The organism is Curtobacterium sp. BH-2-1-1, assembly GCF_001806325.1.
Classification (GTDB): domain Bacteria; phylum Actinomycetota; class Actinomycetes; order Actinomycetales; family Microbacteriaceae; genus Curtobacterium.
Map to the genome: position 1 here is coordinate 1,534,005 of NZ_CP017580.1, position 54,800 is coordinate 1,588,804.

A 54,800-nucleotide genomic window follows, 5' to 3' on the forward strand; every position below is an offset into this window, starting at 1 on the left:
CTGCGTGCGAGGTGTTGGGGGGAACCCCTCGCGCGCAGTCACCACCGTACCCCCGGACGGGGGCCCGTGGTACCGCGACGCGCGAACCGTCCCGGGTCTGGGTCGGGCGACATCGCGCCGCGCGTAGCGTCCGGCGCATGGACGATCAACCCGAACCCGAAGCCCACGAGCGTCACCGCTCCGTGGCAGACCTCAACGACGAGTCACTCGGACGCCCCTTCGACCAGACCAACGGCCTGGCGGACGGACTGAGCGGCGACTCGGACGGCACGGCCGAGAGCGAGCAGCCCGGCGTGCACAAGCGACACGAGAAGCGCGAGAAGCACCGCGGGCGCGACCACCAGGGGTGACCGCACCCACGACGTGACGGGAGGCGCGGTGCCAGCTGGCACCGCGCCTCCCGTCCTGTCCGTGACCGGGTCCTAGGACTCGATCTCGCCCTGCGGCGTGTCCGTCGCCTCGACGGCGGCCGCGCCGGCGAGGACTTCCTCGCGACCCGGCTGACGCCCGGTCTCGAACTGGAACTCGCCACCGGTGAAGTCGACCTTCACGTGGTCGCCGGCCGTGAGCTCACCCTGCAGGATGTGCTCGGACAGCTGGTCCTCGACCTCGTGCTGCATCGCGCGGCGGAGCGGGCGGGCACCGAGTGCCGGATCGAACCCGACCTTGATGAGCTGCTCCTTGGCGGCGAGCGTGAGCTCCACCGTCATGTCGCGGTCGAGCAGGCGGTCCGCCAGGCGCTTCACGAAGAGGTCCACGATCTGCAGCAGCTCGGGCTGCGAGAGCTGCGGGAACACGATCGTGTCGTCGACGCGGTTGAGGAACTCGGGCTTGAAGTGCTTCTTGAGCTCCTCGTTCACCTTCGAGCGCATGCGGTCGTAGCCGACACCGGAGTCACCCTCGACCTGGAAGCCCACCGGGCCACCGGCGATGCCCTGCGAACCGAGGTTCGTGGTCATGATGATGACGGTGTTCTTGAAGTCGACCACGCGGCCCTGACCATCGGTCAGACGACCCTCTTCGAGGACCTGCAGCAGCGAGTTGAAGATGTCCGGGTGGGCCTTCTCGATCTCGTCGAAGAGGACCACGGAGAACGGCTTGCGGCGCACCTTCTCGGTGAGCTGGCCGCCCTCCTCGAACCCGACGAACCCGGGAGGGGCACCGAAGAGTCGCGAGACGGTGTGCTTCTCGCCGAACTCCGACATGTCGAGGGAGATCAGTGCACCCTCGTCGTCGAAGAGGAACTCGGCGAGCGCCTTGGCGAGCTCGGTCTTCCCGACGCCCGTGGGGCCGGCGAAGATGAACGAGCCGGAGGGACGGTTCGGGTCCTTCAGGCCGGCGCGGGTGCGGCGGATGGTCTTGGACAGGGCCGAGATGGCCTCTTCCTGACCGATGACGCGCTCGTGCAGTGCCTTCTCCATGAAGACGAGCCGCGAGGTCTCCTCTTCGGTGAGCTTGAACACCGGGATGCCCGTGGCCTGCGCCAGGACCTCGGCGATGATGCCCTCGTCGACGGTGCCGGACGCGGCGACGTCACCCGCACGCCACTGCTTCTCGAGGCGGAGACGCTCGCCGAGGAGCTTCTTCTCCTCGTCACGGAGCGAAGCGGCCTTCTCGAAGTCCTGCTCCTCGATCGCGGCTTCCTTCTGCCCGCGGACCGCCGAGATCTTCTCGTCGAACTCGCGGAGCTCCGGCGGCGCGGACAGGATCGACAGGCGGAGGCGTGCACCGGCCTCGTCGATCAGGTCGATCGCCTTGTCCGGCAGGAAGCGGTCCTGCACGTAGCGGTCCGCGAGGTTCGCCGCGGCGACGATCGCGCCGTCGGTGATGGACACCTTGTGGAACGCCTCGTACTTGTCGCGGAGGCCCTTGAGGATGTTGATCGCGTGGGGCAGCGACGGCTCGTTGACCTGCACCGGCTGGAAGCGACGCTCGAGTGCGGCGTCCTTCTCGAAGTGCTTGCGGTACTCGTCGAGCGTGGTGGCACCGATGGTCTGGAGCTCACCGCGAGCGAGCAGCGGCTTGAGGATGGAAGCGGCGTCGATCGCGCCCTCGGCAGCACCGGCACCCACGAGGGTGTGGATCTCGTCGATGAAGACGATGATGTCGCCGCGGGTGCGGATCTCCTTCGTGACCTTCTTGAGGCGCTCCTCGAAGTCACCGCGGTAGCGGGACCCGGCGATGAGCGAACCGAGGTCGAGCGAGTAGAGCTGCTTGTCCTTCAGCGTCTCGGGCACGTCGCCCTTGACGATCGCCTGGGCGAGGCCCTCGACGACGGCGGTCTTGCCGACGCCGGGCTCACCGATCAGGACGGGGTTGTTCTTGGAGCGGCGGGAGAGGATCTGCATGACCCGCTCCATCTCCTTCTCGCGGCCGATGACCGGGTCGAGCTTGCCGTCGCGCGCCGCCTGGGTGAGGTTCCGACCGAACTGGTCGAGGACCTGCGAACCCTGCTGAGCGTTCTGCTGCTGCTCGCCGCCGACGGCGACCGCTTCCTTGCCCTGGTAGCCGGACAGGAGCTGGATGACCTGCTGACGGACGCGGTTGAGGTCCGCGCCGAGCTTGACGAGCACCTGGGCGGCGACGCCCTCGCCCTCGCGGATGAGGCCGAGGAGGATGTGCTCGGTGCCGATGTAGTTGTGGCCGAGCTGCAGCGCCTCGCGCAGGGACAGCTCGAGCACCTTCTTGGCGCGCGGCGTGAACGGGATGTGCCCGGTCGGCTGCTGCTGGCCCTGCCCGATGATGTCCTGGACCTGCTCGCGGACGGCATCGAGCGAGATGCCGAGCGACTCCAGCGCCTTCGCGGCGACGCCCTCGCCCTCGTGGATGAGGCCGAGGAGGATGTGCTCGGTGCCGATGTAGTTGTGGTTGAGCATCTTCGCTTCTTCTTGAGCGAGGACGACAACACGACGGGCTCGGTCGGTGAATCTCTCGAACATGTGCTCTCCCTTGCCGGGCTCGTGGAAGTCCGGTGACGTACATCGAGAGTAACCAGCGCACCCCGGGTGGTCTGCCCCTGTTCGCCGTGGGCGTGACCTCGTTGCGTCCGGTGAACAGGGGACGGTCGGGAGGCGCGGTGCGGGTCCGCCCCGGAGCCTGCGCCCGGTGGTGCTCACGGGGGTCGCGCGGCGGGTCGCGCCGGGCGTCGGGTCGGCGCGGGCCGGCGCGGGCGGCGGGTCGGCGCGGGCCGCGTGGCGCGGGGCGGCGCGGGGCGCGTCAGGCGCGTCGTGCGGCCCGACGCAGGGCGCGGCGGAAGCGGCGCGGGTCGACACCAAGGCCGTCGAGGACGTCGTGCGCGGCCCCCGTGAACGGGTCGTCGATGCCGTCGAGCACCGCGAGCAGCACGTGGTGCGGTCGGACGCGTTCCGCCGGGCCGGCGAGCTGTGCGGCACGTGCCAGCACCCGCGCCGCGGCCGGCGTGCACGTGACCCGGTCGGGCGAGACCGGCCCGGGTGCCCCGGCGCCGACGAAGGCACTGCTGGCGGTGCGGACGCGGTCGGGCGTGACGCCGTGCGCGTCGAGGACGTCGAGGAAGCGGGGCATCCCGCTGCAGAGCGTGACCGCGGCGACGAGGAGGTGTTCGGCGTCGAGGAAGCCGAACCCGGTCTCCAGTGACTCCTGTTCCGCGAGGAGCACGATCTCGCGTCCGTGCCGGAGTGTGGGCAGGGCGACGGAGAGCGTGGCGATCTGCATACATGCAGAATATCTCATGTGTGAACAGTCCACGAGAGGAGATCCCGGGCGCGATCGGTACGATCGCGACCATGGAGCAGCCCGTCGTCGGACTCGTCGTCCACCCGACCAAGAACGTGCAGGAGTCCGTCGCGACCCTGCAGCGCTGGAACGCCTCCGGCCGCGGACGCCTCGTCGCCCGCCGCGCCGACGTCCAGCGCATCGGCGGCGGGGTCGACGTGATCGGGGACGAGGACTTCACGGAGGAGGTCGACCTCGTCGTCGCACTCGGCGGGGACGGCACGATGCTCGGGGCCATGCGGCTCGTGGCGAAGCGTCCGGTGCCGGTGCTCGGGGTCAACTACGGCAACGTGGGCTTCCTCGTCGAGATCGAGCCGCCCGAGCTCGAGGTCGCGCTCGAGCGGCTGTCCGCCGGCGACTACCAGCTCGAACCGCACCACGCACTCGAGGCCCGGCTGTTCTGGAGCGGAGCCCGCACCGACTACCTCGCGTTCAACGACCTCACGATCGTGCGACGACCGGGCGCCGGGCAGGTGTCCGCGGACCTCAGTGTCGGCGGGCTCGGGTACGGCTACTACCGGGCGGACGCCATCGTCGCCGCGACCCCGGCCGGGTCCACCGCGTACAACTACGCCGCCGGTGGCCCCGTCCTCTCCCCCGCGCTGTCCGGCTCCGTCGTGACCCCGGTCGCGCCGATGGCCGGGATCGACCGTGCCGTGGTCCTCGCCGCTCGCGAGCGCTACCGGTTCGACATCGCCGAGGGCACCCGCAGCGCAGCGCTCGAGGTCGACGGACTCGTCGTCGGCGAGGTCGCCACCGGTGCGCAGATCGACGTGCGGCTGCGGAAGGACGCCGGCAGCGTGGTCCGACTCGACGCCGAGCGCCACGGGCGGACCGGACGCGTGAAGCTCAGCCTGCTCGACCTGCCCGTGCGACCGGACCAGCTCATCGAGCTCATCCCCCAGGACCTCCGCCAGAAGCTCGGGCGCGAGGTCGAGGAGTAGCGGGCCGGGCCCTGCGCCCTGCGCACCGCTCGGTTCCGGGAACGTGAATGGCCCGCTCACGCCGAAGCGCGAGCGGGCCGTCCCATCACCCCACCGGATCGTCTTCCCACAGAACGACCCGGTTCCCCGTGCCGGCACTCACGTGCCGGCCGAAGTCCACTGACCTAGTCGGTCAGGTACAGCTGCATGTCCTGCGAGACCGCCTTGGCGAAGAGCCGCAGCTTGGCACGGGACTCCACACGGCTGACCGCCTGGCGGGTCGTGTGGACGATCTTCGAGATCTCGTCGAGCGTCATCGGCTTGTCGTCGTCGAGGCCGTAGCGCATGCGGATCACGTTCGCCTCGTCGCTCGGCAGTTCGGCGACGATCGAGCGGATGTCGCGGTGGAGCAGCGTCGTCTCGGTCAGCTCGTTCGGGGACGCAGCATCCTCGTCCTCGATGAAGTCGCCGAGCTCGCTGTCGTCCGAGTCGCCGACCACGGTGTGGATCGACACCGGTTCGTGCGAGCGGCCCTTGAGGTCGACGAGCTCGTCGACACTCATGCTCAGCTCGGCCGCGACCTCGTCCGGCATCGGCGCGCGGCCGAGGTCGACGGTGAGGTCGCGCTCGGTGCGGGAGATCTTGTTGATCAGCTCGACCGTGTGGACCGGGATGCGGATCGTGCGGGCCTTGTCGGCGAGACCGCGGGAGATCGCCTGACGGATCCACCAGGTGGCGTACGTCGAGAACTTGTAGCCCTGCGTGAAGTCGAACTTCTCGACCGCGCGGACCAGGCCGAGGTTGCCTTCCTGGATGACGTCCATGAAGGGCAGGCCGCGCTGCGAGTAGCGCTTGGCGATGCTCACGACGAGGCGGAGGTTCGAGGTGATCATGCGCTCCTTGGCGCGCTCACCGTCACGGACGAGCCAGCGCAGTTCACGCTGCAGGGTCTTCGCGAGGCCCTTCTCGGTGGCGAGCTTCTCCCCGGCGAAGAGGCCGACCTCGATGCGTCGGGCGATCTCGGCTTCTTCCTCGGCGGTGAGGAGCGAGAGGCGGCCGATGTGGCGGAGGTAGTCGCCCACCTGGTCGACCGAGGCGCCGCGGACACCCGCGAGCTGCTCGTCGGCCTCGACCTCGGTGTCGAGCGTGGTGGTCTCGACCGCGGTGACCGGAGCCTTCGCTGCGGTGGTCTTCTTGGTGCGACGTGCGGTGGTGCCGGTGGTCGTCGTCTTGGGTGCTGCGGTTGCGATCGTCATGATGACTCCCTGCGTTCGACGGGTGATGACCTCGTTGGGGGTGTCACGAGTAAAGCGTTCCGGAGGTGTACCCCACAAACCGATCGGATCGATTCTCAGGCTTCTCCGTGCTTCACCATGGATACCGTCCCCCGAGGGGTACAGCCTGTCGTCAGTCTGGTCCCCCGCATGGTCGAGAATCAAGGGGATGTCGCCGTGTTTCCGGCGTTGCATCGGTGTTTCTTGCTCGTTTCCGATCCTGTACCCCGGGCCGCCGCGTCCAGTGGACACGAAAAAGGGGTACGGCGGTCCGGATCGTGGCGATCCGGTCGTCGTACCCCGAAAACCGAACAGGCGGGGGTCACCAGGAGGGCTCGAGCCACCCCTCGCGACGCTTCGAGACCTCGAGGTCGGCGTCTCGGTCGAACTCGTCGTACTCGCTCTCGATGTCGCCGACGAGGCTGCGGCCGGTGAAGACGCCTCCGCGGTTCGCGAGGACACCACCGGAGATGATCTGCGTGATGGACATGCGGACGATGCTCACGCCGGCAGACGACGTCGGGGTGAACGGCCGGTGACGGTGTCCGGACGCTCAGACGTCGATGTCGTCGTCGTCGCCCTCGCCGTCGGGCCACACGCTGTCGTCGCGAGCGGGATCCGCGACCGCCGGGTGCCCGAACGCGTCATCGGGATCGAGGTCGGGGTCGGGGTCGGGGTCGGGGTCGGGGTCGGGGTCCGTGCCGTCCGGCGTCGCGCGCATGCACGCCAGGGTCGCACCGCGCGGTGAACACCGGGTGACGTCGGCCGCGGGCGGCCTCTTGATCGGGAGCGGGTTACTCCGCGGAGGCGGGCGCCGGTGCCGGCACGCCGTGCTCACGCTCGAAGCGGGCACGCTCCTCGGCCTCGACCTTGGCGTACGCGGCACGCTCGGTGCGGTCGGCCCGCATGATGGCACGCATCACGAACCAGAAGATGAGGCCGACCACGACGGTCGGCGTCAGGGCGAAGATGATCCCGGTCACGACTCCATGCGGCACCCGAGCATCCTAACCCCCGGCACGGCGCCGCCAGCTGGGTCCTACTTCACCAACGGGAACAGGATCGTCTCGCGGATGCCCAGGCCCGTGATGGCCATGAGGAGCCGGTCGATGCCCATGCCCATGCCGCCCGACGGCGGCATCGCGTGCTCGAGTGCCCGCAGGAACTCCTCGTCGACGCGCATGGCCTCGAGGTCGCCGCCCGCAGCGAGCTTCGCCTGCTCGACGAACCGCTCCCGCTGCACGACCGGGTCGACGAGCTCGGAGTACGCCGTCGCCAGCTCGAAGCCACGGACGTAGAGGTCCCACTTCTCGACGATGCCCGGGCGGCTGCGGTGCTCGCGGGTCAGCGGCGAGGTGTCGACCGGGAAGTTCATCACGAACGTCGGACGGTCGAGCGAGTCGATGACGAAGTGCTCCCAGAGCTCCTCGACGTACTTGCCGTGCGTGGCGTGCGCGACCTCGACGCCCTCGGCATCGGCGAGCGCCCGCAGCTCGGACAGCGGCGTCTCCGGGGTGATCTCGCGACCGGCCGCCTCGGACAGCGACCCGTACATGTCGATGCGCGGCCACTCGCCGCCGAGGTCGTACGTCGTGCCGTCCGCCCAGGTGACCTCGAGCGAGCCGCCGGTCACCGCACGCGCGGCGTTCTGCACGAGCTCCTGCGTCAGGTCGGCCATCTGCTCGTAGTCGCCGTACGCCTGGTAGGCCTCGAGCATCGCGAACTCGGGCGAGTGCGTCGAGTCGGCGCCCTCGTTGCGGAAGTTCCGGTTCACCTCGAACACCCGGTCGATGCCGCCGACGACGGCGCGCTTGAGGAAGAGCTCCGGCGCGATGCGGAGGTACAGCTCGGTGTCGAACGCGTTCGAGTGCGTGACGAAGGGCCGCGCCGAGGCACCGCCGTGCTGGGTCTGCAGCATCGGGGTCTCGACCTCGAGGTAGTCGTGACCGGCGAAGGTCTGCCGGAGCGACGACATCACCGCGGCACGGGCGCGGACGGTGGCCCGGGCCTCCTCGCGCACGATGAGGTCGAGGTAGCGCTGGCGGACCCGCGTCTCCTCGTTGAGTTCGTTGTGCAGGTTCGGCAGCGGCAGGATCGCCTTGGCCGCGATCTGCCAGTCGTCGACCATGATCGACAGCTCGCCCCGCCGCGAGGAGATCACCCGGCCGTGCACGAACACGTGGTCCCCGAGGTCGACGAACTCCTTCCAGCGCGCGAGCGACTCCTCGCCCACCTCGGCGAGGGACACCATCGCCTGGATGCGGGAGCCGTCGCCGGACTGCAGGGACGCGAAGCAGAGCTTGCCGGTGTTGCGCGAGAACACGATGCGGCCGGCGATCCCGACGACGTCCTGGGTCTCCTCGCCGGTCTCGAGGTGCGCGTACTGTGCACGGACCGCGGGGATGGTGGTGGTGACCGGCAGGCCCGCCGGGTACGCCTCGATCCCCGATTCGAGGAGCTTCGCCCGCTTGTCGAGCCGGACCTGTCGCTGCTCGCTGGTCTCCGCCGCGGCGATCTCGGCGGCGGAGGGCTCGGTGGCGGGTGCGGTCTCGTCGGTCATGCTGGTGCGGCTCCGATGGTCGTGGGGGTCCCGGAAATCGTACAGCGCGGCCGGACTAGAGCGTCGCCTGCCCGTCGGCCGCCGCGAGCGCGTTGTCGACGGCCGTGCGGACCAGCGCTCCGAGGACCCGGCCCGGGTACTCGACCCCGATGCCGGACAGCGTGCCGGCGGACTGGTCGACGATCGCGGTCGAGAAGCTCACCGCGGCGCGGACGGCGTCGGCGTAGGCGGGCCGGTCCTGCTCGGTGACGACGAACGGCTCCGCACCCATCTCGACGACGAGCGCCTGCGCGATGGGGAGCACGGGCGACGGTGCGGTCACGGCGCAGTACGCGTCGCGGAGCCGGACGAGGTCGACGCTGGTTCCGGTGAACGCCATCGCGGGGTGGATCGCGAGCGGGATCGCCCCTGCAGCCATCGCCGGTGCGAGGATGCCCACGCCGTGGTCCGGGCTGGTGTGCACGACGAGCTGTCCCGGCTGCCAGATGCCGGCGTCCGCGAGCCCCTGCACGAGGTCGGCCAGCTGGTCGTCCGGCACGGCGAGGAGCACGAGTTCGCTGCGCTCGACGAGGTCAGGGGTCTCGAGGACGGGTGCGCCGGGGAGCATCGCCTCGGCGCGGTCGCGTCCGGCCTCGGACACTGCCGTCACGCCGACGACGGCGTGCTCGGCGTTCGCGAGCGCTGCTCCGAGGACCGGTCCGACCCGTCCGGCGCCGAGGACGCCGACTCCCAGCCGCCCTGCCCTCACCGCGCGGCTCCCGGCGGAGGAGTGTCGCCCCAGGGCGATCCAGGAGGCACGGTGCCGGTCGGCCGCACCGGCTCGGCGCCGCCGGGTGCGCGCGCTGGCGACGACTGCTCCCGGTCCACCGCGTCCACTCGTCGCTCTGGTGACCACTCCGGGGCCGCGGCCGGCGCGACGGGGGCGAGCCGCGCCTCCCGTTCGCGCCACCGGTGGGAGGTGTCGGCCGCAGCCGCCTCGACCGCGCGGGACGAGGTGTCCGACCACAGCTGCTGCGCGTCCCGCGCGTCCAGCGCACCGATGCTCGCGGAGACCGGGCCCTGCACGGTCTGCACGTGCACCGACGCGAGCCGCAGTGCACGCTCGAGCGGCCCCTGCGAGACCTTGACGCTCTGCACGCGCGGCAGCGGCACGATGACCAGCGAGCGCCAGACGGCACCGAGCCGGAGCAGGACGGCGCCCGGGACGAAGCGGTAGCCGTTGCGGCGGAACGCGAACGGGCGGAGCCAGGCGCCCCGGCGCGGGGAGTGCACGAACCCGCCGTGGTCGCCCGTGGTGGTGAGGCTGTCGTCGACGACGTCGACGGCCTCGGCCGAGCCCTCGCGGAGCTGCTCCTGCGAGGCGGCGGGACCGGCGACGGCGGTGCCGACGAGGCCGGGGAGGATGATGTCGAGGACCTCGCGGACGTCGCGCGCGGTGCCGACCGGCAGGACGATCGACGAGACCTGCTGGTTGTTCGAGGCCCCGTTGCCGGCGTTCGTCGCACGGTTGATCCGGACGTCCCACCAGCCGAACGGCCGCCAGAGCAGCGGCTGCGCGACGCTCACGGCGTGGATGCGGCCGGGCGGCAGGGTCTCGTTCGAGGTGGACACGAGCCCGAAGCCGATCCGGATGCCGTCGCGGGTCTCGGCGATCGTGTACTGGAGCGAGCGGGAGAACTTCCGGACGTAGTACCCGCCGGCGCCGATCACCGCGGGGAACAGGCCGAAGAGGATCCCGTACTCGCCGGTGAGCGCCACGCTGACGATCATCGCGGCGACCGCGGCGAGGATGAACACCGTCGTGCCGGAGAGCAGCATCGACGCGATGAGCCGGCCGGGGTGCACCTTCACGATGCGCGTCGCGCGGACCGCGGCGGGGTCGAGCTCCGGCGAGAAGATCTCGTCGACACGGTCCTGCAGCACACCGTTCGACGCCCGGGCCGGGTCGTGCTGCCGCTCGTCGTCCTTCGCCCCGGAGGCCAGCACGAGGATGCGCTGCCGCAGGTCGTCCGCAGCCTTGACCCCGAGGTAGGCGAGCTGCACGTTCGCGTCGTTGCCGGCCTGGGCGATCTCGAGCTTGGCGGTGCCGAAGATCCGCGGGATGAGCGGCCGCGAGATGTTGATGCCCTGGATGCGGTCCAGCCGGGCCTTGCGGTTCGTCCGGAAGAGCACGCCCGAGCGGACCTCGACGATCTCGCCGGTCACCCGGAACTCGTGCATGCGCCAGGAGAGGGTGAACAACGCAAGGAGTACCAGCAACAGCACAGCCACGCCGAGCAGCACCCAGCCGACGACGCCGTGCTCGTAGACGTACCGCACGGGGTCGCCGTCGTCCTGCGGGCCACCGCCGGGGATGAAGAACTCGACGAGCTGGTCCCGCAGGCTGTTCAGCACGTAGCCGAGGATGACGATGAGGAAGATGCCGCCCTTGAGCAGCGGCGTCAGCGGGTGCATGCGGTGCCACTCGCCGTCGGTGAGCGGTGCGGCAGCGGCGGCGTTGCCCCGGTGCGGCGGAGCGGGCGGCGGCGGGCCGGGTCGGAAGGTCATGCGGCCCTCCTAGAGCCCGGCGCGGCGGGACTCGGCGAGCTCGACGAGCCGGTCGCGCAACTCGTCGGCGTCGGCGAAGGGGATGCCGGGGATCCGGACGTTGGTCGACGCGGCCGCCGTGACGAACTTCAGCTCGCTCATGCCGAGCACCCGGTCGAGCGGTCCGCGGTTGACGTCGACGAGCTGCATGCGGCCGTACGGGACGGCGGTGAACCGCTGCCACATCAGGCCGCGCCGGAGGACGAGGTCGTCGTCACGGAGGGCGTACCCGATCGCCCGCACGCGTCGCGGCGTCAGGATCGCCGTCACGAGGGTGACGATCGCGACCGCGATGCCGATCAGCGTCCAGACGGTGCCGGCAGTGCCGGAGAACCCGCCGCTGACGACGCCGATGATGACGCAGCCGGCGGTCACCACGAGCCCGATCACGATCGTCGTGACGAGCTCGGTCCAGACGAGCTTGGGCGACACCCGGGTCCAGGTGGTGCCGGTCAGTCCCAGACCGGGCTCGTCGAGTCGTTCACGCGGCATCGCGGGCCTCCTGCGGTCGGGTCGTGCTGGGTGCACCGGGTCGGTGCGCTTGCGTCGTGCCGCTCCGGTGTCGGTGCGCCGGCTTCGTGCCGCCCCGGTGTCGGTGCGCCGGCGTCGTGCCGCCCCGGTGTCAGTGCGCCTGCGTCGTGCCGCCCCGGGGGAGGTCGTCGTCGTCATCGTCCCCAGGAGGAGCGATGCACATGCGTTCGGCGACGAGTGCGCACACCGTCAACACGAGTCCACCCCCGACCGCCACGGCGTTCGGCAGGACCGAGCCTAGCGAAGGGAAGGCCGAGCGGGTCAGGAGGTACACGAGCAGGCCCGCGCCGAACCCGCCGAACAGCGAGCCCGCGATGCTCGACGCCTTCGCGAGCACCACGACGCGGATCGCGTAGAGCGGGTCGACGGGGTGCGACCGGGACGCGCCGTCGCGAGCGTGCCGACGGACCGGCCGGGCCATCAGGACCACGGCGATGCCGATGAACGCGAGGGTGACGCCGAGGGGTGTCGCGAGGAACAGCGTCGGCGCCTGCCGCGACGCCAGGACGGCGTCGAGGGCGAAGCCGGCGACGGCCGCGACGACGGCGACGCTGAGCAGGGTGGAGGCGCGGGTGGGCTTCACGAATCGCTCGTCTCTGGCCTGGAGGCGCGGGTCGGCTCGTCGAAGAGGCGCGGCTCGTCGACGCGCTCCGTGTCGTCCCCCACCCGCTCGAGCAGGTCGGCGACCGGCCCGACACCCGGCAGGACGGCGTCCGGGTCGGCGTCGTGCCACGGCGCGAGCACGAACGCCCGCTCGCCGGCGCGCGGGTGCGGCACGGTCAGGGTCACGGTGTCGAGGGACAGGTCGTCGTACGCCACGAGGTCGAGGTCGAGCGTCCGGTCGCCCCAGCGGACCTCGCGCGTGCGGCCGTGGGTGTCCTCGATGCCGTGCAGGGCGTCGAGGAGCTCCTGCGGCTCGAGGTCGGTGTCGACGACCACGACGGCGTTCCGGTACCGGGGCTTCGTCGTGTCCGGGCCGTCGAGCGTGACGGCGACCGACTCGACCTCGCGGCTGGAGGCCACCGGACGCACCCCCGGGAGGGCGACGATCGCGGCGGCGGCGGCGCGCAGGGTGTTCCCCCGGTCGCCGAGGTTGGCGCCGAGGGCGACGACCGCCCGGCTCACTCTTCTTCCTCGACGTCGGGCCCGGCGGCACGGACGCCGCCACGGGTCCGACGGATCGTGATCGACACGTCGGTGAACGGCACCGTGATGGGCGCCTGCGGCTTGTGCACCGTGACCTCGGTCGCCAGGGCCGCACGGTGCGTCAGCACGGCGGCGGCGATGCGCTCGGCGAGGGTCTCGATGAGGTCGACCGGGTCGCGCTCGATCTCGGCGACGACCTGCTCGGCGAGCACGCCGTAGTGCACGGTCTCGTCGAGGTCGTCGGAGCCGGACGCGGCGCGGGCGTCAACCTCGACGGCGACGTCGACCACGAAGTCCTGGCCGTCGGCGCGCTCGTGGTCGAAGACCCCGTGGTGGCCGCGTGCGCGGACCCCGGTCAGTCGGATGGTGTCCCTCACGATCGAGCTGCCCTCCAGGCGTCCCAGACGTCGAGCACGGCACGGGTCGGTGCCGGGTCGTGCACGCGCACACCCCACGCCCCGCGTTCGGCGGAGAGCAGGCTGATGGCGGCGGTGGCGAGGTCGCGCTCCTTCGGGGCGGCACCGGCAGCGCTGCCGACCCCGTCGAGGAAGCGCTTGCGCGAGGCGGCGACGAGCACCGGCAGGCCGATCGATGCGAACCGCTCGTAGCCCGCCAGGATCTCCCAGTTCTGCACGCCCTGCTTGGCGAAGCCGAGGCCCGGGTCGATGACGACCTGTTCCTGGCGCACCCCGAGGACGATGAGCTCGGCGACGCGCAGTTCGACCTCGCGCCGGACCTCGTCGACGGCGTGCACGTACTCGGCGTTGCGGTACATCCGGTCGCTGTGCCCACGCCAGTGCATGACGACGAACCCGGCACCCGTGTCACGGACGACGCGCGCCATGTCGTCGTCGGCCAGCCCACCGGAGACGTCGTTCACGATGGCGGCGCCGAGGTCCACCGAACGCTCGGCGGTCGAGGCGTTCATCGTGTCGACGCTCACCGTGATGCCCTCGGCCACGAGCTGCTGCACGACCGGGAGCACCCGCTGCTGCTCGACCTCGACGGGGACGCGCTCCGACCCCGGCCGGGTCGACTCCCCACCGACGTCGACGATGTCGGCCCCGGCGGCGACGAGTTCACGGGCGTGCTGCACCGCGGCGTCGTACGCCTGGTGCAGGCCGCCGTCGCTGAAGGAGTCCGGCGTGACGTTGAGGATCCCCATCACCCGGGTCCGGTCGTCGGCCGGCGCACCGCGGTCGCGCCGCCGACCGGTCACGATCTCCGGCACCGGTGCTGGTGCCCGGAGGTCGATCGCGACCGTCGGCGGCTCGGCTGCTGCGGCCCGCGCCTGGCTCACCTCGGCGAGCCGACGCGAGCGCCTCGTCGGCAGGTCCGTCATGCCGGCCTACGCGGGGGCGATACCCGGGTTGCCGAAGGGACGGCGACGGGGCTTCGACGACTCGTGGTCGGACTGCTCGGACGCGGTCGAGGCGGCCTTGCCCGGCACCTCGATGGCGGGCAGGTTGCTCACCGGACGCTTGTCGCTGGAGAGCCACTGCGGCCGTTCCGGCAGCTTGCGGACGTCCTTGAAGATCTCCACCAGCTCCGGGGCGTCGAGCGTCTCCTTCTCGAGGAGCTCGCCGGCCAGACGGTCGAGGATGTCGCGGTTGTCGTTGAGCACCTGGTAGGCCTCGTCGTGCGCGGCCTCGAGCAGGGCACGGGTCTCGGCGTCGACCGTCTCGGCGATGTTCTCCGAGTAGTCGCGGCTGGTCCCGCCGCTCATGTCGCGGCCGACGAACGGCTCGCTCGACCCGGAGCCGAGCTTGACGGACCCGACGGCACGGCTCATGCCGTACTCGGTGACCATCTTGCGCGCGGTGCCGGTGGCCTTCTCGATGTCGTTCGACGCACCCGTGGTCGGGTCGTGGAAGACGATCTCCTCGGCGACGCGGCCGCCCATGGCGTAGGTGAGCTGGTCGAGCAGTTCGTTGCGGGTGACGGAGTACTTGTCCTCGAGCGGGAGCACCATCGTGTAGCCGAGGGCACGGCCGCGCGGGAGGATCGTGATCTTCGTCACCGGGTCGGTGTGGCGCATGGCAGCGGCCGCGAGGGCGTGACCACCCTCGTGGTAGGCCGTGATGAGGCGTTCCTGGTCGGACATGATGCGCGTGCGGCGCTGCGGTCCGGCCATGACGCGGTCGACGGCTTCGTCGAGGGCGCGGTTGTCGATGAGCTGCGCGTTCGAGCGGGCCGTCAGGAGCGCGGCCTCGTTCAGGACGTTCGCCAGGTCGGCGCCGGTGAAGCCCGGCGTCTTGCGGGCGAGCAGCTCGAGGTCGACGCTCGCCGCGAGCGGCTTGCCCTTCGCGTGCACCTCGAGGATCTGCTGGCGGCCGGCGAGACCAGGGGCGTCGACGCCGATCTGGCGGTCGAAGCGACCGGGGCGGAGGAGCGCCGGGTCGAGGACGTCGGGACGGTTCGTCGCCGCGATGAGGATCACGTTGGTCTTGCCGTCGAAGCCGTCCATCTCGACGAGGAGCTGGTTCAGCGTCTGCTCGCGCTCGTCGTTGCCGCCGCCGATGCCGGCGCCACGGTGACGACCCACGGCGTCGATCTCGTCGATGAAGACGATGGCGGGCGAGTTCTGCTTCGCCTGCTCGAAGAGGTCGCGGACACGGCTCGCACCGACACCGACGAACATCTCGACGAAGTCCGAACCGGAGATCGAGTAGAACGGCACGCCCGCCTCACCGGCGACGGCTCGGGCGAGCAGCGTCTTGCCGGTACCGGGAGGGCCGTACAGCAGCACGCCCTTCGGGATCTTGGCGCCGACGGCCTGGAACTTCGCCGGCTCCTTGAGGAACTCCTTGATCTCCTGGAGCTCCTCGATCGCCTCGTCGGCGCCCGCGACGTCGGCGAAGCTGACCTGCGGGTTCTCCTTGTTGTTCATCTTCGCCCGGGACTTGCCGAACTGCATGACCTTCGAGCCGCCGCCCTGGGCGTTGGCGAGGAGGAACCAGAACAGGGCACCGATGATGAGGAACGGCAGGAGGATGCCGAGCAGCGAGAGGAACCAGTTCGACTGCTGGACGGTGTCGTTGTAGCCCTTCGGCAGGTTCGCGTCGTTGACGGCCTGGATGACCTCTTCACCGCGCGGCGTCGAGTAGTAGAACTGCTCGTGCGCGTTGCCGTCCTTCAGGGTGAGGTCGACGCGCTGCTCGGTGGAGTTCACCACCACGGAGGAGACCTTGCCGTCGGAGAGCTGCTGGAGACCCTTCTGCGTGTCGATCTGCTGCGTGCCGGACTGGCTGATGACAGCCCATCCGATCCAGATCCCCACGATCGCGATCAGCACGTAGATGTACGGCCCGCGAAGGATGCGCTTGAAGTCCATGTGATCCGGGCAGAGCGCCCGACACCTTTCTCTGCCGAAGTTGCGTGCTGATCAGCATACGGCTGCGATTCTGTGGCGAGAATGGGTGTCCTCTGCGGGCGAACTCCACCCGCCGCCAGGATCAGCTGTAGACGTGCGGTGCGAGCACCCCGACCCCGCGCAGGTTGCGGTAGCGCTCGTCGTAGTCCAGCCCGTAGCCGACCACGAACGCGTCCGGGATGTCGAAGCCGACGTACTTCACGTCGACCTCGACCTTGGCCGCCTCGGGCTTGCGCAGCAGTGCGACGATCTCGACGCTCGCGGCCCCGCGGGACTCGAGGTTCTGCTTGAGCCATGACAGCGTCAGACCGGAGTCGATGATGTCCTCGACGATGAGGACGTCCCGCCCGTGCAGGTCGGTGTCGAGGTCCTTGAGGATGCGGACCACGCCGGACGACTTCGTGCCGGAGCCGTACGACGACACCGCCATCCAGTCCATGCGCGCCTGCATCTTGAGGTGGCGCGAGAAGTCCGCCATCACCATCACGGCACCCTTGAGGACACCGACGAGCAGTGGGTCGCGCCCCGCGTAGTCGGCGTCGACCACCGCGGCGAGCTCGGCGAGCTTGTCGTCGATCTGCTCGGGGGTGAAGAGGACTTCGGACAGGTCTGCCTGGACGTCGGAGAGTTCCACCACCCCAGCCTAACCGGCGGTGAAGGCCAGACGGTCGCCCGATCGCGACGCCTGCACGCCCGGCAGGTCGATCGGCCCCTGCCCGCTCCAGTCGGTGACGAGCCGGCACACCTCGAGCGTCTGCACGCGGGACAGCGTCACGCCGAACTCGCTCTCCACCGCCAGCCGCACGAGCCGCTGCCGGAGGGCCGGCGGGTTGGCCGCGAGCTCCCGCACGGACAGCGAGATGCCGGCTTCGGAGTGCTCGGCGAGGTCCTCGGCCATCTCCTCGGCGAAGTGGTCGAGCGCGGCCGAGTCCTCGCGCAGCTGGTCGGCGGTGCGGGCGAGGGCCTCGGGCACACCGGCGCCGAGTTCGCGTTCGAGCGCGGGCAGGAGCACGTTCCGGACGCGGACGCGCGCGAAGGCCGGGTCCGCGTTCTGCGGGTCGTCCCACGGGGCGAGTCCGGCGGCGGCGCACGCCTGCCGCGTCGTGTGTCGACGGACGCCGAGGAGCGGCCGCCCGTAGGCCGGCCCCGCCTCGCGCCGCGTCAACGGCGCCATGCCGGACAGCGAGTCCGGCCCGCTCCCGCGGGCGAGGCCGAGCAGCACGGACTCGGCCTGGTCGTCCAGCGTGTGTCCGAACAGCACGAGGGGTGACCCGACGTCGGACGCGACGAGCGCGATCGACGCGTGCCGCGCCTCCCGAGCCGCCGCTTCGGGACCGCCCGTGGAACCGACGGCGACACGACGGACGGTCACCGGTTCGAGTCCCAGCTCGGATGCCTGCCTGGAGGCGCGGCTCGCCACCGCCTCGGACCCCGCCTGGAGCGCGTGGTCGACGACCACCGCCCCTGCTCGCAGGTCCTGCTTGGGCGCCTCGAACGCGGTGGCCGCGGCGAGCGCGAGCGAGTCCGGTCCGCCGCTCAGCGCGACGAGCACGAGGTCTCCGGGGCGCACCGTGCCCTCGTCGAGCGCCTGCGCGAGCAGGGAGCGCACCGCGCGACGGGTGTCGGCGACCGCAGGGTCGAGCCGGGGACGCGGAGTGTTCACCCGGTAACGTTAGCCGCGCTTTCTTCCCGCACATCAGACCAGGAGCGCAACATGGCCGCGTACGACGTCGTCGTCGAGATCCCCAAGGGCAGCCGCAACAAGTACGAGGTGGACCACGAGACCGGTCGCGTGTACCTCGACCGCGTGCTGTTCACCTCGTTCGTGTACCCGACCGACTACGGGTTCTTCGAGAAGACCCTGGCCGACGACGGTGACCCCGTGGACGCGCTGCTGCTCCTCGAGTACCCGACGTTCCCCGGTGTGGGCGTCAAGGTCCGCCCGGTGGGCGTCTTCAAGATGAGCGACGAGGCCGGCAACGACGCGAAGGTCCTCGTGGTCCCCGCGAAGGACCCGCGCTGGGCGCACATCCAGGACATCTCGGACGTCGACGAGCAGACGAAGGCCGAGATCGCGCACTTCTTCGAGCGCTACAAGGACCTCGAGCCGAACAAGTGGGTCAAGGCCGAGGGCTGGGGCGACGCCGCCGAGGCCGAGGCGATCGTCACGGCCGGCCAGGCCGCGTACGTGCCCGCCGGTCACTGACGCTCCCGGTCCCGTTCCGGCTCGACCGGGACTGCACCGCCTGACGACGAGTGCGCACGATCCCTCGTGCGCACTCGTCGTTCTTGCGTGCGGCTAGAGCGAACCGCTCGGCCGTGCGACGTAGGGCAGCAGCTGGCCCGGGGTCCAGATCGCCCGCTCGAGCACGCCGCGCTGCGGGTTCGCCGCCTCGACCATCATGCCGTTGCCGGTGTAGATCGAGTCGTGGTACGCCTCGTTGACGGTGCCGTTGTACGAGTAGAAGAGGATGTCGCCGGGCTGCCGCTGCGACATCGGCACGAGGCGCCCGATCGACTTGAAGTAGTTGTACTGCCAGACGACGTTGTGGCCACCGGTGGCGATGCCCTGCGAGCTGTAGGCCATCATCACGAGGCCGGAGCAGTCCCACGTGTTCGGGCCCGCGCCGCCGAACTGGTACGCGTCGCCGATCTGTGCTCGGGCGTAGGCGATCGCGCCGGCTGCCTTCGAGGGGGTGCTCGGCGCGGTCGGGGTCGTCGGGGTGGTGGGCGTGCTCGGCTTCGACGGGGTGGTCGGGGTGCTCGGCTTCGACGGTGTGGTCGGGGTGCTGGGCTTCGACGGTGTGGTCGGGGTGCTGGGCTTGGTGCCGCCGGTGGTGCCGCCGCCGGCGCTCGGCTGGGTGCTCGTGCCGCCGCCCGTGCTCGGCGTGCTGCTCGCGGCACCCCCACCCGAGCCGGTGCCGGTGCCCGCGGCCGCGGTCGCCCCGGAGCCACCGGTGGTCGACGCGAGCTGCGCCTCCGCCCGCTTCGCCTGCTGCGCGGTCCAGTAGGCGGCCTCGGTGGCGACGCTCGTGCCCTTGAGGTACGCGAGCTGCTGCAGCACCTCGTCCTGCTGGTCCTGCTCCCGCTGCACGCGTGCCTGCGCCGACGCCGCGGTGTCGTTCGCCTCGGCGAGGGCGGCCTTCGTCGTGTCCGTCGCCTTCGCGAGGGCCTTCGTCGCGGCGGACTGCTGCGCGGCGATCGCGTCGACGGTGTTCTGGTCCGCCTGGGCCTGAGCGAGGACGGTCGCGGACCGCTCGGACAGGTGCGACATCGTGCCGACCCGGTAGAGCAGGTCCTTCGAGTCCCGCGAGTCGATGAGCATCGCCGCGGACAGGTCCCCGCCGCCGGTGCGCGACAGCTCGACCACGAGGCCGGCGACCTGCTGCGCGGAGGCGCCCGCCGTCCGCTCCGCCCGCTTCGACTGCGCGGTGAGGTCGTCCAGGGTGGCCTGCGCGTCCTGCTGCTGCGACGACGCGAGGGCGTACGTCTGACCGGCCTGGAGCTCGGCGACCTGTGCGCTGTCGGCAGCGTCCTGCAGGGTCTGCAGCCGGGTGCTCAGCTCGTCGACGGTGGACTGGGCCTCGGCGGTGTCCGCCTTCGCCGCTCGCACGTCGTCCCAGCTCGGGGCGGACGGTGCCGCCTGGGCCGGGCCGGCGATCACGACGGAGAGACCGATCCCGAGGACGGCCACCACCGCGATCCCACAGGACAGGGTGCGAGCGGAGTGCTTCACGGCGTTCAGGGCCTTTCGGGCGCGCACACGGTCATACCGAGATCCCCCGCGCTGCCATGAAGGGGACCGGGTCGACGGCGGAACCGTTCACCCGGGTCTCGAAGTGGAGGTGGCAACCCGTCGACCACCCGGTCGAACCGACCTTGGCGATCTGCTGCCCGGCGGTGACGTGCTGGCCGACCGACACGAGCGTGCCGCCGTCGACGATGTGCCCGTACGCGGTCGAGATGCCGCCGCCGTTATCGAGCACGACCTCGTTGCCGTAGCCGCCGCCGTTCGCCGCGAACGTCACCGTGCCGGACGCCGCCGCGTAGATCGGGGCGTAGCAGGCGGGAGCGAGGTCGACGCCGGCGTGCAGGGCGTAGTTCTTCGTGTACGGGTCGAGTCGGTAGCCGAACGGGCTCGTCTGGTACCCGCCGGTCGGGCGGACCCAGCCGGACGAGTTCGGCGAACCGCCACCGGTCCCGCCCTGGCTCGTCGCCGCGGCCTTCGCTGCCGCTGCCGCGATGCGGGCCAGCCGGGCCTTCTCCACCTGGACGCCCTTGTTGTAGCGCGCCTCGACGTTCTGCTCGCTCGTGGTGAGCAGGGTGAGCTGCGCCTCGAGTCGCTCCTTGTTGTCCGCCTGGGCGTCCACGGAGGACTGCGCCTGGTCGGCGGCGGTCTGTGCGGCCTGCATCTTCTGCTGTGCCTGGTCGGCGAGGTCGCCGAGGGCCTCCTTGGCGCGGTCCGCCTTGTCGGCGAGGCCCTGGGCCACGCCGCGGTCCTGCGATGCCTGCGCGTAGATGCCGTCGGCCTGCTCGCTGAGCTTCGACATCGCACCGAGCTCGTACAGCAGGTCACCCGACTTCGTGGGGTGCGTGAGGATGTCGGTCGTCACGTCGTTCGCGCTCGCCCGCCCGAGCTGCGCCGCGAGCTGACCGGCCTGCGCCTCGGACGCGGTCGCGGTCTTCTCGGCGTCGTCCGCCTGGGATTGCAGCTTCTTCTGGGTCAGCGTCGCGTCGTCGTACTTCGTCTGCGCGGTCTGGTAGGCCGTCCCGGCGGCCTCGGCGGACTTCTGCGCCGCGGAGGCCTTCGCCGTGAGGTCGGCGATGAGCCCCTTGATCTGGGTCACCTTCGCCTGCTGGGCCGACTTCGACGCCTTGGCCTTCTCGACGTCCGACCAGCTCGGGTACGACGCCGCACTGGCCGAGTTCACCGGGGCGAGGGCCGCGAGGGTGCCGGCGGTGAGCGCGACGGCGACCGCGGCGGCGATGAAGCGGCGGCGGGGACGGGGGCGGAGTGAGAGCGATGGTGAGGTCGACATACATCTCGATTTCGTAACAGCGCGGCAAGGCTCACGCACGTAACACTGTTAACAAGCGCAACAGTAACAACAGGTGTCGCACCCGCACACCCCCTCGCACGAGGGGCACGGGACCGACGACGATGGTCGCATCGGAACATCGACAGCACGAATCGGGGCCTGGCGCCCCAGGGTGAGTGAAGCCCTGCGCCCGGGCGGCGCCACCGCGACACGCCGGGGATTCCGCGGTGGAGCGGCTCGATTTGTGAATCCTGCGGGGCATCCGTATGCTTGTCCATCGGTAGCGCGAAGCACCGCTTGCGGCCCTATCGTTTAGTGGCCTAGGACACCGCCCTTTCACGGCGGCAGCACGGGTTCGAATCCCGTTGGGGTCACTCCTCGCAGAGTGAGCAAGCAAGCACAGCACTACCGAACAACACAACACAACATGGCCCTGTAGCGCAGTTGGTTAGCGTGCCGCCCTGTCACGGCGGAGGTCGCGGGTTCAAGTCCCGTCAGGGTCGCCACGGCTGGATAGCTCAGTTGGTAGAGCGTTCGACTGAAAATCGAAAGGTCCACGGATCGATGCCGTGTCCAGCCACGGTGAAAGGCCCCCTACTCCGGTAGGGGGCCTTTTTGCGTTGGTCGTGACGCGACCACGTCCAGGAGGCGCGGTGCGGGTCGGACCCGCACCGCGCCTCCTGGGACGGGCACCTACGCCTCGCGCGTCTTCGGGCTGCTCTCCTCGGTCTTCGCCGGGTCGCGTTCGACCACCGAGCCGAGGGCGTCGTCGATGCGGGACAGCAGCTCCGCGGGGATCGTCACCCCGGCAGCGCCGGCGTTGTCGTGCACCTGCTCCGGACGCGAGGCGCCGATGATCGCGGACGCCACGTTGTGGTTCTGCAGCACCCAGGCGACCGCGAGCTGCGCCATCGACAGGTCCAGCTCGTCGGCGATCGGCCCGAGCTCCTGCACGGCGGACAGCACCTCGTCGCGCATGAACCGCTCGATCATCTTCGCGCCGCCCTTGTCGTCGGTGGCGCGGGAGCCCTCGGGCAGCGGCTGACCGGGCTGGTACTTCCCCGTCAGCACACCCTGCGCGATCGGGGACCAGACGATCTGCGAGATGCCGAGCTCCTCGGACGTCGGGACGACCTCGCCCTCGATGACCCGCCAGAGCGCCGAGTACTGCGGCTGGTTCGAGATGAGCTGGACGCCGAGGTCATCGGCGATCTCGTGTCCCGCGCGGAGCTGCTCCGCCGTCCACTCGCTCACGCCGATGTAGAGCGCCTTGCCCTGCCGGACGACGTCGGCGAACGCCATCATCGTCTCCTCGAGCGGGGTCTCGTAGTCGAACCGGTGTGCCTGGTAAAGGTCGACGTAGTCGGTCTGCAGTCGCTCGAGCGAACCGTTGATCGACTCGAGGATGTGCTTGCGGCTCAGGCCGGTGTCGTTGTGCCCCTTGGGTCCGGTCGGCCCGAACACCTTCGTGGCGATCTCGAGGGACTGGCGGCGCTCCCCCTTCAGTGCCTCGCCGAGGACGGTCTCGGCACCGGTGTTGGCGTAGACGTCGGCGGTGTCGAACGTCGAGATGCCGACGTCGAGCGCTGCCCGGACGCAGGCGATCGCCGCGTCGTTCTCGACCTGGGAGGCGTGGGTGAGCCAGTTGCCGTAGGTGATCTCGGAGACCTTGAGGCCCGAGTTGCCGAGGTAGCGGTACTCCATGTGCGTGTCACTCCTGTCGTGGCCGCGTCGGTGCGGCTCCGTCGGCGACGGTAGTCCTCGGGACCTCCGTACGAGCCGGTGACTGTACGCTGATGTTTCAGGAGCGGCGGGGAAAGACGAAACCCCGGCGATGTGGCGTGGGCCAGGGATCGTTCCGGGGTCTTCGTGGACAACGGTAGCAGACAGGGGTGTGATGCAGGAAGACGAGCTCGAGCGCTTGATAACGCCCGATCGGCTCCGTTCGTACACCGAGCGGACGGGGTCCTCGACCGGCGCGTTGCGGCTGTACGAGTGGAACATGCGCGCCGCGGCGTCGGTCATGGAAATCACGGGCGTCGTCGAAGTGGTCGCGCGCAACGCACTCGACCGAGAACTCAGCGACTGGGCGGCGGGTCGCACCGGGAGCCCGTGGTTCGACGTCGCTCCGCTCGACGGCCGCGGCAGTGCAGACCTCGCGAAGGCTCGAGCACGTGCGAGTCGGAACGGACGTCTCGACGAAGTCCACGGCCGGGTCATCGCCGAGCTCACCTTCGGGTTCTGGCGGTACCTCGTCGAATCGCGGTACCACACCTCGCTCTGGGTGCCGGATCTGCACAGGGCCTTCCCGCACGGGCCGGACAACCTCCGCATGCGGCGGAGCGAGGTGACGCGGCGCCTGCAGCAACTGCACTTCGTGCGGAACCGGGCGGCGCACCACGAACCCATCCACGCACGTGACCTGCAGCGGGACCACGACTACGCGCTCGAGCTGCTCGGCTGGATCAGCCCGCACGCGGCGGCGTGGGCGGCGGACACCACCTCGCTCCGAGCCGTGCTCCGCGCCCGTCCCGACGGGTAGGTGCAGGATCGGAAGGGTTGCGGTGCAGTGGTGCACCGCCGGGAGCGAAGGAGCGTTCATGTCGGGAGCCAGCGTGCTGTTCATCGGCGGCAGCGGGGTGATCAGCGCCTCCTGTGTCCGCGAAGCCGTCGAGCAGGGGTTCGACGTCACCGTGCTCAACCGGGGGACCACTGGGGGCAGGCCGATCCCGGAGGGTGTGACGCGCCTCCAGGCCGACGTCTCGGACCGGAGCGCCCTGGCGGAGGTGGTCGGCGACCGCCACTGGGACGTCGTCGTGAACTGGATCGCCTTCACGCCGGACCAGGTGCAGGCCGACGTCGACTTCTTCGCCGGGCGGACCAGGCAGTACGTGTTCATCAGTTCGGCCTCGGCGTACCAGACCCCGGCGACGCACCTGCCGATCACGGAGTCGACGCCACTGAAGAACCCGTACTGGCAGTACTCGCGGGACAAGATCGCGTGCGAGGAGTTGCTGATGGCGGCGTACCGGGAGCAGGACTTCCCGGTGACGATCATCCGGCCGTCGCACACCTACGACGAGACGAAGCTCCCGCTGACGGGCGGCTGGACCGCGGTCGCGCGGATGCGGGCCGGCAAGCCGATCATCATCACGGGCGACGGCAGCTCGCTGTGGACGATCACGCACAGCCGGGACTTCGCGGTCGGGTTCACGGGGCTGCTCGACCGGGCCGAGGCGATCGGGGAGGCCTTCACGATCACGAGCGACGAGGCGCCGACCTGGAACCAGATCGCGCACGAGATCGCAGCGGCAGCAGGCGTCGAAGACCTGCAGATCGTGCACGTGCCGGCGGATGCGATCAACGCCGTGGACCCGGAGTGGGGTGCGGCGCTCCTCGGCGACAAGGCGAACAGTTCGGTGTTCGACAACAGCAAGGTGCGGTCGCTCGTGCCGTGGTACCGGCCGCGGACGCCCTACCGGCAGGGCGTGCGCGAGGTCATCGCCTGGTACGAGGCGAACCCCGACGCGCAGGTCGTCGACGAGCGGCTCGACGCCCTGATGGACGAGCTGGCGGCCCGCTGGGCGGTGTGACGCGCGGGGCGCTGCGGCGCGCTGCGCCCGGCGCCGTCGCGTTTGATGAGCAGAAATGGTCGGGTCACCCGAGGGCACCCGACCATTTCTGCTCACGAAGCGAGCGCGGAGCTCAGGACCGCGCGCGCAACACCTCGGCGAGGGCGCCGATCGCCAGGCGCACCTCGTCGTCGGTCACGACGAGCGGCGGCGCGAAGCGGATCGTCGACCCGTGCGTGTCCTTCACGAGCACCCCGCGGTCGGCGAGGTCCTGCGCGATCTGCTTGCCCGTGCCGAGCGCGGGGTCGATGTCGATCCCCGCCCAGAGCCCGGCGACCCGGTGCGAGACGACCCCGGAGCCGACCAGGTCGTCGAGCAGCCCGCGCAGCAGCGGTTCACCCTCGAGCGCCCGCTGCTGGAACGTGCCCTCGCCGAGCATCGCCACGACCTCGGAGCCGACGGCGGCCGCGAGCGGGTTCCCGCCGAAGGTCGACCCGTGCTCGCCCGGACGCAGGACGCCCAGCACGTCACGCCGACCGACCACGGCGGACACGGGGACGATCCCGCCGCCGAGCGCCTTGCCGAGCGTGATGAGGTCCGGGCGGACCCCGACGCGCTGCACGGCGAGGGTGTGGCCGGTGCGACCGAGCCCAGACTGGATCTCGTCGGCGACGAACAGGGCGCCGAACTCGTCGCAGATCGCCCGGACGCCGGGCAGGTAGGACGGCGGCGGGATGACGACCCCGCCCTCGCCCTGGATCGGCTCGAGCAGCACCGCGACGACGGTCTCGTCCATCGCCTCGCGCAGGGCAGCGGCATCGCCGTACGGCACGGTGCGGAAACCGGGCGTGAACGGCCCGAAGTCGTCGTGCGCCGACGGGTCGTCCGAGAACGAGATGATCGTCGTGGTGCGACCGTGGAAGTTCCCCGAGGCGACGATGATCGTGGCGCGCTCGGCGGGGACGCCCTTGACGCGGTAGCCCCACGCACGGGAGACCTTGATCGCGGACTCCACCGCCTCGGCACCGGTGTTCATCGGCAGGACCATGTCGGTCTCGGTCAACGCGGCGAGCGCCGAGGCGAACGGCCCGAGCTGGTCGTTCACGAACGCACGCGAGGTCAGCGTGACCCGGTCGAGCTGCGCCCGCGCGGCGTCGAGCAGCCGCGGGTTTCCGTGACCGAAGTTCACGGCGGAGTAGGCGGCGAGGCCGTCCAGGTAGCGCTTGCCGTCGACGTCCGTGACCCACGCGCCGTCGCCCGATGCGATGACGACGGGCAGCGGGCTGTAGTTGTGGGCGAGGGAGCGTTCCTCGACGGCGAGCGCCGCAGCGGTCCGCGAACCGAGCGACGAGGCCGTCATCGCGCGACCGAGGTGCCGGTGCCGACGGGGTGCAGGTCGAGCGTGCAGCACTTCACGCCGCCGCCGCCGAGCAGGAGCTCGGACAGGTCGACGCCGATCGGGTTGTAGCCCTTCTCGCGGAGCTGCGACGCGAACGTGGTGGCGCGCGAGGCGATCACGACGTTGTACCCGTCGGAGTAGGAGTTCAGGCCGAGGATCGCGGCGTCCTCCTCGGTGGCGATGATCGCGTCCGGGAAGCGCTCGCGCAGGATCGCCAGCGACGGCTCGTCGAAGGCGCTCTCGAGGTAGGCGATGTTCGACGTGCCGTCCGCGGCGGGCTCCGGGTCGAGGACCGCGATCGCCGTGTCGAGGTGGTAGAAGTTCGGGTTGATGAGCTTCAGGGTGACGACCTCGCGGCCGTAGATGCGCGCGAGCTCCTCGTGCGAGGTGCTGTCCGAGCGGAAGCCCGTGCCGGCGAAGATGGTGTTCCCGATGAGCAGGAAGTCGCCCTCGCCCTCGTTCGTCTCCTCGGGCTCGGCCACCGTCAGGCCCGCGCCGCGGAACCAGTCCATGTACGCCGGACCCTCGGGCTGACGCTCGGGGTACTGGAACTTCGCGCCGTACGCGACGCCGTCGAGCACGAACCCACCGTTGGCCGCGTAGACCATGTCCGGCAGGCCCTCGATCGGCTCGATGTACGAGATGTCGAAGCCGAGCTGCTCGTAGACGTCCACGAGGGACTGCCACTGCTCGACGGCCTTCGACGTGTCGGTCGGGTCCTCGGGGTGCATCCACGGGTTGATCCGGTAGCTGACCGTGTAGTGCGTCGGCTTGCACATCAGGATCGTCCGCTTGGTGGCGGTACGGGTCGGTGCATCGGTGGTCGAGGGTGCGGTGTTCGACATCAGTCCTCCTGGAGGGACCGGGGCCCGAGCCTGCCAGGAACCACCACTGAAGAAGAGCTCCGGTGAGATGCAGGCTCACTCACCGCAGCGGACCAGGTCGACGCCGCGTCGATCCTCGCACACACCGTCCGGGGAGTGCAGTCCCCCACACTGCGGGTCAGTGGCACCCGTTCGGGTGACGCACGTTTCGTGCGCCGAACCCACCGGGCGTGCAAGAAGTCCGCGTACCATGGGTGCAATGGATTCGCTCGACCACCGCATCCTGGATCAACTCCGGGAGAACGCCCGTGCCGGCTACGGCGACATCGGGTCGGTGGTCGGACTCTCGGCCTCCGCCGTGAAGCGTCGCGTCGACCGGCTGGTGGGCGACGGCGTGATCCAGGGCTTCACGATCAAGGTCGACCCCGCCGTCGAGGACCGCGGCACCGAGGCCTGGGTGGAGCTCTACTGCCGCGGCACGGTCTCCCCCGACGAGCTCCGCACCCTGCTCGACAGCGTGCCGGAGGTCATCGACGCCGGCACCGTCACGGGCAGCGCCGACGCCGTCGTGCACATGCGCTCGAAGGACCTCTCCGCGCTCGAGGAAGCCCTCGACAAGGTCCGCCTCGCACCCCAGGTGGACCACACGCGGTCCGCGATCGTGCTCTCCAAGCTGGTCAGTCGCGAGACCGCGTAACGTCCCGCACATGGGACTGACGGCGGCCAGGAGGCACGGATCGCCTCCCACGGGTTCGCGCACGGCCCGCCGTCTGGTCACCGCTGCGAGCGTCGCCTACGTCGCGAACTGCGCCTGGGGCACCGCCGTCGCAGTGCGGCTCATCCGCACGAGGAAGCTCCGCGTCGTCCACCACGGCCTGTTCGTCGTGACCGCCACGCTGACCGGTGTCGCGGCGACCACCCCGGTCTGGACGCGAAGCCGATCGGCGCTCTTCCTGCTCCCGGCGCTCGTGCCGCTCGCGGTCGCACCACGCACGAACCCGCGCTCCGGAGCACACTGGCAAGTCGCGGTCGCCGCGGCGCCGTCCTACCTGGGGGCGTTGCTCGCGGGCCGCCGAACAGAGAGGTGAGCAGTGGAGCTCTTCGAGGCGATCAGACGCCGGCGGACCACCAACGGACCGTTCCTCCCCGACCCCGTGTCGCCCGAGCACCAGCGGCTGCTCATGGAGCTGGCCGGCCGGGCTCCGTCGCAGCTCAACAGCCAGCCGTGGCGGTTCGTCCTCGTCGAGGAGCGCGACACGATCGACCGCGTCGCCGAGATCAGCGGCTCGTCGATGACCCGGACCATGGCCGAGGGGACGTTCTTCGAGCGGTACAAGCCGTACTTCCGGTTCTCCCAGGCCGAGATGGACGAGCGGCGCGACGGCATGCTGTTCGACAAGCTCCCCGGACCGCTCAAGCCCTTCACGAAGCAAGTGTTCACGAAGCGTGGGCAGCTGCTCATGAACACACTGCGGGTGCCGCACACCCTCGGTGAGGAGAACCGGAAGCTCGTCGCCGGGTCGCCGCTGCTGCTCGGCGTGCTGCTCGACCGGCACGAGTACCGGAAGGAGGAGCTCTCGGGCTTCTACTCGGTGTTCAGCATGGGTGCGGCGATGGAGAACATCTGGCTCGCCACCACCGAGCTCGGCCTCGGCATCCAGTTCGTGTCCTTCCCGATGGAGACGCCCGGGGCGTGGGATGAGATCGAGGGACTGCTCCACGTCCCCGAGTCGCTCGAGCTGATGGCCGTCTACCGGATCGGGTACCTCCCGCCCGAGCGCCGGCGTCCCGCGATCGACTGGACGTCGAGCGAGCGGAAGCGGCCGTCGCAGTACGTCTTCCGCGGGACCTGCGACACCCCGCAGCAGGGGTGGGACGACGCGCCCGTGGCGGGGCACATCGCCCCTGAGGCGACCACCTCGTGACCGCGGCCGTGCCCGCCGGGGGCGAGCCGCGCCTCCAGGCCGTCGCTCCCGGACTGACCGGACGCCCCTGGATCTCGCAGGACTGGCTCGACGTCGTCTTCGTGCACTGGCGCGTCGACGTCTCGGGGGTGGCGCCGCTGCTCCCCGCCGGCACCCGGCCGGACACCCTCACTGCGGACGGCACCGACGACGGGGCGACCACGTGGGTCGGCCTCATCGCGTTCCGGTTCGAGGACACCCGGTTCCCGCCGATCTCGACGGGGAGGATCGGGGACTTCGTCGAGGTGAACGTCCGCGTCTACACGATCGACGACGAAGGGCGGCACGGGGTGGTGTTCCTGTCGCTCGACGCCGGCAAGCTCCTGCCGACGATCGGCGCGCGCGTCGCGACCGGTCTGCCGTACTGGTGGGCCGATGCCGAGACGCGGAACGGCGACGGCCGCGTCGGGTACGCGATGCGACGACACGGGACGCACCTGCGGTCCCTCGTCGAAGTGCGGGTCGGTGCGGAGGTGACCGAGCCGACGGCCCTCGAGACCTTCCTGACCGCACGGTGGGGCATGCACGTGCACCGAGCCGGCCGGACCCGGTTCTGGCCGAACGAGCACGAGCCGTGGCCGCTCCACCGGGCCTCGGTCGTGTCGCTGCGGGACGACCTGATCGGTGCGGCCGGACTCCCGTTCGGCCTGGCCTCGCTCGAACCGGACTCGGTGCTCTACTCGCCGGGGGTCACGACGCGGTTCGGTCTGGGGCGCTGAGCGGCGGTGCCCCCGCGGTCCGCTCGGCGACGGCGAACTGCACGACGGCCATCACCACGGCAAGCGCCGCGAAGAGCGATCCCGGGCCGATCCAGACCGCCGCGAGACGATCCGGCACGGCCGGGGCCGTGAACCCCACGACGGACAGGCCCGTGCACGCCACGGCGACGAACACCGACGCCCACGCCACGAGCAGTCGGTCGACACGGGGCACCGACCGGGCGAAGCGGAACGTCATCGGGATCCAGCCCACCGCACCGAAGAGCACGCCGAACGGGAGACCGACGACGAGGCTGCCGATCGCGAGGATCGCTGCCGTCGTCACACCGACCGTCATCCGGACGACGTGCAACCGCCAGGAAGCCGTCATGGTCTGCTCGGCGTAGGCCGATCTCCCGGCGGCGGCCAGGGCGATCGCCCCAGCGGCGACGACGGTCCCGCTCCCCGCGCAGACGACCGCGCCGAGTGGCTCCCCGAAGCGGGCGGCGGCCAGGACCAGCAGCACCGCCAGGAGCATCACGAGGACCGGGAGCGTCCAGACCTCGTGGTGTCGCGTCGGGGTGCTGAGGACCCAGCCGGGTGGAGGCGTTTCCTCGGCGGTGTCCTCGTTCCGGGTCTCCACGAGACCATCATGCTCGTGGCCGACCCCGCCTGCATCCGTCCGGGGGACAGCGGCTGAGTGGTGCACGGTCGACCGCAGGTACAAGGGAGCCATGACTCGAGTGGCAGTGGTGACCGGTGGTTCCGCAGGACTGGGACGGGCGACGGTGCGGGAGCTCGCCGCGCGGGGGTGGGACGTCGCCGTGCTCGCGCGGGGGCGGGACGGGGTCGAGGCCGCGGTCGCCGAGGTCGAGGCGGCCGGACGACGAGGGCTGGCACTGGTCGCGGACGTGTCCGACCGAGAGGCCGTCGAGGCAGCCGCGGACCGCGTCGAACAGGAGCTCGGGCCGATCGACCTCTGGGTCAACGGCGTGATGGTCGGCGTGTTCGGGCGGTTCATGGACACCGCACCCGAGGACTTCGAGCGCGCACTGCACGTGACCTACCTCGGCTTCGTGAACGGCACCCGGGCAGCGCTTTCCCGGATGGTCCCCCGCGACCGCGGGCAGGTCGTCCAGGTCGGTTCGGCCCTCGGCTTCCGGGGCATCCCGCTGCAGGCCGCGTACTGCGGGGCGAAGCACGCGATCGTCGGGTTCACCGAGTCGGTCGTCTCCGAGCTCCTCGAGCAGGGCAGCAAGGTGCAGGTCTCCCGCGTCGACATGCCCGCGCTCAACACCATCCAGTTCCAGTGGGTGAAGTCGAAGCTGCCGCACCAGCCCCAGCCGGTCGCACCGATCTACCAGCCGGAGGTCGGCGCACGGGCCATCGCCGCCGTCGCCGAGCGACCCCGTCGCCGCACCTGGGTCGGGGAGTCGACGGTCTACACGATCCTCGGCAACCGGATCAGCGGGCGGTTCGCGGACTGGTACGCCGCGAAGACGCTGGTGTCCGGGCAGCAGGACCCCGAGAAGGACGGCTCGGCGATCGGCGTGAACCTCTACGAACCGGTTCCAGGGGACCACGGGGCGCACGGGGTGTTCGACGACACCGCGCACGCCTGGTCGCCGCAGACCTGGTGGGTGGAACACCGCCGGCTCGGGAACGGGATCGTCGGCGCGGTGCTGGCCGGTGCGGCGGGAGCCGTGGCGCTGGCGGCGGGACGACGACGATGACGTCGGGCTCCGGTGTCGAGGCCTTCCGGGCCGCCGTGGGGATCGGGCACGCGGTCCGGGCCGCACGGGGCGGTGGGCAGCCGGTGCTGGACGTCGTGCTCGCGGCGCGGCAGCTCGCCCAGGCGGGGCTGGTCGGCCGCGCCGGGACTCCCGACGCACACACGCTCACCGCGGTCGTGGACACCCTCCACGGCCTGACCATGGTGCCGCTGGCCGTCGCGGACCGGCGGCGGCGCCGGTTCGCCCTCGGCCAGCTCGGGGTCTCCCTGGTGCTGGTGATCGCCGAGTGCGCGGCCGTCGGCAGCGGACGACGTGCTGTCGGAGGTGCTCGGTAGCGTCCCGGGCATGAGCACGACCTACTCCGTCGCGTCCTCGCTGGACGGGTTCGTCGCCGCGCCCGGCGACGACCTCGACTGGCTGCTGCAGTTCGGCTTCGAGCCGTTCCAGGAACACCACGACCGCTTCTTCGCGGGCGTCGGCGCCCTCGTGATGGGGTCGACCACGTACGAGTGGCTGCTCGCCCACGACGACACCTGGGCGTACCCGGACCTGCCGACCTGGGTGTTCACCACGCGCGAGCTGCCCGTGCCGGACGGCGCCGAGGTGCACTTCGTCTCGGGACCGGTCGCGGACCACCAGTCGGTCCTCGAGCGAACGGCGGGCGAGCGTGACGTGTGGGTCGTCGGCGGCGGGCTGCTCGCAGCGCAGTACCAGCAGGCCGGGCTGCTCGACGAGCTGCGGGTCACGGTGATGCCGATCGCGCTCGGCGCCGGTGCGCCCCTGCTGCCGGTGGCCGCGCCGACGCCGGTGTACGAACTGGTCGGCACGACGCCGTTCGTGGGCGGCGCGATCGAACTGCACTACCGGTCGGCACCGGCGGCCGGTGACACGGACCCGCACTCCGTCGGCCAGGATGCGCGCACCGACGCCTGACGCCCACCAGCCGCGGCGTAGCGTCCGTGCCATGAGCGACAACGAACAGACCGAGCCCGTCATGGACGGCGCCACCGAGGCGACGAACCACGAGAAGCTGCACGGCCTCATCGAGCAGGTCGACCACGACCACGCCGGCGAGGGCGCCGGAGCGATGGCCGATCACCTCCGTGACCGGATGGACGAGACCGGCGTCGTGGACGAGGAAGCCGGCGACACCGAGGACTGAGCCCCGTCGGACGCCACCGCGTGCGTCCGCGGACGGTCCCCGTCGGTCAGGCGACGTCCGCGCGGAAGGTGCGCAGCGCCTCCAGGTCGGCTGCGTCGAGACCGGCACGCTCGACGAACCGGTCCACGTCGAACGCGGCGAGGGCCGCGCGGAACGCCCCCTCGACCGTGGTGCCGTGCTCGGCGCACAGCGCCTCGATCTTCGCCTCGTTCGCGGGGACGCCGATCGAGGCGAGCAGAGCCGGGGCGTTGTCGATCGTGACGAGGTAGTCGGCGACGATCGCCTCGGGTTCGACGCCGGCGAGGGACAGCAGGACGAGCGCGATGATCCCGGTGCGGTCGCGTCCGCCCGCGCAGTGGAAGAGGACACCGCCCGGTTCGGCTCGGGCGATCGCACGCAGGACGGAGCCGGTGCGCTCCGGCAGCTCGGCGAGGTGCGGGCCGTAGTACAGCGGTGTACCGACGAGCCCGGTCTCCCAGTACGCCTGCCAGAACGCGGGAGCCGCGTCGAGACCGTCGTGGTCGATCACGACGGTCGTCACCCAGTCCGGCCGGGTACCGGTGTCCTTCTCGGTCTCCCACGGCGCACGCAGGTCGACGACCGTGCGGACCCCCGCGTCGCGCAGCGCCTGCCAGCCGACGGGGCTCACGCGGTCGACGTTCTCGGACCGGAAGACCTGCCCGGACGGGGTCGTCCCGCCGTCCCGCAGCGGGAGCCCGCCCAGGTCGCGGGCGTTGAACAGCCCCTCGGCGTACAGGGTGCGATCGACGTCAGACATGCAGCTCCGCGAGGTCGGGGTCGAGGTCACCGAAGCGGTGCGCCGTGATCGACACCGTCTGTTCGCGCAGGAAGGGGAGCATCTCGATGATCCCGGCCTCGACCACGGGGGCGTCGTGGATCGCCACGTCGACGCTGGCGCCCAGGGCCTCCTCGAGCGCGAGCGGGTCACCGCCCACGAGCCGGATCCGGGCGCCGGGTCCGCCGAACGCCGTGTGCGCCGGGCGGTCCTGCCCCTGGGCGAGCACGGCGTCGAGCGCATCCTGCTCGACGTCGTCGCCGGAGGACCAGTCCGGCCGGAACAGGTCACCGGAGGCGGCACGGCGGAGGAACTCGTCGTCCGACTCGACCAGGTGGTCGACGACGTGCAGCGGCGATCGGCTCGACGCGAGCAGCTGTGTGAGCGGTCCGGGGAGCGGCCGAGCCGTACTCACGAGCAGGTCGGCCCGGGCGGCGGTCGCGGCGGCGAGCACGCGCACGAGGTCGCCGGACGAGGCACCCTCGGCCTGCCGGACGATGACGGACTGCGGTCGCCAGCGCAGCACGTTCCGCTCGACGACGAGCCCGGCCGGGTCGTGCGCCACGCCGAACTCGGACTCGCGTGCGCGGACGTCGCTCAGCGCACCGGCGCGCACCTGGTCGAACTCCTCGAACGACAGGCCGCTGCGGGCCGCCTCGATCACGGCGGTGACCCGCGGCGGCAGGCCGTGCAGCTGGATGCTCTTGTGCACGGTCCGGGGGGTGCGCTCCCACCGGCCGAGCGTCGCGACGGACATCGAACCGCCGGGTTTCGTCCCGGTGCCGACCGACGAGCGCTTCCACCCGCCGAACGGCTGCCGGTGGACGATCGCGCCCGTGGTGCCGCGGTTGACGGACAGGTTGCCCGCGCGGACCCCGGCGATCCAGTCCGCGACCTCGTCGGTGTCGAGGGAGTGGAGGCCGGCGGCGAGCCCGTGGTCGGTTCCGTTCTGGATCGCGATCGCCTGGTCGAGGGTGTCGGCGCGCATGATCCCGAGGACCGGGGCGAGGTACTCGGTCTGGTGGAAATCGCTGCCGGGCCGGACACCGTCGCGGATCCCCGGCGACCACAGCCGGCCGGAGTCGTCGAGCGGGACCGGCTGCACCAGCCAGGACTCCCCCGGGCCGAGCTCCGTGAGCCCGGCGCGCACCGTGCCCTCGGGCTCGGCGATGAGCGGCCCCACCTGCGCCGTCGGGTCGTCCGGCCAGGCGACACGCAGGGTGCGGGTGGCGTCGACGAGCTGTCGGCGGAAGCGCTCGCTCTCGCCGACCGCCCCCACGAGGATCACCAGCGAGGCCGCGGAGCACTGCTGCCCGGCGCGACCGAACGCCGACCGGACGATGTCCTGCACGGCGAGGTCGAGGTCCGCGCTGGGGGTGACGACGATCGCGTTCTTGCCGCTCGTCGCGCCGGTGAGCGGCAGACCGGCCCGCCACCAACGGAAGGAGCGTGCGGTGTCGGCCGAGCCCGTGAGGACGATCCGGTCGACCGCGGGGTGCGCGATGAGGTCGCGGCCGAGCTGGTCCTCGTCGAGGTCGACGAGCTGGAGCAGGGAGTGCGGGACCCCGGCGTCCCAGAGCACGTCGGCGAGCACCGCCCCCGAACGCTTCGCCTGGGGCGCGGGCTTCAGGACGACCCCGCTGCCCGCGGCGAGTGCGGCGAACACGCCCTCGGCCGGGTTCGCGACGGGCGACGTCCACGTCGGCGCCACGACCGTGAGGCGCGGCGGCACGTACCGGGCACCGTCGCCGTCGAGCACGGCCAGCCGCCGGGCGCTGTCGGCGGCGTGGTGGGCGGAGTCGATCGCGGCGCTCACGTCGGAGTCGGCCTCGCTGAAGGTCGTGCCCGTCTCCGCCGCCGACACCTCGATGAGGTCGGCACGCCGCGTCTCGAGCTCGTGCGCGATGAGGTCGAGGAGCTCGGCGCGGTCGGACGGGTCCTGCCGTCCCCAGTTCACCCCGGCCTGCGCCGTCCGGGCGACGATGCGCTCGAGCTTCGACCGGTCGGCGACCTTCGAGCCGCGGATCGTCTGCGCACCGAGCTGCGAGCGCGGCACCCGCCGGAGCACGTCGATCGCCCAGTCGCGGTTCGCCGCGGTCGACGGGTCGGTGTCGGGTGCGTTCGTGAAGGCATCGCGGTGCACGGGGTCGCCGATCGGGGCACGGCGGTCCTGCGTCCGGTTCGTGGCCGGCACCGGGCCGGGAGCGTCGAGGGCCGCGACCGCCGCGAGCCACCGGCCGCGTTCACGCTCGAAGACGCTCTCGTCCTGACCGATGTCGCCCGCCGCGGCGACGAAGCCGTCCGGACTGGCGCTCTCCTGCAGCCGCCGGGCGAGGTACGGGATCGCGGCGTCGAACTGGTCGGGGTGCACGACCGGGGTGGAGACGACCACCCGTCCGACGTCGGCGCGGACGGCGTCGGCGGACGCGGACGCCATCCCGAGCAGCACGGCGACGTGCACGCCGTCGGTGACGCCGCGGCGCTGGGCGAGGGTCCACGCCGTCGCGAGGGTGAAGAGGTTGTGGCTCGCGACCCCGATCCGGACCGCGTCGATGCGCTCCGGCGTCAGGGCGGCATCGAGCAGCCGGAGGTGGGCGGTGTCGGTCTCCTGCTTCGACCCCCACGTGGCGAGGGGCCACCCGTGCAGGACCGCGTCGACCCGTTCCGTCGCGAGCGAGGCGCCCTTGACGAGTCGGACCGTGATCGGCGCACCGCCACGGGCACGCCGCTGCTGCGCCCAGGCGGTCAGGGACTCGAGTGCGCCGGCGGCGTCGGGCAGGTACGCCTGCAGCACCACGCCGGCGTCCAGCCCGAGGAACTCGTCGCGGTCGAGGAGCATCCGGAACGCAGCGAGCGTGACGTCGAGATCGCGGTGGTCTCCGGCGTCGAGCGTGACGGACTTCGCGGTCGGGGACGACGCGGCGAGCCGGTACAGGGGGACGAGACGGTCCACCACCCGTTCGACGGTCTGGTCGAACGCCCACGCGGACATCTGCGGCACGACCGAACGCACACCGATCGACACGTGGTCGACGTCGTCACGCGCCAGCAGGTCCATCGTCGCCTGCAACCGTCGGTCGCTCTCCGCGCTGCCGAGCACGGCTTCGCCGAGCAGGTCCACGTCGACGACCACACCCGGGCCGCCGACCTTCGCGAGCGCGGGCCCGAGCTTCGCGTCGGTGGCGTCGACCACCAGGTGCCCGGTCATCCGCCGCAGGATCTTCCGCGCCGTGGGCACCACGGCCCACGGCGCCATGGTCGCGAACCCGCCGCCGAGCGTCACCGCGCCGCGCAGGGACCAGGACAGGAAGTCCGGGACGTCGCGGCTGACCTGCTCGAGGTTGCGGGCCACGACGCGTGGGTCCTCGGGGCGGATCACCTTGTCGACGAGACCGCGCGTGAAGTCCAGCCCCCGGTCGTCCCGCAGGGCCTCGGCCAGACGGACCGCCCCCGCGTCGGGCTTCGTCCCCGCGGACGCCGCCAGCCACCGCCGCACGAGGGCGACGGCGTCGTCGGTGCAGTCCTGCAGTCGGGCGCTCGGCATGCACCGATCGTATGCTGCGCCACCGACCGCACCTCGGAGCGAGCCGTGCGCCACCGGCGAGTCATCCGAGCGGATGATCATGCCGTCGAAGCGTCCGGAGGTCGATACGCTGACGCCATGTCGAACGAGGGCGCCGAGGGCCACGACTGGGCGACGTGGGACGCCTACCACGACGTCTGGCGACGCCTCGACCGGGCGCTCGACCAGGCGGTGCAGCACGGCGCAGGCATCTCGATCCCCGAGTTCGAGATCCTCATCGGACTGCACCGCGAGCCGGACCACCGGTTGCGGGTCCGCGACATCGCGGCCGGGATCGGCTGGGAGAAGTCACGCGTCAGCCACCAGGTCACGCGCATGGTGGCGCGGGGCCTCGTCGAGCGCGCGGACTGCCCCACCGACGGACGGGGCAGCTGGGTGGAGATGACCCCGGACGGTCGCCGCGCGGTGCTCGCCGGCATCCGTGCGCACACCGGTGCGCTCGAGGACCTGTTCTGGAGGCCCGTGGGGACCGACGCGGACACGCTGCGGTCCGTCAGTGCTCGCGTCGACGCCGCGATCGGCCCCGACGAATCGGATCCGGACAGCGCCGACTGAGACGACGAGCACCGAGACGACGACACCCCCGCCCCGGGACGGCCGGGACGGGGGTGCGACGTGCGGGGGTGTTACTTGATCTTGGCGGTGATGGTGGCGGTGCCGACGAGGAGGCCGGACTTCACGGCGTCGGTCTTGAAGGTGCTGTTGAGCAGCTTCGCGGCGTCACCCGAGACGTGCACCGTGGTGCCGGTCAGGATCGCGTTGTCACCCTCGAGCTGCAGCGGCTTGAGCGTGCCGCCGTGCAGCGAGAACAGGTACGCGTTGTTCACCGCGACCTTGCCGTTGACCAGCACGTCACCGTAGAGCTTGGACGAGCCCGGGTTCACGACGAAGTTCTCCAGCGTGACCGTCGTCTCACCGGCGGTGAGGGTCAGGCCCGAGTCGTCGTGGTTCAGCAGACCCTGCACGTACGGACGGTAGTCACCGTCCGGCGACCAGTACGTGACCGAACCGGACGTGATCGGGAACGACACGGACCCGTCGGCGAGCTTGGCGTCACCGGAGACACCCGGGGTCAGCTTCAGCGCGGTCAGGGCGTCGGTGAAGCCGGAGTCGAGCTTCACGGCGGTGTCGCCACCGAGGACCTCGGGCACCGACGCGACGGGGCCGGGGATCTTCGACGAGGACGACGACACGGTGTGCACCGACGGGGTCGAGGCCTGCGCCGAGGTGATGCCGAACGCGGCACCACCCAGCACGAGCGCACCCGTCGTGGCGAGCGTGATGGAGGTCTTGAGGCTCTTGCGCATGGTGATCAGTCCTTTGCTGTTGTCGCGCTCGGCGCGGCTGCTGTGTGCGCGCCGAACACACCCTGGTGCAGGGTGGAGAACCAGCGATGTGCGGCTGGTGAGCGCTTCCGGGGTGTTCCCCGGTCGATGTCAGTGATTCGGCACCCTCGCCCAGCCGGATTGGTCCGGATCGGGATCCGTCAGAGATCGACGTCCGCGAGCACCCGGTCGTCGCCGCGGAGCCGTACCTGCACGCTGGCGATGTCGTCGCGCTGCACGTCGGTCGAGGCGGACAGCCCCCGGGCGTCCTCGCCCGCGGCCGACCACGACGCCACGGTCTGCACGGACCCGTCGTCGCGCACGACCACGAGGTCGTACATCACGGACCCGTCGGCGGCCCAGGACTTCCCGCCGTAGGAGCAGCCCCAGTCGAAGCGGGTGCCCCACGGTTCGCCGCTGACGGACAGGTCGACGTCGAGGCCGCGCTCCCCCACGAGCGCGTACCGGTCGGCCGACGCCGTGGCGGGGCCGGCCTGGACGGACGGGTCCACCCGTGCGGTGCCGACCGCGAGTCCGCCGAGGACCGCGGCGACCACCGCGGCGGCGGCCGTGGCCGCGACCCAGATCCGGCGGCGACGGCGACGGTGTCGAACGCGGTGCGCGACGGAGGCGAGGGTGCTCTCGGAGCCGGTGTCGCGCCTCCCGTCCGGGTCTGCGATCTCGACCGCCTGGTCGGCCGGCAGCTTGGACAGCAGGCCCGGGAGACCGACCAGCTCCGCGACGGCGGCCGCACAGCGGTCGCACGTCTCGAGGTGCCGCTCGTACTCGAGCCGCTCGTCCGGCGGCAGGGAACCGAGCACGTAGGCGGCGTCCCACTCGGCGTAGCGGTCGTCGCTCATCGCGTCACTCCTCGTTCCTGCAGTGCGAGCCGGAGAGCCCGCAGCCCGTAGTGCAGCCGCGACTTCGCGGTGCCCTCGGGGATGTCGTGTCGTCGGGCGATCTCGGGGACCGTGTGTCCGAGCCAGTAGGCGTCCACCACCACCCGACGGTGGTCGGGGCTGAGCGAGGCGAGGGCGTCCGCGACGACGATGCGGTCGAGGACGGCGTCGGTGCGGTCCGCCTCGACCCGGTCCACGGGGGACTCGGTGCCGTGCTCACGGCGGTTCCGCGCGGACCGGGCATCGTCGACGACGAGGTTCCGGGCGACGGTGAAGAGCCACGCCCGAGCGCTGTCCGGGGCGCGTTCGAGCACGGCCGGGCGCTGCCACGCGCGCACCATCGTCTCCTGCACGACGTCCTCGACCGTGTGGCCGTCCCGCGTCAGGTGCCGGACGTACCGGGTGAGCGCGTCGCCGTGCTCCCGGTAGAGCGTCGCGAGCAGCTCGTCGGCTCCCCTGCCCGTGGCCATCACTTCGCCAGGTCGAGGGAGAACTCGACGGACCCCTTCGGGTCCACCGTGACGAAGCCGAGGGACGGTGCTTCGACCCCGTAGTCCTCGAAGGTGATCGGGATGCTGCCGGCGACCTGCACGGTGCCGTCCTTCGCGACGGCGACCTGGGCGTCGGCGGTGATGGGCTGCTCGACGCCGTGCAGGTCCATCGTGCCGGTGAGCGTGACGTCCTGCGTCGAGCCGTCGAGCGCGCCGGACACGTCGACGGGCTTCGTCAGCGTGAACGTCGCCGTGGGGTGCTGGTCCGTCTGGAGCGCGGTGTCGCGGAAGTAGGCGTCACGGGCGGACTCGGGCGTGCTGATCTTCGCGACCTCGACCGTGACCGTCGCCTTCGTGAGGGAGCCGCCGCTGACCTCGGCGCTGCCCTCGACGTCCTTCGTGCGTCCGACCACGTTCACATCCTGCCCCTGGAGCTTCTCGTGCACGCGGTAGCCCGCGAACGAGTCGCCGGTGCTGGTCCAGCTGCCGTCGGCCTCGGCGGCGGTGAGGGTGCCGGAGCCGCCGGACGGCGCGGCGCTGACGGAGGGGGCCGCGGCGGCCTGCCCGTTGACGGTGTTCGCGTAGATGACCGGTCCGGCGATGGCTGCGGCCGCGCCGACGACCACGACGCCGGAGGCGATGCCGATGATGACCTTGGTTCGTGTGCGGAGTCCCATGCCCTGACGACGAGACAGCGGGCCGGATCGTTCACCGGCGTTCGGCACGAGCGGCGGATCGTCCACCGGTTCGGCATGAGCGGCGGATCGTCCACCGGCGTTCGGCATGATGGGGCGGTGGACATCGTCATCGCCGGCTGCGGCGACCTCGGGATCGAGACCGGCCTGCGCTTCGCCGCCGCCGGGCACCGCGTGGTCGGACTCCGGCGGCGGGGCGAGCTGGTCCCGGCCCCGCTCACCGGGTGGAGCGTCGACCTGCGCCGGACGGTCCCGGAGATCCCGGCGAGCACGGCGGTGGTGGTCGTGGCCGTCGCCGCGGGGAGCCGCGACGTGGACGAGTACCGCGCGACGTACGTCGACGGGCTGCGGAACGTCCTGGACGGCATCGACGCGTCCGGAGCGAGCCCGCGCCTGGTCGTCGTGTCCTCGACCGCGGTCTACGACGTCGACGACGGCGGCACGGTCACCGAGGACACCCCCGCGGACGGCGGTTCCCCCACCGCGGACGTCCTGCTGGAGGCCGAGGCCCTGCTCCGCGAGCGAGCCCCGGGGGCCGTGCTCGCTCGACTGTCCGGTGTGTACGGTCCCGGGCGGGAGCGCCTCATCGACCAGGTCCGGGGCGGAGGGGCTCGGTCGGCTCCGGCCGACGGGTCGTCCCCGCACACGAACCGGATCCACCGGGACGACGCGGCTGCGGCCCTCGTCCACCTCGCGACGCTGGACGACCCCGCACCGACGTACCTCGTGACCGACGACGAACCGGCTCGGCTCGACGACGTGTACGCGTTCCTCGCCGCCGAGCTCGGGGTCGCGGTACCGCCGAGGGCCGAGGCCGACGCTGCCGGCCGGCAGGGTGCCGGTGACAAGCGTCTGTCGAACGCCCTGCTCCGCTCGACGGGCTGGGCACCGCGGTACCCGACGTTCCGCGAGGGCTACCGCGCCGTGCTCGCCGGCGTCGGCACCCGGCACCCCTGAGCCGCCGCGCTCGGTACGATCCGGACGTGCACGAACTTGCCGTCCGGCCCCACGCCACCCCCACGCTCGTCGTCGCCGTGGCGATCCTGTCCATGTCCGGGACGGCGTTGGCGTTGCTCTGGTCGGTCATGTGGGTGCCGGTGCTCGTCACGGGGACGGGGGCTTCGCTCTTCCTGTGGCCCCTCGTGCTGGCGTTGTCGCTCCTCCCGTGGGGCGGGGTCGTCGTGGCGCTGGTGCTCGGTGTCGTCGCGCGCCGGCGTGCGGAGACCCGCGGGTCGACCGCCGTGGTCGTCACGAGCGCTGTGCTGTCGGGGCTCGCGCCGATCGCGCTGTGGTTCGGCGGACCGTTCTCGGCGGTGGCCTGACCCGCGGCGCAGCCGGCGCGGCGCGCGCGCCGGCGCGGCGCGCTCCGCACAACCAAAGGCACAGTGCGCCACGCGGATGCACGGCTCGAGCGCACTTCGGTTGTGCGAACGCCTCCGGCGCCAGCGGCCCGGCGGCGCGCGGCACGGCGCCAGCGGCCGGCCGGAGCGCGCCAGCGCTCCAGCGGCCCGGCGGCGCGCGGCACGGCGCCAGCGGCCGGCCGCCGCGGCCGCCCGCGCGGCTCAGTGGTACCGGTGGTCCTGGATCGTCAGGCGCGGCCCGAACGACGGCTTCCGGAAGCCCGATCCGCCGATGAGCCGCACGACCCGCTCCCGGTGCCCCCGCCACGGCTCCAGCAGCTCGAGCATCCCGTCGTCGTCCACCGGTCCCCCGGTCAACGCCCACCCGACGAGCGCCGGCACGTGGAAGTCCCCCACGCTCGGGGAGTCCGGATCGCCGTGGGCACGCTGCGCGGTCTCCGCCGCCGTCCACTTCCCGATGCCGGGCACCGACTGCAGCCGTGCGGACACGACGGCCCCGCCGCGGCCGAACGTCAGCGTCCGTTCGAGCGCCGGAGCCACCCGGACCGCCCGCATCACCGTCGCCGATCGACCGGGCTCGATGCCGGCGCGGTGCCACTCCCAGCTCGGGATCGCACCCCACCCGGCAGCGGTCGGCGGGACGAACATGTCCGCCGGGGCCGGTCCGGGCGCCGGCGTCCCGTACCGCCGCAGCAGGTACCGCCAGGCGCGCCAGGCCTGCCGCGAGGTGACCTTCTGCTCCATGATCGCGGGCACCAGGGCCGCCATCACGGTGTTGGTGCGGAGCAGGCGGAGGCCCGGTTGCCGGTGCCGGGCGTCGACGAGGAACGGGTGCCGGGACACGTCGAGGTCCGACCAGTCGTCACCCCGACCGAGCAGTTCGGGAGCGTGCGACACCGCCCACTCGGCACCGTCGCCCCACGCCGAGACCGCGATGGCGTCGGGGCCGGCACGGCGCACGAGCACCGAGGCCGGGCCGTCCGGCGTGCGGAGCGCGAGCCACGTGTCGGAGCCGACCACGCGGAAGGCGGGGTCGCCGGAGCCGCGCTGCAGGGGCCGGAGCGTCGCGCGGACGTCCACCGCGCCTCCTGGCCGGTAGACGGTGTCGACGCGCGACACGGCCTCGCCGACCCGCGCGGCCCCGCCGACCCGCGAGCCAGCCTCGCCCACCCGCACCGCAGACCCGCCGACCCGCGCCGCGGCGCCCTCGACGCCACCAGCGGCGGAGGACGGAACGGCGAGGGACACACGCAGGATGGTAATGCGGAACCACCGTCAGTCATGATGGGCGTGTCCCACTGCACCCCGACGACGGAGTTCCCCATGCGCATCGGCATCCTCACCTCCGGAGGCGACTGCCCCGGCCTGAACGCGGTCATCCGCGCCATCGTGCTGAAGGGCATCGCGATCTACGGACACGACTTCGTCGGCTTCCGCGACGGGTGGCGCGGCGTGGTCGACGGCGACATCGTCCCGCTCGGCCGCAAGGACATCCAGGGCATCGCCAAGCAGGGCGGCACGATCCTCGGCACGAGCCGGACGAACCCCTTCGAGGGCCCGAACGGCGGCGTCGAGAACATCGAGCGCACCCTCGAGCGGCACGGCATCGACGCCATCGTGGCGATCGGCGGCGAGGGCACGCTGGCCGCCGCGAAGCGCCTCACGGACGCCGGGCTGAAGATCGTCGGCGTCCCGAAGACCGTCGACAACGACCTCGGCGCGACCGACTACACGTTCGGCTTCGACACCGCCGTCGCGATCGCGACCGAGGCCATGGACCGCCTCCGCACCACGGGCGAGTCCCACTCGCGCTGCATGGTCGCCGAGGTCATGGGCCGGCACGTCGGCTGGATCGCCCTGCACTCCGGCATGGCCGCGGGTGCCCACGCGATCCTCATCCCGGAGCAGAAGACGAGCATGGAGCAGATCGCCGCGTGGGTCCGGGCGGCCTACGACCGTGGTCGAGCGCCGCTGGTCGTCGTCGCCGAGGGCTTCGTCCCCGACCACGAGGACAACGCGCACACCGAGCGCGGCCTCGACGCGTTCGGGCGTCCGCGGCTCGGCGGCATCGGCGAGCGCCTCGCACCGCTCATCGAGGAGATGACGGGCATCGAGACGCGCGCCACCACGCTCGGCCACATCCAGCGCGGCGGCACCCCGACCGCGTACGACCGGGTCCTCTCGACGCGGCTCGGCCTGGCGGCCATCGACTCGGTGGTCGAGGAGCGCTGGGGCCGCATGGTGGCGCTCCGGGGCACCGACATCGAGCACGTCTCCTTCGAGGAGGCGCTCGGCGAGCTGAAGACCGTGCCGCAGGCCCGGTACGACGAGGCCGCCATCATGTTCGGCTGAGACGCGTCCGCAGGTCGGCCGGTCGTGGTCCTGGAGGCGCGGGTAGCGTCCGACGCGTGACCCGCGCAGTCCTCGTCTCCAGTTCCGCCCCGCCCACCGTCACCGAGGTCGACGTCGCCGACCCGACCGAGGGCGAGGTGCTCGTCGACGTCACGTACTCGAGCGTCAACTACAAGGACGGCCTGGCGCTCGCCCGGAACCCCGGCGTCGCGCGGGTCGACCCGCTCGTGCCCGGCATCGACGTCGTCGGCACCGTCTCGGCCCTCGGACCGGGCGTGCACGACGTCGCGATCGGCGACCGGGTCGTCGTGAACGGCGCCGGGCTCGGCGAGACCCGGCACGGCGGCTGGGCGGAGCACGCGGTGGTGCCGTCGGGGTCGCTCGTCGTGCTGCCGGGGTCGATCGACAACTCGTTCGCGGCCGCGATCGGCACCGCCGGGTTCACCGCGATGCTCAGTGTGCTCGCACTCGAACGGTTCGTCGAGCCCGGCAGCGGTCCCGTCCTCGTGACGGGTGCGTCCGGCGGCGTCGGCACGGTCGCGATCGCGCTGCTCGCTGCCCGCGGGTACGAGGTCACGGCCTCGACCGGACGCGCCGCGAACGACGCCTCGCTCCGGGCACTCGGCGCGACCGACGTCGTCGACCGCGCGACCCTGTCCGAGCTCGGCCGGCCGATGCAGCGGGCGCACTGGGCGGGCGCGGTGGACAGCGTCGGGGGTGCGACCCTCGCGAACGTCCTCGCGGCGACCCGGTGGGGCGGGGCCGTGACGGCGTGCGGCCTGGCGCAGGACTCCGCGCTCCCGACCTCGGTGATGCCCTTCATCCTGCGGGCGGTGTCGCTGCTCGGCATCAACTCCGTCGACGCCCCGCTGGCCCTCCGGCAGCAGGCGTGGCAGCGGCTCGCGACCGATCTCGAACCGGCGCTCCTGGCGGGCGTGACGCGGGTCGCCGGGCTCGAGGAAGCCATCGCCGTCGGACCCGAGGTCGTCGCCGGCAACGTGCACGGGCGCACGGTCGTCGCGGTCGATCGCTGAATACTAAGATTTCACAAGCGTTTGCATATTGACACGTTAGGATTTGAGTACAGAACACCTGAGCCTGTGAGGAGTCCGGCATGCCGGTACCCAAGTCCACCGTCGAGAACTCGCCGCGGAAGCTCCTGCGCGACGTCGTGCTCGAGAAGATGCTCGCCGCGATCCAGGACGGCACGCTCCAGGCGGGCGAGCGCCTCAACGACGACGAGCTCGTGCAGTGGCTCGGGGTCAGTCGCACCCCCATCCGTGAGGCGATCGCCAAGCTCGTCGACTACGGCCTGGTCGAGATGGAGGCGAACCGGTACACCCGCGTCGCCACCCCGACCGGCAAGCAGGCCGCCGACACCACCCAGGTCCTCGGCGGGTTCGTCGAACTCGCTGCGCGCTGGGGCGTGCCGAAGCTCGACGCCTCCGCAGCCAAGGCGCTGACCGAGCACCTCGAAGCCGTGCGCTCGTACTCCGAGCAGCAGGACAAGCGCATGGACGCCGAGCTCGAGACGGTCATCTCGCTGCTCGTCGACGCCGCCGACAACGAGCTGCTCGACAAGTTCGCCGAGTCGCTCCTGCCCCGTGCACGGTTCCTCTCGCTCGCCCAGGGTGCGTGGCAGTTCTGGGACTACAAGCACTCGGTCGACCCGCTGCGTGCGGCCATCGCGAAGCGTGACGGCGACGCCGCCGCGGCCGCGATCCGTGCGCTGACCGCGACCGCCGAGCAGCAGGCGGACGAGCTCCGCGCTGCCGGGACCGCCGCCGCCGGCTGACCCGTCCAGCGTTCCCCGGCGGCCTGGGCCACGATGGACCCGTGAGCAGCAACGACGACGTCCTCATCCGGGCGGCCCGGGTCCGCGTGACTCGGTCCGGCCGGGACCTCCTGCACGACATCGACCTGACCGTCCGGCGCGGGGAGCACTGGGCGCTCCTCGGGCCGAACGGAGCCGGGAAGTCGACGCTGCTCGCGGTCCTCGGCGCCACCGGGCACCCGACGGCCGGCACCGTCGAACTGCTCGGCCGACGACTCGGACGCGTCGACGTCCGGGAGCTCCGCGAGCACATCGGGCACGTCGACCCCCGCCACCGGATGCTCTCGCCGCTGACCGTCCTCGAGACCGTGCTCACCGGGCTCACCGGCACGACCGACCTCATGATGCGGTGGGAGCCGACGCCCGCGCAGGTGGCCACCGCCGAGCAGCACGTCGCCGACGTCGGGCTGACAGCGCGTCGGGACGCCCGCTGGCCGGTCCTGTCGCAGGGCGAACGCGGACGGACGCTCATCGCCCGGGCGCTCATGTCCGAGCCGCAGCTGCTCCTGCTCGACGAACCGGCGACCGGGCTCGACGTCGCCGCGCGCGAACACCTGCTCGAGACCGTCGACGCCCTGCGCCACCGGCACCCCGAGCTCGGGAGCGTGATGGTGACGCACCACCTCGAGGACCTGCCCGCGTCGACCTCGCACGCGATGCTGCTGCGCGACGGGGTCGCGGTCGCCCAGGGCACCTCGGACGAGGTCATCACGTCGTCGGCGGTCTCGCACGCCTTCGACTTCCCGCTCGCGATCCTCCGGGCCGAGGGGCGCTGGGCCGCTCGCCGCGCCTCCTGACGGACGGGAGGCGCGGGTCCGGCCCGACCCGCGCCTGACGTCAGGTAGGTGGTGGCGTCACGCCGTGGCGCGCGCGGCCGCCTTCGCCGCGGCAGGGAGTGCGTCGAGCACCCGTCCGACGGCCCGGTCGTCGTGCGCCGCCGTGACGAACCACGCCTCGAAGACACTCGGGGGCAGGGTCACTCCCGCGTCGAGCATGGCGTGGAAGAACGGCGCGTACCGGAACGCCTCCTGCGCTCGGACGTCGTCGTAGTTCCGCGGGGCGGTCTCGGTGAACGCGAACGAGAAGAGGTTGCCGGCGTGCTGGACGGTGTGGGCGACGCCCTCGGCGGACAGGGCGTCGCTCGTCGCCGTCGCGATGGTCGCCGCCGTCCGGTCGAGGTGGGCGTAGACCTCGGGCGTCGCGGCCCGCAGCGTGGCGATGCCCGCGGCGACCGCGAGCGGGTTCCCCGAGAGCGTGCCCGCCTGGTAGACGGGGCCGAGCGGGGCGAGGTAGTCCATGACCTCGCGCCGACCACCGAGTGCGGCGAGGGGCATGCCGCCGCCGATGACCTTGCCGAACGTGACGAGGTCGGGCTTCCACCCGGCGCCGTCCGGCACGACCTTCGACGCCTCGAGGCCCCACCACCCGGCGGAGCCCACCCGGAAGCCGGTCAGGACCTCGTCGACGATGAGCAGCGCGCCGTGCGCCTGCACGATCTGCGCCAGGGCCCGGTTGAACCCACGCTCGGGGGCGAGGGCGCCCATGTTCGCGGCCGCTGCCTCGACGATCACGCCGGCGATGCGCTCGGAGTGCTCCTCGAACGCGCGGCGGACGGCGTCGAGGTCGTTGTAGGGCAGCACCAGGGTCTGCGCGGCGGTCTCGGCGGTGATGCCGGCACTGCCGGGGAGCGCGAGCGTGGCCACACCCGAACCGGCCTCGGCCAGCAGGGAGTCCGAGTGGCCGTGGTAGTGCCCGGCGAACTTCACGAGCAGGTCGCGACCGGTGTACCCGCGGGCGAGCCGGATCGCGGTCATCGTCGCCTCGGTGCCCGTGGACACCATGCGGAGCTTCTCGATCGGGCCGTCGCCGTCCACCGACACCCGCTGCTTCACGAGCTCGGCGAGTTCGGTCTCCCCCGGGGTCGACGCCCCGAAGCTCAGCCCACGGGCCGCCGCCTGCTGCACGGCCTCGACCGTCGCGGGGTGGGCGTGCCCGAGGATCGCGGGCCCCCACGAGGCGACGAGGTCGACGTACTCACGCCCCTCGGCGTCGGTGACGTAGGCACCCTTCGCGCTCGTCAGGAAGCGGGGCGTCCCGCCGACGGAGCCGTACGCCCGGACCGGCGAGTTGACCCCGCCGGGGATGCTGTTCTTCGCGCGGCCGAAGAGCTGGTCGTTCGTGGTCATTCTGGGGCCTTCCCGGTCGAGGCGATGCCGTCCACGGCACTGGTGCTGCCGGAGGTGCGGAGTCCCGCCTCCTCGTTGAGCTTGCGAGCGATGTCGACCGCGAAGTAGGTGAGGATCGCGTCGGCGCCGGCGCGCTTGATGCCGACGAGCGCCTCCATCGCCGCGGCGTCGCGGTCGATCCAGCCGTTCTGCGCGGCTGCGGTGATCATCGCGTACTCGCCGGAGATCTGGTACGCCCAGACCGGCACCGGCGAGGTGCGTGCGGTCTCGGCCAGCACGTCGAGGTAGCTCATCGCCGGCTTCACCATGACGATGTCGGCACCCTCGGCGATGTCCTGCTCGACCTCGCGGAGGCCCTGCCGACCGTTCGCGGCGTCGATCTGGTACGTGCGACGGTCGCCCACGAGCGAGGAGTCGACGGCCTCGCGGAAGGGTCCGTAGAACGCGCTCGCGTACTTGGCCGCGTATGCCAGCAGCGCCGTGCCGCTGTGCCCGGCCACGTCCAGCGCGTCCCGTGCGGCGGCGATCTGGCCGTCCATCATGCCGCTCATGCAGACGAGCTCGGCGCCGGCCTCGGCCTGCACGACCGCCATGTCGCGGTACCGTTCGAGTGTGGCGTCGTTGTCGACCGAGCCGTCCGCGGCCAGGACGCCGCAGTGCCCGTGGTCGGTGAACTCGTCGAGGCACAGGTCGGACTGCACGACGAGGGCGTCGCCGACCTCCTCGCGCGCGACGCGGATCGCGACGTTGAGGATGCCGTCCGGGTCGGTCGCGCCGGATCCCAGCGCGTCCTTCGACGTCGGCACGCCGAACAGGTTCACGCCGCCGATCCCGACCGACGCCGCCTCGTGCAGGGCACGGCGGAACGAGTCGAGCGAGTGCTGCTGGACCCCGGGCATGCTCGTGATGTCGATCGCCTCGGTCGCCCCCTCGCGGATGAACATCGGCAGCACGAGCTCGGCGGGGTGGAGCCGGGTCTCGGCGACGAGTCGACGCATCGCGCCGGTCGCGCGGAGTCGTCGGGGGCGGACCTGGGGGAAACGGCCGGTCACTTCGGTGCCTTCCTGTTCGGGGCGGTGGGGTTCAGGGACTCGACGACGGCGTCGAGCAGGGCTTCTGCGGATCGGGTCCGGGCGACCACGTGCACGGGCAGGCCGGCGGCGCGGGCTTCGGCAGCGGTCCCGGGTCCGATGCACGCGACCACGGTGCGGGGGTCGAGCGGGGTCATCCGCCGGGCGATCTCGCGAGCGACGCTGCCGCTCGTCACGAGCACGGCAGCGGGCGGGGAGTCGAGGACGACCGGCTCGTCGCCGGTCCCCACCGTACGGTACGCGACCACGTCGTCCACGTCGATCCCGCGGGCGCGCAGGGTGTCGACGACGGTCGGGGCAGCGAGGTCCGAGCGTGGGAAGAGGACGGTGCCGGAGGTGTCCGGCAGCGCGTGCGCGAGCGCGGCGCCCGAGGACTCGGACGGCACCAGGTCGACGACCCAGCCCGCAGCACGCGCGGCACGGGCGGTCGGCTCGCCGACCGCCGCCACCCGCAGGTCGGACGGGAGGCGCGCCACCCGTTCCGCGACCACCCGCACGGCCGTCGCACTGGTCACCACCATCCACGCGTACCCGGCCACGTCGGTGCCGTCGGTGCCGTCGGTGCCGTCGGTACGCGCGGTGCCGTCGGTGCCGTCGGTGCGGCCGGTGCGGGCGGTGCCGTCGATCGCGGGTCCCGAGCGCGCACGATCCGGCCCGGTCGGCCCGGCTGGGCGGCCGGTTCCGCCCGCTCGCCGAACGGCCGACGGCGCGTCCTGCCCACTCGCCGACTGCGCGTCCTGCCCACTCGCCGACGGCGGACCGGACCCGGCCGGCGGGGGTGCGTCGTGCCTCCTGGACCCGCCGGACGCGATCAACCGGTCGACCGCAGCCTCGAGGGCGGACCGATCCGTGGGTGCCGCGTCCGCGATCAGCGGGACGACGAGCGGGTCGAGCCCGCGCTCGCGGGCGGCCGCGGCGATCCGGTCACCCCACGCCCCGCCGCGCGGGACCAGGACGACCGGCTGTCGTGCCGCGTCCGCGGTGCTGACGTCGGGGTGCGTGGCGACCGCCTACTCCGCCGAGGTCGCGAGGTCCGCCAGGTCGGCGGCACCGTTCTCGAGCAGTTCGGCGGCGACCCGGCCACCGAGCTCGAGCGCCTCGGTCAGGCGGTCCTGTGCGGAGCCGTCGAGCACGGCGGCGTGTGATGCGGTGCGGTACTCGGAGCCGTCCGGCCGGTAGACCGTCGCGGAGACGAGGAGCATCTCGGCGTCGACGATCGCGGTGGCGCCGATCGGAGCGGAGCACCCGGCCTCGAGCTTCGCGAGGACCTCGCGCTCGGCGGACACGGTCAGTCGGGTCGACGCGTGCTCGATCTTCCGCAGGGCCGCGAGGAGGTTCCGGTCCGTCTCGTCAGCGCGGGTCTCGATCGCGAGCGCTCCCTGCCCTGGGGCACTCGGCCAGAAGCCGAGGTCGAGCAGCTCGGTCGCCGCGTCGAGCCGGTCGATGCGCGTCAGGCCGGCGGCGGCGAGGACCACCGCGTCGAGGTCGTCATCGACGCGTCCGAGGCGGGTGTCGATGTTGCCGCGGATGTCCACCACGTCGAGGTCGGGACGCTTGGCCTTGAGCTGCGCGACGCGGCGGGGCGAACCCGTCCCGACCTTCGCGCCCTCGGGCAGGGTCTCGATGGTCGCAGCGTTCCGGGCGACCAGGACGTCTCGGGCGTCGGCACGCTTCGGCACCGCGGCGATCGTCAGCCCCGGGTACGGCGCGGTCGGGAGGTCCTTGAGGGAGTGCACGAGGACGTCGACCTCGCCCGCGACGAGTGCTTCGCGGAGCGCGCTGGCGAACACGCCCGTGCCGCCGAGGCTCGCGAGCGAGGCGCGGTTCGTGTCGCCCTCGCTCGTGACCGTGACGAGCTCGACCGGTCGACCGGACGCCGTCGCCAAGCGGTCGGCGACGTCCTGCGACTGGGCGACCGCGAGCCGGCTGGCACGGGTGCCGAGCCGGATCGGGGTCGGGCCGTCGGGGCTGCCGGTCGGCGCGGACGCGTCGGTCACGGGGCGAGTCCGGCCGCGGCGGGCTTGAACCCGGCGCGCACGTTCTCGCAGCACCCCGGACGGCAGACGTCGTACCAGGGACCGAGGTCGGTCAGGTGCGGGCGCTCGCTCGTCGGGGTGCCGTTGACACGCTCGAGGACGAGGTCCACCAGACCGGAGACGTAGGCCGGGTCGACACCCGGGGTCTGCGTCCGCACCGACCAGAAGCCGAGCTCCTGAGCGGTCTCGGTGGCCTCTTCGTCGAGGTCCCACATGACCTCCATGTGGTCGCTCACGAAGCCGAGCGGGACGATGAGCACGGCACGGGTCGGGCCACCCTTGAGCTCCTCGTTCATGTAGTCGTTGATGTCGGGCTCGAGCCACGGCTGCGTCGGGGGGCCCGAGCGCGACTGGTAGACGAGCTTCCACGGCGGCGTGCTGGTGCCGCGGAGCGACGCGTGCTCGGGCTGCTCGAGCAGCTCCGCCCACGCCTGGTCGAGGACGACCTGCGCGACGGCGAGGTGCTGGGCCTCGTACGCGCCGTGCTCGTCGAAGCCCCGGTAGTCCGGGCCGGACTTGGCGGCGTCGGTCGACGGGATCGAGTGCGTCGAGAACAGCACGTGCAGCTCGGTCGCGACGTCGAGGCCGTCGTTCTCGGCGATCGCACGCGCCATGCCGTCACGGACGCCGTCGACGAACGGGCGGACGAAGCCCGGGTGGTCGAAGAACTGCCGGACCTTGTCGATCTGGATGGTGTCGATCAGACCGGTCTCGGACAGCACGCGGGCGTAGTCCTCGCGGTACTGGCGGCAGCTCGAGAACGACGAGTAGGCGCTCGTGGCGATCGCGATGAGCTTGTTGTAGCCCTTGTCGGCCGCCTCGGTGAAGGCCTCTTCGAGGTAGGGCTCCCAGTTGCGGTTGCCCCAGAGGACCGGCATGTCGATGCCGCGCGAAGCCAGCTCGGCCTCGAGCGCGGCCTTGAGCGCACGGTTCTGCGCGTTGATCGGGCTGACGCCACCGAAGTGCCGGTAGTGGTGGGCGACCTCTTCGAGGCGTTCGTCCGGGATGCCGCGGCCCCGGGTGACGTTGCGCAGGAACGGGATGACGTCGTCCTGGCCCTCGGGTCCGCCGAAGCCGGCGAGCAGGATCGCGTCGTACGCGACCGGGACCTCGACGTGCTCGGGACCGTCGGCGGCCGCGGGGGTCGCAGCGAGGACGGCCTGACCGTTCGTGATCATGCTGGTGTCGGTCACGAGAGCACCTCCGGCAGCTCGGTGGTCGTCACGCGACGACCGGTGAAGAAGGGCACCTCTTCCCGCACGTGCATGCGGGCTTCGGTGTAGCGCAGGTCGCGCATGAGGTCGACGAGGTCGACGAGGTCCGGGCTCTCGAGCGGCAGGATCCACTCGTAGTCGCTCAGCGCGAAGGTGGCGATCGTGTTCGTCAGCACGCGGCGGTACTTCGCGCCGGCGATGCCGTGGTCGCGGAGCATCTTCGAGCGCTCCTCTTCCGGCAGGAGGTACCACTCGTAGGACCGGACGAACGGGTAGACCGTGATCCAGGCCTCTGGCTCCTTGCCGCGCAGGAAGGCGGGCGTGTGCCGCTTGTTGAACTCGGCTTCGCGGTGCATCGCCATGGCGTGCCACACCGGCTCGGCGTCCTGGAAGAGCGCGGTGCGGCGGATCTGGCGGAGCACCGCCTGGATCGCCTGCGCGTCGTCGCCGTGCAGCCAGACCATCACGTCGGCGTCGGCGCGGAAGCCGGACACGTCGTAGAAGCCGCGGATCGTCACGCCGCGCTCGGCAGCGGCGGCGATGACGGCATCGAGCTCGGCCACCGCATCGTCGCCGACCGTGTGGATCGGCCCGAGCGGACGGCGGAAGACGGCCCACAGCGCGTAGGCCGTCAGCATGTTGGGGTCGATGCCGTCGGGGGAGGTCTCGTGTGCGTCGTGCGTGGGCACGGTGGAACTCATGTGTCCATTGTCCTATCGGTCACAAAGGTGACGCCGCTCCCCTTTCGACGGCGAGCGCTACCGCCGTCGGAGCACCGCTACGACGATACCCCCGACCACTGCCACGCCCGCTGCGAGCCCGGCCAGGTACGGCACCGGCTTCTCGTCGATGCCGCGCTTGACCTTCGACGCGGCGATGCCGATCTGCTTCGGGACGTTGAGCTTGTCCTCGATCGCGTCGAGGGTGTCGAACAGCTGGGCGCGGGTCGACGCGACGCGGTCGGCCAGGTCGTCGTGCTGATCGGTCACGTGAGTCCTCCGGGGTGTGGGGTGGTGGACGGGGCGGTCGTCGCTAGAAGCGGCCGCCGACGTCGGGCTTGCGGGTGCCGTACTGGGTCGGCGGGGTCGGCTTCTTGCCGAGGCCCTTCACCGCGTTGACGTCGTTCTTCACGCTGTCGATGGTGCGCTTCGGCGTGATCGGGAGCCCCTTCTTCAGGCGCTTCCAGCCGAGCAGGCCGAGGATGCCGGCGACGATGAGCATCACGACGGCGATCACGAGCGCTGCGAGCCACGCGGGCATCACGGTCGCGAGCCCCATGACGGCGGCGGTCAGCAGCACGCCGATCGCGTAGAGGACGATGACGAGCGCGCCCACGAGCAGACCCGCGGCGAGGCCGAAGATCTTCGCCTTCGTCAGCATCTCGGCCTTGAGCAGGTTCAACTCACCCGTCACCAGCTCCTTGACGAGCTTGGGGACGTCGCCGACCAGGCCGAACAGCGAACGCGGCTTGCGGTCGCGGTTGTCTGTCATGAGGCCTGGCTGTCCTTCTTCTGCCCGACCTTGCGGACGACCTTCTTCGTCTGCTCACCGACGAACTCGGCGACGTCGGGGGTCTTGTCGGCGATGAATTCCTCGGCGACGTGGACGCCCTTCTGGACGCCGTTGCTGTTCCAGATCTTGCCGCTGACGGTCTTGATCTGCTCGTACCGCGCCCGTCCGGCTCGCGATCCCAGGACGTACCCGAGAGCGGCGCCGGCGACGAACAGGAGCTTGCCTCGCATGTGCGATTCCTCCGTTGGGTCAGTGTGCGTGGTCATGCGCCGAACGGAATACGTCCGGCGTTCCTGCAACAGTAGCCCTCTCCCAGTGTGCGGTCCGCTCAGGAATCCAGGATCTGCTCAGCGGCGCTCCGTGCCGCCGCGACGATGCCGGCCAGCCCCCGGCCCGTCGACGCCTCGCCGATCCCGACGACCCCGTCGGCGAGCCCCGCGGCGGTCGTGTCCGGACCGTGCCACCGGACACGTGCGGCACCGACCACGGCGGACGGCGCGATCGGCACGCCGAGCAGGGCAGAGGCGTCCTGGGCGGCGCGGGTCCCGATCGCGTCGTACGGGTCGACCGGGAGGCTCCTCCCGGTCTCGACCGCGTCGGCCGCGGCTCCAGGGGTGGTCGCCGCGACCCCCGTATCCGTCGTCGCGTAGCTCAGCCGCAGGACGTGCCGGCCCCCGGCCGCCTCGGCCAGCCACGGCCACTTCACCGTCGCGTGCGTGATCGCCTTCGCCCGGACCCCGGGTGCGTCCGGGTGCACGAGCATCCCGGTCCCCCGCGGCGCCGCGTCGAGTTCGTGCTGGTCGACCACGAGTGTCACGAGCTCGATGCCCGTGCGCACGGGTCCGGCCGTGCGGGCGGGGTCCGCCGTCGACGCGAGGACGTTCTCGG

60 protein-coding genes and 3 tRNA genes (1 of these 63 only partly in view) are annotated in these 54,800 nt (G+C 71.7%); 23 read left to right on the forward strand and 40 right to left on the reverse strand.

The annotated features are described in order from the left end of the window. Positions 1–137 precede the first annotated feature (137 nt). The gene (locus tag BJK06_RS18530; protein ID WP_139199319.1) at positions 138–350 is read left to right on the forward strand and encodes a hypothetical protein; all 213 of its coding nucleotides are present in this window, start codon (positions 138–140) and stop codon (positions 348–350) included. Between the two features lie 72 nt (positions 351–422). Here the strand turns inward: BJK06_RS18530 and BJK06_RS07170 are convergent, their stop codons facing one another. Both BJK06_RS07170 and BJK06_RS07175 read right to left on the reverse strand, forming a co-directional pair. After that, a complete protein-coding gene (locus BJK06_RS07170) occupies positions 423–2,939 on the reverse strand; it encodes an ATP-dependent Clp protease ATP-binding subunit (RefSeq protein ID WP_070417315.1) in 2,517 nt (838 codons plus the stop codon). A gap of 277 nt (positions 2,940–3,216) precedes the next feature. Continuing rightward, entirely contained in the window at positions 3,217–3,693 is a 477-nt protein-coding gene (locus BJK06_RS07175) for a Clp protease N-terminal domain-containing protein (RefSeq protein WP_070417316.1), read from the reverse strand. A gap of 71 nt (positions 3,694–3,764) precedes the next feature. Between BJK06_RS07175 and BJK06_RS07180 the strand changes: the two genes are divergently transcribed. Then, on the forward strand, positions 3,765–4,697 hold the full coding sequence (locus tag BJK06_RS07180) for an NAD(+)/NADH kinase (RefSeq protein ID WP_070417317.1): 933 nt from the start codon (positions 3,765–3,767) through the stop codon (positions 4,695–4,697). A 164-nt stretch (positions 4,698–4,861) separates the two neighbouring features. On the opposite strand, the gene BJK06_RS07185 is transcribed toward BJK06_RS07180, so the two are convergent. From BJK06_RS07185 to tilS, 15 genes are all read right to left on the reverse strand, one after another. Continuing rightward, complete coding sequence (locus tag BJK06_RS07185) at positions 4,862–5,932, reverse strand: sigma-70 family RNA polymerase sigma factor (protein ID WP_070417318.1); 1,071 nt, start codon at positions 5,930–5,932, stop codon at positions 4,862–4,864. A 340-nt stretch (positions 5,933–6,272) separates the two neighbouring features. Beyond that, positions 6,273–6,440 (reverse strand): hypothetical protein, encoded by a 168-nt coding sequence (locus BJK06_RS07190; RefSeq protein ID WP_156794796.1) that lies wholly within the window; start codon positions 6,438–6,440, stop codon positions 6,273–6,275. 63 nt (positions 6,441–6,503) lie between these two features. Further along, on the reverse strand, positions 6,504–6,671 hold the full coding sequence (locus tag BJK06_RS18175) for a hypothetical protein (RefSeq protein ID WP_156794797.1): 168 nt from the start codon (positions 6,669–6,671) through the stop codon (positions 6,504–6,506). Between the two features lie 73 nt (positions 6,672–6,744). Beyond that, the gene (locus tag BJK06_RS07195; protein ID WP_031262806.1) at positions 6,745–6,948 is read right to left on the reverse strand and encodes a hypothetical protein; all 204 of its coding nucleotides are present in this window, start codon (positions 6,946–6,948) and stop codon (positions 6,745–6,747) included. A gap of 41 nt (positions 6,949–6,989) precedes the next feature. Continuing rightward, complete coding sequence (lysS, locus tag BJK06_RS07200; protein WP_070417320.1) at positions 6,990–8,510, reverse strand: lysine--tRNA ligase; 1,521 nt, start codon at positions 8,508–8,510, stop codon at positions 6,990–6,992. 55 nt (positions 8,511–8,565) lie between these two features. Then, positions 8,566–9,258, reverse strand: coding sequence for a Rossmann-like and DUF2520 domain-containing protein (locus BJK06_RS07205; protein WP_258027730.1), 693 nt, complete (start codon positions 9,256–9,258; stop codon positions 8,566–8,568). Next, positions 9,255–11,057, reverse strand: coding sequence for a PH domain-containing protein (locus BJK06_RS07210; protein WP_070417321.1), 1,803 nt, complete (start codon positions 11,055–11,057; stop codon positions 9,255–9,257). The genes BJK06_RS07205 and BJK06_RS07210 overlap by 4 nt, the downstream gene beginning before the upstream one ends. Before the next feature lie 9 nt (positions 11,058–11,066). Then, a complete protein-coding gene (locus BJK06_RS07215; RefSeq protein ID WP_070417322.1) occupies positions 11,067–11,588 on the reverse strand; it encodes a PH domain-containing protein in 522 nt (173 codons plus the stop codon). A 130-nt stretch (positions 11,589–11,718) separates the two neighbouring features. Continuing rightward, entirely contained in the window at positions 11,719–12,210 is a 492-nt protein-coding gene (locus BJK06_RS07220; protein WP_070417323.1) for a DUF3180 domain-containing protein, read from the reverse strand. Next, complete coding sequence (folK, locus tag BJK06_RS07225; RefSeq protein WP_070417324.1) at positions 12,207–12,752, reverse strand: 2-amino-4-hydroxy-6-hydroxymethyldihydropteridine diphosphokinase; 546 nt, start codon at positions 12,750–12,752, stop codon at positions 12,207–12,209. Before folK ends, BJK06_RS07220 begins: the two co-directional genes overlap by 4 nt. Beyond that, positions 12,749–13,150: a dihydroneopterin aldolase gene (gene folB / locus BJK06_RS07230; RefSeq protein ID WP_070417325.1), complete on the reverse strand. Its 402-nt coding sequence runs from the start codon at positions 13,148–13,150 to the stop codon at positions 12,749–12,751. Before folB ends, folK begins: the two co-directional genes overlap by 4 nt. Further along, a complete protein-coding gene (gene folP / locus BJK06_RS07235; protein ID WP_181015159.1) occupies positions 13,147–14,115 on the reverse strand; it encodes a dihydropteroate synthase in 969 nt (322 codons plus the stop codon). The genes folB and folP overlap by 4 nt, the downstream gene beginning before the upstream one ends. A 6-nt stretch (positions 14,116–14,121) precedes the next feature. Then, positions 14,122–16,107, reverse strand: coding sequence for an ATP-dependent zinc metalloprotease FtsH (gene ftsH, locus BJK06_RS07240; RefSeq protein ID WP_070417326.1), 1,986 nt, complete (start codon positions 16,105–16,107; stop codon positions 14,122–14,124). A gap of 121 nt (positions 16,108–16,228) precedes the next feature. Then, positions 16,229–16,780 (reverse strand): hypoxanthine phosphoribosyltransferase, encoded by a 552-nt coding sequence (gene hpt, locus BJK06_RS07245; protein WP_070417327.1) that lies wholly within the window; start codon positions 16,778–16,780, stop codon positions 16,229–16,231. A gap of 9 nt (positions 16,781–16,789) precedes the next feature. Next, on the reverse strand, positions 16,790–17,809 hold the full coding sequence (gene tilS / locus BJK06_RS07250) for a tRNA lysidine(34) synthetase TilS (RefSeq protein WP_070417328.1): 1,020 nt from the start codon (positions 17,807–17,809) through the stop codon (positions 16,790–16,792). 51 nt (positions 17,810–17,860) lie between these two features. On the opposite strand from tilS, the gene BJK06_RS07255 reads away from it, so the two are divergent. Next, positions 17,861–18,352: an inorganic diphosphatase gene (locus tag BJK06_RS07255; protein WP_070417329.1), complete on the forward strand. Its 492-nt coding sequence runs from the start codon at positions 17,861–17,863 to the stop codon at positions 18,350–18,352. A gap of 93 nt (positions 18,353–18,445) precedes the next feature. Here the strand turns inward: BJK06_RS07255 and BJK06_RS07260 are convergent, their stop codons facing one another. Further along, the gene (locus tag BJK06_RS07260) at positions 18,446–19,882 is read right to left on the reverse strand and encodes an NlpC/P60 family protein (protein ID WP_070417330.1); all 1,437 of its coding nucleotides are present in this window, start codon (positions 19,880–19,882) and stop codon (positions 18,446–18,448) included. 31 nt (positions 19,883–19,913) lie between these two features. After that, on the reverse strand, positions 19,914–21,185 hold the full coding sequence (locus tag BJK06_RS07265) for a M23 family metallopeptidase (protein WP_070417331.1): 1,272 nt from the start codon (positions 21,183–21,185) through the stop codon (positions 19,914–19,916). A gap of 301 nt (positions 21,186–21,486) precedes the next feature. Between BJK06_RS07265 and BJK06_RS07270 the strand changes: the two genes are divergently transcribed. From BJK06_RS07270 to BJK06_RS07280, 3 genes are all read left to right on the forward strand, one after another. Continuing rightward, positions 21,487–21,559 (forward strand) — tRNA-Glu (locus BJK06_RS07270). A 55-nt stretch (positions 21,560–21,614) separates the two neighbouring features. After that, positions 21,615–21,691: transfer RNA gene (locus tag BJK06_RS07275), tRNA-Asp, on the forward strand. A gap of 1 nt (position 21,692) precedes the next feature. Then, positions 21,693–21,765, forward strand: a tRNA-Phe gene (locus BJK06_RS07280). Positions 21,766–21,878: 113 nt separating this feature from the next. On the opposite strand, the gene BJK06_RS07285 is transcribed toward BJK06_RS07280, so the two are convergent. Then, positions 21,879–22,889 carry an aldo/keto reductase family protein gene (locus BJK06_RS07285; RefSeq protein ID WP_070417332.1) on the reverse strand — a complete coding sequence of 337 codons (1,011 nt, stop codon included), beginning with the start codon at positions 22,887–22,889 and terminating at the stop codon, positions 21,879–21,881. Between the two features lie 190 nt (positions 22,890–23,079). On the opposite strand from BJK06_RS07285, the gene BJK06_RS07290 reads away from it, so the two are divergent. Then, positions 23,080–23,727, forward strand: a complete 648-nt coding sequence (locus BJK06_RS07290; RefSeq protein ID WP_083295124.1) for a hypothetical protein — start codon at positions 23,080–23,082, stop codon at positions 23,725–23,727. Between the two features lie 58 nt (positions 23,728–23,785). Continuing rightward, positions 23,786–24,778 (forward strand): SDR family oxidoreductase, encoded by a 993-nt coding sequence (locus tag BJK06_RS07295; protein WP_070417334.1) that lies wholly within the window; start codon positions 23,786–23,788, stop codon positions 24,776–24,778. 112 nt (positions 24,779–24,890) lie between these two features. On the opposite strand, the gene rocD is transcribed toward BJK06_RS07295, so the two are convergent. Both rocD and ddaH read right to left on the reverse strand, forming a co-directional pair. After that, the gene (gene rocD, locus BJK06_RS07300) at positions 24,891–26,117 is read right to left on the reverse strand and encodes an ornithine--oxo-acid transaminase (protein WP_070417335.1); all 1,227 of its coding nucleotides are present in this window, start codon (positions 26,115–26,117) and stop codon (positions 24,891–24,893) included. Next, positions 26,114–27,001, reverse strand: a complete 888-nt coding sequence (gene ddaH / locus BJK06_RS07305) for a dimethylargininase (RefSeq protein ID WP_070417336.1) — start codon at positions 26,999–27,001, stop codon at positions 26,114–26,116. Before ddaH ends, rocD begins: the two co-directional genes overlap by 4 nt. 238 nt (positions 27,002–27,239) lie before the next feature. Here ddaH and BJK06_RS07310 point away from each other — a divergent pair, with 238 nt between their 5' ends. Genes BJK06_RS07310 through BJK06_RS07325 form a run of 4 tightly spaced genes read left to right on the forward strand, consistent with a single transcriptional unit; the run spans position 27,240 to position 29,663 of the window. After that, positions 27,240–27,677, forward strand: a complete 438-nt coding sequence (locus BJK06_RS07310) for an Lrp/AsnC family transcriptional regulator (protein ID WP_070417337.1) — start codon at positions 27,240–27,242, stop codon at positions 27,675–27,677. Between the two features lie 10 nt (positions 27,678–27,687). Continuing rightward, positions 27,688–28,068, forward strand: a complete 381-nt coding sequence (locus BJK06_RS07315) for a hypothetical protein (RefSeq protein WP_070417338.1) — start codon at positions 27,688–27,690, stop codon at positions 28,066–28,068. A 3-nt stretch (positions 28,069–28,071) separates the two neighbouring features. Next, positions 28,072–28,905 (forward strand): nitroreductase family protein, encoded by an 834-nt coding sequence (locus BJK06_RS07320; RefSeq protein WP_070417339.1) that lies wholly within the window; start codon positions 28,072–28,074, stop codon positions 28,903–28,905. Further along, positions 28,902–29,663 carry a YqjF family protein gene (locus BJK06_RS07325; RefSeq protein ID WP_258027731.1) on the forward strand — a complete coding sequence of 254 codons (762 nt, stop codon included), beginning with the start codon at positions 28,902–28,904 and terminating at the stop codon, positions 29,661–29,663. The genes BJK06_RS07320 and BJK06_RS07325 overlap by 4 nt, the downstream gene beginning before the upstream one ends. Here BJK06_RS07325 and BJK06_RS07330 read toward each other — a convergent pair. Further along, a complete protein-coding gene (locus BJK06_RS07330) occupies positions 29,635–30,285 on the reverse strand; it encodes a hypothetical protein (RefSeq protein ID WP_070417340.1) in 651 nt (216 codons plus the stop codon). The two genes, BJK06_RS07325 and BJK06_RS07330, sit on opposite strands and share 29 nt — an antisense overlap. Before the next feature lie 91 nt (positions 30,286–30,376). Between BJK06_RS07330 and BJK06_RS07335 the strand changes: the two genes are divergently transcribed. From BJK06_RS07335 to BJK06_RS07350, 4 genes are read left to right on the forward strand one after another with little or no spacing between them, the layout of a single operon-like run. After that, positions 30,377–31,375: an SDR family oxidoreductase gene (locus BJK06_RS07335; protein ID WP_070417341.1), complete on the forward strand. Its 999-nt coding sequence runs from the start codon at positions 30,377–30,379 to the stop codon at positions 31,373–31,375. After that, on the forward strand, positions 31,372–31,710 hold the full coding sequence (locus tag BJK06_RS07340; protein WP_070417342.1) for a hypothetical protein: 339 nt from the start codon (positions 31,372–31,374) through the stop codon (positions 31,708–31,710). The genes BJK06_RS07335 and BJK06_RS07340 overlap by 4 nt, the downstream gene beginning before the upstream one ends. A 10-nt stretch (positions 31,711–31,720) precedes the next feature. Further along, positions 31,721–32,308, forward strand: a complete 588-nt coding sequence (locus tag BJK06_RS07345) for a dihydrofolate reductase family protein (protein WP_070419297.1) — start codon at positions 31,721–31,723, stop codon at positions 32,306–32,308. A 31-nt stretch (positions 32,309–32,339) separates the two neighbouring features. Next, positions 32,340–32,537 carry a hypothetical protein gene (locus BJK06_RS07350; RefSeq protein ID WP_070417343.1) on the forward strand — a complete coding sequence of 66 codons (198 nt, stop codon included), beginning with the start codon at positions 32,340–32,342 and terminating at the stop codon, positions 32,535–32,537. Positions 32,538–32,583: 46 nt separating this feature from the next. Here the strand turns inward: BJK06_RS07350 and BJK06_RS07355 are convergent, their stop codons facing one another. Both BJK06_RS07355 and BJK06_RS07360 read right to left on the reverse strand, forming a co-directional pair. Beyond that, the gene (locus tag BJK06_RS07355; protein WP_070419298.1) at positions 32,584–33,315 is read right to left on the reverse strand and encodes a tyrosine-protein phosphatase; all 732 of its coding nucleotides are present in this window, start codon (positions 33,313–33,315) and stop codon (positions 32,584–32,586) included. Further along, positions 33,308–36,877: a bifunctional proline dehydrogenase/L-glutamate gamma-semialdehyde dehydrogenase gene (locus BJK06_RS07360; RefSeq protein ID WP_070419299.1), complete on the reverse strand. Its 3,570-nt coding sequence runs from the start codon at positions 36,875–36,877 to the stop codon at positions 33,308–33,310. Before BJK06_RS07360 ends, BJK06_RS07355 begins: the two co-directional genes overlap by 8 nt. A 117-nt stretch (positions 36,878–36,994) precedes the next feature. On the opposite strand from BJK06_RS07360, the gene BJK06_RS07365 reads away from it, so the two are divergent. Then, the gene (locus BJK06_RS07365) at positions 36,995–37,471 is read left to right on the forward strand and encodes a MarR family winged helix-turn-helix transcriptional regulator (RefSeq protein WP_070417344.1); all 477 of its coding nucleotides are present in this window, start codon (positions 36,995–36,997) and stop codon (positions 37,469–37,471) included. A gap of 71 nt (positions 37,472–37,542) precedes the next feature. Here BJK06_RS07365 and BJK06_RS07370 read toward each other — a convergent pair whose 3' ends face one another. From BJK06_RS07370 to BJK06_RS07385, 4 genes are all read right to left on the reverse strand, one after another. Next, positions 37,543–38,223: a hypothetical protein gene (locus BJK06_RS07370; protein ID WP_070417182.1), complete on the reverse strand. Its 681-nt coding sequence runs from the start codon at positions 38,221–38,223 to the stop codon at positions 37,543–37,545. Between the two features lie 179 nt (positions 38,224–38,402). Then, positions 38,403–39,101 (reverse strand): anti-sigma factor, encoded by a 699-nt coding sequence (locus BJK06_RS07375; RefSeq protein ID WP_070417345.1) that lies wholly within the window; start codon positions 39,099–39,101, stop codon positions 38,403–38,405. Continuing rightward, the gene (locus BJK06_RS07380) at positions 39,098–39,610 is read right to left on the reverse strand and encodes a sigma-70 family RNA polymerase sigma factor (RefSeq protein WP_070417346.1); all 513 of its coding nucleotides are present in this window, start codon (positions 39,608–39,610) and stop codon (positions 39,098–39,100) included. The genes BJK06_RS07375 and BJK06_RS07380 overlap by 4 nt, the downstream gene beginning before the upstream one ends. Further along, positions 39,610–40,308, reverse strand: coding sequence for a YceI family protein (locus tag BJK06_RS07385; RefSeq protein ID WP_070417347.1), 699 nt, complete (start codon positions 40,306–40,308; stop codon positions 39,610–39,612). Before BJK06_RS07385 ends, BJK06_RS07380 begins: the two co-directional genes overlap by 1 nt. Positions 40,309–40,425: 117 nt before the next feature. Between BJK06_RS07385 and BJK06_RS07390 the strand changes: the two genes are divergently transcribed. After that, positions 40,426–41,283, forward strand: coding sequence for an NAD-dependent epimerase/dehydratase family protein (locus BJK06_RS07390; RefSeq protein WP_070417348.1), 858 nt, complete (start codon positions 40,426–40,428; stop codon positions 41,281–41,283). Positions 41,284–41,309: 26 nt separating this feature from the next. Continuing rightward, on the forward strand, positions 41,310–41,648 hold the full coding sequence (locus BJK06_RS07395; protein WP_070417349.1) for a hypothetical protein: 339 nt from the start codon (positions 41,310–41,312) through the stop codon (positions 41,646–41,648). 240 nt (positions 41,649–41,888) lie between these two features. Here the strand turns inward: BJK06_RS07395 and BJK06_RS07400 are convergent, their stop codons facing one another. Then, complete coding sequence (locus tag BJK06_RS07400; protein WP_070419300.1) at positions 41,889–42,806, reverse strand: DNA-3-methyladenine glycosylase; 918 nt, start codon at positions 42,804–42,806, stop codon at positions 41,889–41,891. A gap of 204 nt (positions 42,807–43,010) precedes the next feature. On the opposite strand from BJK06_RS07400, the gene BJK06_RS07405 reads away from it, so the two are divergent. From BJK06_RS07405 to BJK06_RS07420, 4 genes are all read left to right on the forward strand, one after another. Beyond that, entirely contained in the window at positions 43,011–44,039 is a 1,029-nt protein-coding gene (locus tag BJK06_RS07405; protein WP_070419301.1) for a 6-phosphofructokinase, read from the forward strand. 56 nt (positions 44,040–44,095) lie between these two features. Next, on the forward strand, positions 44,096–45,073 hold the full coding sequence (locus tag BJK06_RS07410) for an MDR family oxidoreductase (protein ID WP_070417350.1): 978 nt from the start codon (positions 44,096–44,098) through the stop codon (positions 45,071–45,073). Positions 45,074–45,153: 80 nt separating this feature from the next. After that, on the forward strand, positions 45,154–45,834 hold the full coding sequence (locus BJK06_RS18805; RefSeq protein ID WP_070417351.1) for a GntR family transcriptional regulator: 681 nt from the start codon (positions 45,154–45,156) through the stop codon (positions 45,832–45,834). Positions 45,835–45,875: 41 nt separating this feature from the next. Continuing rightward, complete coding sequence (locus tag BJK06_RS07420; RefSeq protein WP_070417352.1) at positions 45,876–46,670, forward strand: ABC transporter ATP-binding protein; 795 nt, start codon at positions 45,876–45,878, stop codon at positions 46,668–46,670. Between the two features lie 57 nt (positions 46,671–46,727). On the opposite strand, the gene hemL is transcribed toward BJK06_RS07420, so the two are convergent. The 10 genes from hemL to BJK06_RS07470 form a co-directional block, all read right to left on the reverse strand. Further along, positions 46,728–48,059: a glutamate-1-semialdehyde 2,1-aminomutase gene (hemL, locus tag BJK06_RS07425; RefSeq protein WP_070417353.1), complete on the reverse strand. Its 1,332-nt coding sequence runs from the start codon at positions 48,057–48,059 to the stop codon at positions 46,728–46,730. After that, on the reverse strand, positions 48,056–49,057 hold the full coding sequence (gene hemB / locus BJK06_RS07430) for a porphobilinogen synthase (protein ID WP_070419302.1): 1,002 nt from the start codon (positions 49,055–49,057) through the stop codon (positions 48,056–48,058). Before hemB ends, hemL begins: the two co-directional genes overlap by 4 nt. Positions 49,058–49,107: 50 nt before the next feature. Continuing rightward, the gene (locus BJK06_RS07435; RefSeq protein ID WP_181015160.1) at positions 49,108–49,665 is read right to left on the reverse strand and encodes a uroporphyrinogen-III synthase; all 558 of its coding nucleotides are present in this window, start codon (positions 49,663–49,665) and stop codon (positions 49,108–49,110) included. A gap of 495 nt (positions 49,666–50,160) precedes the next feature. Continuing rightward, a complete protein-coding gene (hemC, locus tag BJK06_RS07440; protein ID WP_070417355.1) occupies positions 50,161–51,147 on the reverse strand; it encodes a hydroxymethylbilane synthase in 987 nt (328 codons plus the stop codon). Beyond that, positions 51,144–52,379 (reverse strand): ferrochelatase, encoded by a 1,236-nt coding sequence (locus BJK06_RS07445; protein WP_374930692.1) that lies wholly within the window; start codon positions 52,377–52,379, stop codon positions 51,144–51,146. The genes hemC and BJK06_RS07445 overlap by 4 nt, the downstream gene beginning before the upstream one ends. Beyond that, positions 52,376–53,101 carry a hydrogen peroxide-dependent heme synthase gene (hemQ, locus tag BJK06_RS07450; RefSeq protein ID WP_070417356.1) on the reverse strand — a complete coding sequence of 242 codons (726 nt, stop codon included), beginning with the start codon at positions 53,099–53,101 and terminating at the stop codon, positions 52,376–52,378. Before hemQ ends, BJK06_RS07445 begins: the two co-directional genes overlap by 4 nt. Positions 53,102–53,158: 57 nt before the next feature. After that, positions 53,159–53,389, reverse strand: a complete 231-nt coding sequence (locus BJK06_RS07455; RefSeq protein WP_070417357.1) for a DUF3618 domain-containing protein — start codon at positions 53,387–53,389, stop codon at positions 53,159–53,161. A gap of 43 nt (positions 53,390–53,432) precedes the next feature. After that, positions 53,433–53,891: a phage holin family protein gene (locus BJK06_RS07460; protein ID WP_070417358.1), complete on the reverse strand. Its 459-nt coding sequence runs from the start codon at positions 53,889–53,891 to the stop codon at positions 53,433–53,435. After that, positions 53,888–54,142: a hypothetical protein gene (locus BJK06_RS07465; protein WP_070417359.1), complete on the reverse strand. Its 255-nt coding sequence runs from the start codon at positions 54,140–54,142 to the stop codon at positions 53,888–53,890. The genes BJK06_RS07460 and BJK06_RS07465 overlap by 4 nt, the downstream gene beginning before the upstream one ends. Positions 54,143–54,240: 98 nt before the next feature. Continuing rightward, positions 54,241–54,800 carry the final stretch of an NAD(P)/FAD-dependent oxidoreductase gene (locus tag BJK06_RS07470; protein WP_070417360.1) on the reverse strand. It continues 790 nt past the right edge of the window, so only the last 560 of its 1,350 coding nucleotides appear in the window; its start codon lies beyond the right edge, outside the window — the gene reads right to left on this strand; it ends in the stop codon at positions 54,241–54,243.

Excerpts from the sequence above, each read along its gene's own strand:
- BJK06_RS18530 (WP_139199319.1), top strand. The coding sequence starts at position 138 with ATGGACGATCAACCCGAACCCGAAGCCCACGAGCGTCACCGCTCCGTG.
- BJK06_RS07170 (WP_070417315.1), bottom strand. The coding sequence starts at position 2,939 with ATGTTCGAGAGATTCACCGACCGAGCCCGTCGTGTTGTCGTCCTCGCT.
- BJK06_RS07175 (WP_070417316.1), bottom strand. The coding sequence starts at position 3,693 with ATGCAGATCGCCACGCTCTCCGTCGCCCTGCCCACACTCCGGCACGGA.
- BJK06_RS07180 (WP_070417317.1), top strand. The coding sequence starts at position 3,765 with ATGGAGCAGCCCGTCGTCGGACTCGTCGTCCACCCGACCAAGAACGTG.
- BJK06_RS07185 (WP_070417318.1), bottom strand. The coding sequence starts at position 5,932 with ATGACGATCGCAACCGCAGCACCCAAGACGACGACCACCGGCACCACC.
- BJK06_RS07190 (WP_156794796.1), bottom strand. The coding sequence starts at position 6,440 with ATGTCCATCACGCAGATCATCTCCGGTGGTGTCCTCGCGAACCGCGGA.
- BJK06_RS18175 (WP_156794797.1), bottom strand. The coding sequence starts at position 6,671 with ATGCGCGCGACGCCGGACGGCACGGACCCCGACCCCGACCCCGACCCC.
- lysS (WP_070417320.1), bottom strand. The coding sequence starts at position 8,510 with ATGACCGACGAGACCGCACCCGCCACCGAGCCCTCCGCCGCCGAGATC.
- BJK06_RS07210 (WP_070417321.1), bottom strand. The coding sequence starts at position 11,057 with ATGACCTTCCGACCCGGCCCGCCGCCGCCCGCTCCGCCGCACCGGGGC.
- BJK06_RS07215 (WP_070417322.1), bottom strand. The coding sequence starts at position 11,588 with ATGCCGCGTGAACGACTCGACGAGCCCGGTCTGGGACTGACCGGCACC.
- folP (WP_181015159.1), bottom strand. The coding sequence starts at position 14,115 with ATGACGGACCTGCCGACGAGGCGCTCGCGTCGGCTCGCCGAGGTGAGC.
- ftsH (WP_070417326.1), bottom strand. The coding sequence starts at position 16,107 with ATGGACTTCAAGCGCATCCTTCGCGGGCCGTACATCTACGTGCTGATC.
- BJK06_RS07255 (WP_070417329.1), top strand. The coding sequence starts at position 17,861 with ATGGCCGCGTACGACGTCGTCGTCGAGATCCCCAAGGGCAGCCGCAAC.
- BJK06_RS07265 (WP_070417331.1), bottom strand. The coding sequence starts at position 21,185 with ATGTCGACCTCACCATCGCTCTCACTCCGCCCCCGTCCCCGCCGCCGC.
- BJK06_RS07285 (WP_070417332.1), bottom strand. The coding sequence starts at position 22,889 with ATGGAGTACCGCTACCTCGGCAACTCGGGCCTCAAGGTCTCCGAGATC.
- BJK06_RS07295 (WP_070417334.1), top strand. The coding sequence starts at position 23,786 with ATGTCGGGAGCCAGCGTGCTGTTCATCGGCGGCAGCGGGGTGATCAGC.
- rocD (WP_070417335.1), bottom strand. The coding sequence starts at position 26,117 with ATGACGGCCTCGTCGCTCGGTTCGCGGACCGCTGCGGCGCTCGCCGTC.
- ddaH (WP_070417336.1), bottom strand. The coding sequence starts at position 27,001 with ATGTCGAACACCGCACCCTCGACCACCGATGCACCGACCCGTACCGCC.
- BJK06_RS07310 (WP_070417337.1), top strand. The coding sequence starts at position 27,240 with ATGGATTCGCTCGACCACCGCATCCTGGATCAACTCCGGGAGAACGCC.
- BJK06_RS07315 (WP_070417338.1), top strand. The coding sequence starts at position 27,688 with ATGGGACTGACGGCGGCCAGGAGGCACGGATCGCCTCCCACGGGTTCG.
- BJK06_RS07335 (WP_070417341.1), top strand. The coding sequence starts at position 30,377 with ATGACTCGAGTGGCAGTGGTGACCGGTGGTTCCGCAGGACTGGGACGG.
- BJK06_RS07340 (WP_070417342.1), top strand. The coding sequence starts at position 31,372 with ATGACGTCGGGCTCCGGTGTCGAGGCCTTCCGGGCCGCCGTGGGGATC.
- BJK06_RS07345 (WP_070419297.1), top strand. The coding sequence starts at position 31,721 with ATGAGCACGACCTACTCCGTCGCGTCCTCGCTGGACGGGTTCGTCGCC.
- BJK06_RS07350 (WP_070417343.1), top strand. The coding sequence starts at position 32,340 with ATGAGCGACAACGAACAGACCGAGCCCGTCATGGACGGCGCCACCGAG.
- BJK06_RS07355 (WP_070419298.1), bottom strand. The coding sequence starts at position 33,315 with ATGTCTGACGTCGATCGCACCCTGTACGCCGAGGGGCTGTTCAACGCC.
- BJK06_RS07360 (WP_070419299.1), bottom strand. The coding sequence starts at position 36,877 with ATGCCGAGCGCCCGACTGCAGGACTGCACCGACGACGCCGTCGCCCTC.
- BJK06_RS07365 (WP_070417344.1), top strand. The coding sequence starts at position 36,995 with ATGTCGAACGAGGGCGCCGAGGGCCACGACTGGGCGACGTGGGACGCC.
- BJK06_RS07370 (WP_070417182.1), bottom strand. The coding sequence starts at position 38,223 with ATGCGCAAGAGCCTCAAGACCTCCATCACGCTCGCCACGACGGGTGCG.
- BJK06_RS07375 (WP_070417345.1), bottom strand. The coding sequence starts at position 39,101 with ATGAGCGACGACCGCTACGCCGAGTGGGACGCCGCCTACGTGCTCGGT.
- BJK06_RS07380 (WP_070417346.1), bottom strand. The coding sequence starts at position 39,610 with ATGGCCACGGGCAGGGGAGCCGACGAGCTGCTCGCGACGCTCTACCGG.
- BJK06_RS07385 (WP_070417347.1), bottom strand. The coding sequence starts at position 40,308 with ATGGGACTCCGCACACGAACCAAGGTCATCATCGGCATCGCCTCCGGC.
- BJK06_RS07405 (WP_070419301.1), top strand. The coding sequence starts at position 43,011 with ATGCGCATCGGCATCCTCACCTCCGGAGGCGACTGCCCCGGCCTGAAC.
- BJK06_RS18805 (WP_070417351.1), top strand. The coding sequence starts at position 45,154 with ATGCCGGTACCCAAGTCCACCGTCGAGAACTCGCCGCGGAAGCTCCTG.
- hemL (WP_070417353.1), bottom strand. The coding sequence starts at position 48,059 with ATGACCACGAACGACCAGCTCTTCGGCCGCGCGAAGAACAGCATCCCC.
- hemB (WP_070419302.1), bottom strand. The coding sequence starts at position 49,057 with ATGCGTCGACTCGTCGCCGAGACCCGGCTCCACCCCGCCGAGCTCGTG.
- hemQ (WP_070417356.1), bottom strand. The coding sequence starts at position 53,101 with ATGAGTTCCACCGTGCCCACGCACGACGCACACGAGACCTCCCCCGAC.
- BJK06_RS07460 (WP_070417358.1), bottom strand. The coding sequence starts at position 53,891 with ATGACAGACAACCGCGACCGCAAGCCGCGTTCGCTGTTCGGCCTGGTC.
- BJK06_RS07465 (WP_070417359.1), bottom strand. The coding sequence starts at position 54,142 with ATGCGAGGCAAGCTCCTGTTCGTCGCCGGCGCCGCTCTCGGGTACGTC.